This window comes from Alcaligenes sp. CHO6, assembly GCF_037120595.1.
GTDB lineage: Bacteria > Pseudomonadota > Gammaproteobacteria > Burkholderiales > Burkholderiaceae_B > Alcaligenes > Alcaligenes ammonioxydans.
In genome coordinates this window covers 56,893-114,563 of the sequence record NZ_JBANCI010000002.1, presented here as the reverse complement: position 1 = coordinate 114,563, position 57,671 = coordinate 56,893, and the positions used below count along the sequence as shown (strand labels likewise).

The following is a 57,671-nucleotide window of genomic DNA, read 5'->3' as shown; positions in this document are numbered from 1 at the left end:
GGCGCCGCAACGATTTTCCGTTTTGCGGGCGTTCTCGCCCTATGTGCTGGTGGTCTTGCTGCTGATCGTTACCCGCACTTTTCCTGCCGTTAAGGCCTGGCTTACCGGTCCATCCGCGACCATCAGAATTGAAGGCATTTTCGGTACGGGTATTTCCACATCGGCGCAATTGTTGTTCTCACCGGGGGCAATCCTGATTGTGGTGTCCTTGGCATGTATCGCCATCTTCCGCATGAGTGGCCAGCAGTACGTGGTGGGGGTCAAAGACTCGCTGCGCACCATGGGTAGTGCAGCGCCTGCCTTGTTGCTGGCCGTGCCTATGGTTCAGGTGTTCATCAACTCGGCTGCGGCAGATGGTTCTATCGCCAGCATGCCTCTGGTGCTGGCGCAAGGAGCGGCCACCGCGGTAGGGCATGCATGGCCCAGTGTTTCGCCCTGGGTGGGCAGCTTGGGCGCATTTATTGCAGGCTCCAATACCGTGAGCAACATGATGTTCTCCTACTTCCAGTTCTCTACGGCACAGCAGATTGGTTTGAATATCGACCAGTCCGCTGTTGTGGTTGCATTGCAGGCAGTCGGTGGGGCCGCCGGGAACATGATTTGTGTTCATAACGTGGTCGCCGCCGGGGCGGTAGTCGGCATGCTGGGCCGTGAGGGGGAAATTGTCCGCAAGACCCTGATCCCCATGGTGTATTACGTCATTCAGGCAGGGCTGATTGGCCAGGCCTTGATTACCGGGGCGATGGGTTGGTGGATTGCCGCTGCCATTTTCCTGGCACTGACCATTGGTGGCTTGAGTTTGTCTCGTGGACGGCAGACGACTCCTGCTATGGCTTGAGAGCTCTGTCCTCCCCCCCCTCTGGGGGGGCAGGGCGGCAGCACGGTAAGTCCCTTTGAGTGGGGAGCAGCATTTTCTGTTGCGTGCCGTGTCTTTTGAAGCAGTGGATGAATTGCCTGCAGACACGGGTTTCTGGCCTAGCCTGTAGGCCTTGTTGAGGACAACGTCTGTTTTGATCGTTTTCAGTCCAGCGACACTCCAAAAAAAACCGGATGCGGCTTAAAGCGGCATCCGGTTTTCAGTTAGCTAAACAGGTTTAGCTGTTTTGCTGAGCTTCTTGCTGAGCATCTACAACAGCCAGGGCGGTCATGTTGATGATGCGACGCACCGTGGCGCTGGTGGTCAGGATGTGGATGGGGCGAGCCGCACCCAGCAGGATGGGGCCCATGGCCACACCGTTGCTGCCTGTCATCTTCAGCATGTTGTACGTGATGTTGCCGGCGTCCAGGTTAGGAGTGATCAGCAAGTTGGCCGAACCGCGCAGCGTGCTGTCGGGGAAGGCTTTCAGGCGGATCTTCTCGGACAGGGCGGAGTCAGCGTGCATTTCGCCGTCCACTTCCAGGTCAGGAGCGCGTTCAGCCAGGATCTGACGAGCCTTGGCCATCTTGCGCGAGGACTCGGTCTGGCGGCTGCCAAAGTTCGAGTGCGACAAGAGGGCAACGCGAGGCACTACGCCAAAACGACGAACTTCCTCGGCGGCCTGGATCGTCATGTCGGCGACCTGTTCGGCGGTGGGGTTCTCGTTGACGTGGGTGTCGCACACAAACAGAGTCTGTGTCGGCAGCATCAGCACATTCATGGCGGCAAAAGTCTGGGCTTCTTTCTTCAGGCCAATGACTTGCTCGACATAATTGAGCTGGCTGTCGTAGTTGCTGGCCACACCGCAGATCATGCCGTCCGCGTCGCCCCGTTGCAGCAGCATCACGCCGATCAGCGAGTTGTGCTTGCGGATCATGGCTTTGGCGATGTCCGGCGTGACGCCTTCACGTGCCTTGAGCTTGTAGTAGGCGGTCCAGGTTTCGGTGAAGCGATCGTCGTCTTCAGGATCAACGATTTGCACGTTCTTGCCGGCTTCCAGACGCAGACCCGCTTTCTTGACGCGCATGTCGATGACGCTGGGGCGGCCAACCAGAATAGGCTGAGCCAGCTTTTCGTCCACCACGGTTTGGACAGCACGCAGGACGCGCTCGTCTTCACCGTCAGCGTAAATGATGCGCTTGGGCGCAGCCTTGGCCTGCATGTACAACGGACGCATCAGCGGGCCGGTGTGGTAGGTCATGGCGATCAGCTTCTGACGGTAGGCGTCCATGTCTTCGATGGGGCGGGCGGCAACGCCAGAATCCATCGCAGCCTGGGCCACGGCCGGAGCGATCTGAACAATCAGACGGGAATCAAACGGCTTGGGAATGATGTACTCAGGCCCGAAGCGCAGATCTTCGCCGCCATACGCGGTGGCCATGTCGTCGCTTTGCTCGACCTGGGCCAGTTCGGCAATGGCTTTCACGCAAGCCAGCTTCATCTCTTCGTTGATCACGCTGGCACCAACGTCCAGGGCGCCACGGAAGATGAAGGGGAAGCACAATACGTTGTTGACCTGGTTCGGGTAGTCCGAGCGGCCGGTGGCGATGATGCAGTCAGGGCGGGCAGCCTTGGCCACTTCAGGGCGGATCTCGGGCTCGGGGTTGGCCAGCGCCAGAATCAGGGGCTTGTCGGCCATGGTCTTGACCATGTCGGCAGACAGTACGCCAGGGGCCGAGCAACCCAGGAACACGTCAGCGCCCACCATGGCGTCAGCCAGTGTGCGGGCGTCGGTTTCCTGAGCGTAGCGAGCCTTGTTGGGCTCCATGTTCTCGTCACGACCTTTCCAGATGATGCCGCGCGAGTCAGCTACGAAGATGTTGCTCAGCTTCACGCCCAGGGCAACCAGCAAGTCCAGGCAGGCAATGGCGGCAGCGCCCGCGCCCGAACAAACCAGCTTGATGTCGGCGATGTTCTTGTTGACGACTTTCAGGCCGTTCAGAACAGCGGAGGACGAAATGATGGCAGTGCCGTGCTGGTCATCATGGAACACGGGGATGCTCATGCGCTCGCGCAGCTTCTTTTCAATATAGAAGCACTCGGGGGCCTTGATGTCTTCCAGGTTCACCCCACCCAAAGTGGGTTCCAGCGCAGCAATGATGTCGACCAGCTTGTCGGGATCAGTTTCGTTCAATTCGATATCGAATACATCGATGCCAGCGAATTTCTTGAACAGGCAGCCTTTGCCTTCCATGACGGGCTTGGCGGCCAGAGGGCCGATATTGCCCAGGCCCAGTACCGCCGTCCCGTTGGTGACCACGGCGACCAGGTTGGCGCGCGAGGTGTACTTGGCGGCGGCTTCTTCGCCTTCGGCGTGGATGGCCATGCAAGCAGATGCGACGCCGGGGGAGTAGGCTAGCGAGAGGTCATCTTGATTGGCTAGGGTCTTGGTAGGGACCACCGAGATTTTCCCGGGAGTGGGATACGCGTGATAGTCCAGCGCAAGTTTGGCCAGATCGGCGTTGGCATCCATTTTGGTAAAGCTCCTGATAGGATTTTCTAGTGTAAAAGTGAATCTAATTTATAAGAAATACAGACACCAGGTAGGTGCTGATTTGTTATAGGCAGCATATGTCATGGCAACGCTTGTTGCCTGCCTCAAGGTGACCAAGGGCAGGCTGGGCTCGGTTTGGTGGAAAAGAGGCCGGCGACGCGCGTACTTGCTGCACCCGTTTAGCATATCGGAATTTTTCCATCATGTGGGGCAGGCAAGGGGCGTCAATCATGATTTGGCGCGCTTCTTTTGTAAGAATCCGTCCGCGTGATAGATCGATGTGTTTGTTAATGCCAACGGTCTGGTGCAGTCCCCAAGCATTTTAGATGTCATTAATTGCGCCTTTTGTGTGCGGCGTTATACTAGATCAATACGGCTTGTATAAGGCGTCCCACGTTGCCTTCTGCTCCTGCTATCCGCTAACCGGCGAGGTCCGTGTCGCGGAAGGTTTTCCTGCATCTCAACACGAGTGAAACACTCGGATAGGTGAAGCGTAATAATGTCATCGCAAAAAGAACTGCTCAGTAACTCTTATCTGTTCGGGAGCAATGCTCCTTACGTCGAAGAACTCTACGAGTCCTACCTCGACAATCCGGGCTCCGTCGCCGACCAATGGCGCGAGTACTTCGATCAACTGCAGCATCAGCCAGCTACTGACGGCCGCGACAGCACCCGCGATCAAGCGCACGCGCCTATCGTCGAGTCCTTCGCGCAACGTGCCAAAGCCAATGCCTTCTTGACCAGCGCGCAGGCACCGGATCTGACCGTTGCCATGAAGCAAGTGTCCATCCAGTCCATGATTGCGGCTTATCGCTCCCTGGGCGCACGCATTGCTGATCTGGACCCCCTGAAGCGTTCGGAACGTCCCAACATTCCCGAGCTGGACCCCGCTTTTTACGGCTTGACCGAAGCGGATCTGGATCAGGTCTACTCCGCCACCAACACCTACTTCACCAAAGCCGACACCATGACGCTGCGCGACATGCTCAAGGCCTTGCGTGATACGTATTCCCGTTCGGTGGGCGCAGAATTCATGTATATCTCCGACCCGGTCGTCAAGCGCTGGATTCAGCAGCGTCTGGAGTCGGTGCACGGCACAGGTTCTTTCAGCGTTGAGCAAAAACGCAACATCTTGCAGCAGTTGACCGAAGCCGAAGGCCTGGAGCGCTTCCTGCACACCAAATACGTCGGCCAGAAACGCTTCTCCCTGGAAGGTGGCGAGAGCTTCATCGCATGTATGGATGAAGTCATCAATCACGCAGGCGAGAACGGCGTTCAGGAAATCATCGTGGGCATGGCCCACCGTGGTCGTCTGAACATGCTGGTCAACATCATGGGCAAGATGCCCGGCGACCTGTTTGCCGAATTTGAAGGTCGTCACGCTGAAGGTCTGACCGACGGCGACGTGAAATACCACAACGGTTTCTCCAGCGACCTGTCCACCCGCGGCGGTCCAGTACACCTGTCTCTGGCTTTTAACCCCTCTCACCTGGAAATTGTTAATCCCGTGGTCGAGGGCTCGGTGCGCGCACGTCAGGATCGTCGCAGCGACGAGGACGGCAGTCAGGTTCTGCCCGTACTGGTTCACGGTGATGCGGCGTTTGCCGGTCAGGGCGTTGTCATGGAAACACTGAACCTGGCCCAGACCCGTGGTTACGGTACCGGTGGCACCCTGCACATCGTTATTAACAACCAGATTGGTTTCACGACGTCTGACCCACGCGATACACGCTCCACACTGTATTGCACCGACGTGGTCAAGATGATTGAGGCCCCTGTTTTCCACGTTAACGGTGATGACCCCGAAGCCGTGGTGTTCGTCACTCAGCTGGCACTGGATTTCCGTCGCGAGTTCAAGCACGACGTGGTGATTGACATCGTTTGCTTCCGCAAACTGGGTCACAACGAGCAAGATACGCCCTCGATGACCCAGCCGCTGATGTACAAGAAAATTGGTCAGCACAATGGCACGCGCAAGCTGTACGCTGACAAGCTGGTTGCGCAGGGTGTGTTGTCCGAGAACGAGCCCGAAGATCTGGTTAAAGCCTACCGTCAATTGATGGAAGACGGCAAACGGACGGTGGAACCGGTTCTGACCGATTACAAGAACAAGTACGCTACGGACTGGTCTGCATTCTTGGGCGCAAAATGGACAGACCATGCGGATACCGCACTGCCCATGTCCGAGCTGACCCGCATCGGCGAAAAACTGACCACCGTGCCCGAGGGCTTTACCGTTCACCCGCTGGTCAACCGCATGCTGAACGACCGTCGTGCCATGGCACGGGGCGAGGCACAGGTTGACTGGGGCATGGGCGAACACTTGGCCTTTGCCACCCTGGTCAACAATGGCTATGCCATCCGTATCACCGGTCAGGACTCGGGTCGTGGCACGTTCACGCACCGTCACGCCGTGCTGCACGATCAAAAACGTGAGCGCTGGAACGACGGCACCTATATTCCTTTGCAGAATGTCTCCGAGGGCCAGGCGTCCTTTACGGTGATCGACTCGGTTCTGTCCGAAGAAGCCGTGTTGGCGTTTGAGTATGGCTATGCTTCGGCAGAACCCAATATCCTGACCATCTGGGAAGCCCAGTTCGGTGACTTCGCCAACGGCGCTCAGGTAGTGATCGACCAGTTCATTACCTCGGGTGAAGCCAAGTGGGGCCGTCATTGCGGTCTGACCTTGATGTTGCCACACGGTTATGAAGGTCAGGGTCCGGAGCACTCTTCGGCTCGTATCGAGCGCTTCCTGCAACTGTGTGCAGACAACAATATTCAGGTTGTCCAGCCTACCAATGGCGCCCAGATCTTCCACGTTCTGCGTCGTCAGATGATTCGTCCTTTCCGCAAGCCCTTGGTCATCATGACGCCCAAGTCCTTGCTGCGTAACAAAGACGCCACGTCGCCACTGAGCGATCTGGCTGAAGGCCACTTCATGCCTGTGATCGGTGAAACGGATCAGGCCATTGATGCAGCCGCTGTCAAGCGCGTTCTGGTGTGTTCGGGCAAGATCTACTATGACCTGGTCAACACCCGTAAGGAACAAGAGCGCAGCGACATTGCCATTATCCGTGTGGAGCAGTTGTACCCCTTTGCTCACAAGGCCTTCCAGGCAGAGCTGTCCAAGTACAGCAACGCCAAGGAAGTGATCTGGGTTCAGGACGAGCCTCAAAACCAGGGTGCCTGGTTCTACGTTCAGCATCACATCTACGAGAACATGAGCGAAGGTCAGAAATTGGGTTACGCCGGCCGCGCCGCGTCCGCTTCGCCCGCCGTAGGCTACCTGGCCAAGCACCAGGAACAGCACAAGGCGCTGCTGGAGCAGGCTTTCGGCGCTCGCAAAGGCTTCATGCTGACCAAATAACGCACCCAAAATTTTAAATACGGAAAATATAATCATGGCACTTACCGACGTTCTGGTTCCCCAACTCTCTGAATCCATCTCCGAAGCCACTTTGCTGGAGTGGAAAAAACAACCTGGTGAAATGGTCCAGGCTGACGAAATCCTGATCGAAGTCGAAACCGACAAAGTCGTGCTGGAAGTTCCCGCCCCTGCCTCGGGCGTGCTGAGCGAGATCGTCAAAGCCAATGGCAGCACCGTGACCTCCGGTGATGTATTGGCTCGTATCGACACCGAAGGCAAGGCCAGCGCTGCCGCTCCAGCCGCTGCCGCTGAAGCCGCTCCTGCGGCTGCACCTGCAGCCGCTCCCGCCGCTCCTGCTGCATCGGTATCGTCCGTAGCATCGCCTGCGGCCGCCAAGATCCTGGCTGAAAAAGGCGTGGAAGCCAGCTCCGTGGAAGGCTCCGGCCGTGGCGGTCGCATCACCAAGGGTGACGCACTGCAAGCCAACACCGCGTCCGCCAGCAAGCCTGCCGCCGCTCCCGTGGCTCCTCCTACCCTGTCCCTGGATGGTCGTCCAGAACAGCGCGTACCGATGAGCCGCCTGCGTGCCCGTATCGCCGAGCGTCTGTTGCAGTCGCAGTCCGAAAACGCCATGTTGACTACGTTTAACGAAGTCAACATGCAGGCGGTGATGGATCTGCGTAAAAAGTACAAAGACCAGTTCGAGAAAGAGCACGGCGTCAAGCTGGGTTTCATGTCCTTCTTCGTGAAAGCCGCAGTGGCTGCTTTGAAGAAGTACCCCGTGTTGAACGCCTCGGTAGATGGCAAAGACATCATCTATCACGGCTACTTTGACATTGGTGTAGCGGTTGGTAGCCCACGCGGTCTGGTGGTGCCTATCCTGCGCAACGCCGACCAGTTGAGCATTGCTGAAATCGAACAGCAGATTGCTGATTTCGGCGCCCGTGCTCGTGACGGCAAGCTGACTCTGGAAGAGATGACAGGCGGCACTTTCTCGATCTCCAACGGTGGCGTGTTCGGCTCCATGCTGTCCACTCCCATCATCAACCCACCACAGTCCGCCATTCTGGGCATTCACGCCACCAAGGATCGCGCCGTTGTGGAAAATGGTCAGATCGTGGTTCGCCCCATGAACTACCTGGCCATGTCCTACGACCACCGCATCATCGACGGCCGCGAAGCCGTTCTGGGTCTGGTGGCCATGAAGGAAGCCCTGGAAGATCCACAGCGTTTGCTGTTGAACGTCTAAGCACGTGGTCGTTCCGGTCTAGTATGTTTACGGCCAAGTGCTTGCTTCTAAGCCTTGGCCGGCTTTGTTTAAGGCCCTGGGGGCTGGTTTTTCCGGCCTGACTGCTTCCCGTCTGACTCGCAGACGGTCCAGTGTGCCTTTTCACATTTATGGGATTTTTTTATGGCTAAGCAATTTGATGTTGTCGTGATTGGTGCGGGCCCTGGTGGCTACATCGCCGCCATCCGTGCGGCTCAACTGGGTATGAGCGTTGCTTGTGTGGACGCCTGGTCGACCGCTGAAGGCAAGCCCGCTCCTGGCGGCACCTGCACGAACGTGGGTTGCATTCCTTCCAAGGCCTTGCTGCAATCGTCTGAGCATTTCGAGCACGCCAATCTGCACCTGGCCGAGCACGGTGTGGACGTCAAGGGCGTATCGCTGAACCTGGACAAGCTGATCGGTCGCAAAGATGTGGTCGTCAAGCAAAACAACGATGGCATTTTGTACCTGTTCAAAAAGAACAAGGTGACTTTTTTTCACGGCACCGCCTCCTTTGGCGCCAAAGTGGATGGCGGCTGGTCCGTGAACGTAGCCGGTGCCAATGCTGAAGAGCTGGTTGCCAAAAACGTCATCATTGCGACCGGTAGCTCGGCCCGTGCCTTGCCCGGTGCCGAGTTCGACGAAGAACAAATTCTGTCCAACGATGGCGCATTGCGTCTGGCCAAGGTACCCAAGAAGCTGGCCGTGATTGGCGCCGGCGTGATTGGTCTGGAGCTGGGCAGCGTGTGGCGTCGCCTGGGTGCTGAAGTGACCATTCTGGAAGGGGCTCCCGAGTTCTTGTCCGCTGTGGATCGCGACGTTGCCAAGGAAGCATTGAAGGCTTTCACCAAACAAGGTCTGAAGATCAACGTGGGCGTGAAAGTGGGCGAAATCAAAAAGTCCGCCAAACAGGTCACCATCAACTACGTGGATGCAGCTGGCGCCGAGCAAAAACTGGAAGCCGACAAGCTGATCGTCTCCATTGGCCGTGTTCCTAACACCGCCGGCCTGGGCGCGGAAACCATCGGTCTGAAGCTGGACGAGCGTGGCTTTGTGATTGTGGACGAGGATTGCGCGACCAGCCTGCCCGGTATCTGGGCAGTGGGTGACGTGGTTCGTGGTCCTATGCTGGCGCACAAGGCGGAAGAAGAAGGGGTGGCCGTGGCCGAGCGTCTGGCTGGTCAGCAGCCGCATGTCAACTTCGACACCGTGCCTTGGGTTATCTACACCTCGCCCGAGATCGCCTGGGTTGGCAAGACCGAACAGCAACTGAAGACGGACGGCCGTGCTTACCGCGCTGGCAGCTTCCCCTTCCTGGCTAACGGCCGTGCCCGCGCACTGGGTGATACAACCGGCTTTGTGAAGGTTCTGGCGGATGCCAAGACCGATGAGGTCTTGGGTGTCCACTTTGTGGGTCCTGTGGCTTCCGAACTGGTGGCTGAAGCGGTTGCCATCATGGAATTCCGTGGCGCATCCGAAGATATCGCCCGTATTTGCCATGCACACCCAACCCTGTCCGAAGCTCTGAAAGAAGCGGCTCTCGCAGTGGATAAGCGCGCTCTGAACTTCTGATAGACTTTCAGGGTGTTGTGGGAAAAGGGCGGGCACAGTCTCGCCCTTTTTTTCGCCACCAAAGGCTGTTCACGTCAGTCTGGCAGGGCTGGCATGTGTGTGATAGTGACCGCGCTGCAAGGCTCAGGGCCTGCCTTAATAGCCGTGCTGCGGCGGGCCGCAGCGCAGGCTGGCAGATCACTACCTGTCCTGGACAGGTTCTTTTATTTTCAGTGCTATGAATGTTCGCGAGTATTACCATCAGGCCCTAGCAGAAAAAGGCTACCGTGCCGACCAGGCGCAAGAGCAGGCTATTGAGCGGCTGCAACGCTATTACGACGAGTGGGTGGCCTATCGCAAGATGCGATCCAGCGCCTTGCGCCGTATGTTCTCCCGCCCGGAGGTGCCGCGTGGGGTGTACTTATGGGGAGGCGTAGGACGTGGCAAGAGCTTCCTGATGGACGCTTTCTACCTGACAGTGCCGCTCAAGCGTAAAACCCGGATTCACTTTCATGAATTCATGCGCGGCGTGCACAAAGAGCTCAATCAGGTCAAGGGCATGAGCGACCCGCTGGACGAGGTCGCCAAACGTATCGCCAAGCGTTATCGCCTGATCTGTTTTGACGAGTTCCATGTTTCGGACGTGGCTGACGCCATGATTCTGTACAAGCTGCTGCTGGGCTTGTTCGAGCGCGGCACATCCTTTGTGATGACGTCCAACTACGAGCCCTCCACGCTGTATCCGGAAGGTCTGCACCGCGACCGCATTCTGCCCGCCATTGCGCTGATCCAGAAGAACATGGATATCATGAACGTGGATACCGGCGTGGATTACCGTCGTCGTGCGCTGGAACAGGTGAAAACCTATCTGACGCCCTTGGGGCCGGAGACCACCGCAGAGCTGCAATCCATGTTCACCGCCCTGTCTGACACGGCTCCTCAAGAGCCTGTGCTCAGTATCGAAAATCGGGATGTGAAAGCGGTGGCCTTGTCCGGCTCGGCCGTGTGGTTCGATTTCGAAACCCTGTGCGTGAGCCCACGCTCACAGAACGACTATCTGGAACTGGCCAATCGTTTCCAGACTGTGATCCTGTCCGATGTTCCCCGTATGACGGCCCGTGATGCTTCTGCCGCACGGCGTTTCACCTGGCTGGTCGATGTTTTTTACGACCACAAGGTCAAGTTTATTATGTCCGCGGCGGTGCCCGAGGAACAGTTGTATGTGGATGGCCCCATGGCTAATGAATTTCACCGTACTGTCTCGCGGTTGATGGAAATGCAATCGCGCGAGTACCTGGAGTCAGAACGGCGCCAGGCAGTTATTTTGTAGGAATGGGGTGCGGCCCTGGCCCGGGCACCTGATTCCTGACCCTGACACGTAGTTTTATAAGCGTATTTTTTATCATGACGACACGAGTACTGACCGGTGTTACCACAACCGGTATTCCACATCTGGGTAATTATGCTGGCGCGATTCGTCCCGCCATCCGTGCTAGCCAACAAGCCGATGTCGACGCCTTTTTCTTCATGGCCGATTACCATGCCCTGATCAAATGCGACGATCCAGAGCGCGTGGCCATCTCGCGCCGTGCGATTGCCGCGACGTGGCTGGCCTGCGGCCTGGATGTGGAAAAAGTAACGTTCTACCGTCAATCTGATATTCCGGAGATTCCAGAGCTGGCCTGGATGCTGGGGTGTGTGACCGGCAAAGGCCTGATGAACCGTGCCCATGCCTATAAAGCCGCCGTGGACAAGAATGAGCTGGCGGGGGCCGAGCCTGATGATGGCGTGACCATGGGGTTGTTCAGCTACCCCGTGCTGATGGCGGCCGATATTTTGATGTTCAATGCACACAAAGTGCCAGTGGGCCGCGATCAGGTCCAGCATTTGGAAATGGCCCGTGATATCGCTAAGAGCTTCAACCATCTGTATGGTCGTGGCCAAGAGCTGTTTGTGTTGCCCGAAGTGCAGGTCGAAGAAGACGTGGCACTCTTGCCCGGTCTGGACGGGCGCAAGATGTCCAAGAGCTACGACAACACGATCCCGTTGTTCGAAGGTGGCGCCAAGGCATTGAAGGCAGCCATTGCCCGCATTGTGACGGACTCCAAAGGCCCGGGCGAGCCTAAAGATCCGGATGATTCGCACCTGACAGCCTTGTACAAGGCATTTGCGACACCCGAGCAGACTCAAGCCTTCCGGCAGCAGTTGATCGAGGGCATGGCCTGGGGCGAGGCCAAGGATGCCTTGCACCAGTTGCTGGAAGCCATGATTGCTCCCATGAGGGATCGTTACGAAGCCCTGATGGCTCGTCCTCAAGACATTGAAGACCTGTTGCAAGTTGGCGCCCGTAAGGCCCGTGCCTATGCAACGCCTTTTATCCATGAGTTGAAAGCCGCGGTTGGCTTGCGTGACCCATTGAGCGTGACGGCCGTCAAAACGGAATCCAAGGCTCGCAAAGCTCGCTTCGTGAACTTCCGCGATGAGGATGGTACTTTCCGTTTCCGCCTGCAAGACGCTGCGGGTCAAGCCTTGTTTCTGTCCCGCTCCTATGCGGACCCCAAGCAGGCCGGTGTAGCGATCAAGGCCTTGCAGACGGCGGCATTTGATGAGGTGGTCAGGCAAGAGGGCTCGGAACTGCAGATTCATTGCGCAGGGGAAGAAGTCGCGCGGGTATCGGTCGATCAGCGTGACGCCGTCCACGCCGCTTTGGACTCGATGCGGGACTAGCAGGGATGATGCGCTGCAGGGTTGATCCCTCCTTGGGATGGAGTCTGCAGCTGCCCTGATGTCGGGTTTTATGTCCCGTCCTGACGAGCCAACGCCTCAAGCTACTGGTGCATGCGCATAAAAGCGCTTGACGAGGGTGAGGTTCAGCCAGGGCTGGGAGTGATGTGCGCCTGGCGCAAAACATCGAGCCCTGCATGAATGCTCACGCAGGGCTCGCTACTTTTGTTCAGATTGTGCAGCTAGTCTTTATTCTGCCGCCTGGGCTGGTATGTCCAGCTGCTCGCAGAGCGTCAGAATTTCGTCCAGGTGCTCACGTTTGACGACGATCAGCTGGAACTCCTCGTCATAGCTCTGGGCAAACTCCAGCAGACAGTAGGAGGGGTGAAACTCCTGCAACTGTTCATTCGCCCACTGAAAAAAGCCGTCCACATCCTGGAAAGGCATGTCGTCGTAAGGAAAAGCGGGCAGGTCCCGGCTTTCAAAAGCGGCCAGAATCTCTTCCCACAGCTCATCGACGGTATCGGCTAGTGCCAGATAGTCATCCAGCTCGTAGCTGATGGCCAGGACCAGAGCGCCATCCGGATCATGTTCCATCAGGTTCTGGGCATGCTTGCCATAGGCCTCACCCATCGCCGCTGTACTGGCGCTGGCAGCCAGAATGGTCTGGCTGATGGCTGCAATCTCCTGCTCCTCCTGATCAAATCCGGTCAGCAGATTGAGCAGACGCGTCAGTTGGGAAAGGCGCTCGGTCTCAGTCATGGCTTATCTCCGAAGTTTGCTAAAGGCCGCTGCCATGGCACCTGTTGGTGCCGGTTCAGCTTGCCGGTTGGGGCGATTGTTTCCGGAACGGCGCTGGGGAGCGTTGCTTGTGCTGCTGGAACCACGCACCGGGGCGCTGTCGTCGTTCAGGCGCATGGTCAAACCAATACGCTTGCGGGCTACATCCACTTCCTGGACTTTAACCTTAACCGTCTGACCTACGCGAACCACATCACGTGGATCTTTCACAAAGGTGTCCGACAGGGCGGAGATATGCACCAGGCCATCCTGATGGACACCCACATCCACAAAGGCACCAAAGTTGGCCACATTGGTGACCACGCCTTCCAGAATCAGACCGGGCGTCAGGTCATTCAGGGAGTTGATGCCTTCCTGGAATTTGGCGGTTGTAAATTCAGGGCGTGGGTCACGACCGGGCTTTTCAATTTCGTTAAAAATATCACGCACGGTGGGTAAACCAAAGCGCTCATCCGTAAAGTCCGAGGGAGACAGGCCTTTGAGGGCGCCTGATTTACCCATGACATCGCTGGCCTGGGCCTGTAAGCGCTCCAGAATACGAGCGGCAACCGGGTAGGCTTCGGGGTGAACGGCAGACGCGTCCAGGGGGTTGGCTGCGCCGGGAATACGCAAGAAGCCCGCTGCCTGCTCAAACGCTTTCTCGCCGAATCGGGGTACTTCGCGCAATTGTTTGCGGCTCTGGAAAGCCCCGTTCTCGTCACGCCAGGTCACGATGTTTTTGGCCAGAGTGTTGTTCAGCCCCGAAACCCGGGCGAGCAGGGGAGCAGAAGCAGTGTTCACGTCCACCCCGACTGCGTTCACACAATCCTCGACTACCGCATCCAGACTGCGGGCCAGCTCGCGTTGGTTGACATCGTGCTGGTACTGCCCGACACCAATGGATTTGGGGTCGATCTTGACCAGCTCGGCCAGGGGGTCTTGCAGGCGGCGGGCGATGGAGACGGCACCACGCAGGCTGACGTCCATATCAGGAAATTCCTGGGCAGCCATTTCCGAAGCAGAGTACACCGATGCCCCTGCCTCGGACACGACCACGCGGGTCAGTGGCAGTTGCGGGAAGGCCGACTGAAGGTCGGCCACCAGTTTTTCTGTTTCACGCGACGCTGTGCCGTTGCCAATGGCTACCAGTTCAACCTGGTGACGGGTAGCCAGACCGGCCAGGGTGCGAATTGCCCCTTCGCGGTCGCGACGAGGCTCAAAGGGGTAGACGGTGGCGGTATCCAGTACCTTGCCGGTGGCATCGATCACAGCGGCTTTGACGCCGGTACGAATGCCAGGGTCCAGGCCCAGAACGGCTTTATTGCCCGCGGGGGCGGCCAAGAGTAAATCGCGCAGGTTGGCGGCAAACACGCGGGTGGATTCCTGCTCGGCTTGTTCGCGCAGACGACCAATCAGCTCGGATTCAAACGCCGTCAGCAACTTGACGCGCCAGGTCCAGCGGCAGACCTCGGCCAACCAGTGATCCCGTGGGCTGGCGTCGGCGGAAAAGTCAGCGCCAATATCGGTCAGTTCCGCCACTTTCAGCACACAAGGGTGCGGCAAAAGCTGATCCTGTTCGGGGTTCAGGCCCAGGCGCAGGTCCAGCGCACCTTGCTGACGACCGCGCAACAAAGCCAGTACGCGGTGAGAAGGTAGTTGGCGCAGCGCTTCGTTAAAGTCGAACCAGTCGCGGAATTTGTCACCTTCCTGTTCCTTGCCTTCGGCAACCTTGGAGTACAGGTGGGCGGACTTCCACAGATAGTCGCGCATGGCTTCCAGCAAATCGGCCTGTTCAGCAAAGCGCTCGGCCAAAATGTCGCGGGCGCCGTCCAAAGCGGCCTTGGCTGTGTCGATTTTGGCCTCGGCATTCAGGTAGCCTTCGGCCAGGGCCAGTGGATCGGCCTCTTTTTGGGCCAGAATGGCGTCTGCCAGCGGCTCCAGACCCGCTTCGCGGGCAATTTGGGCACGGGTGCGACGCTTGGGCTTGTAAGGGGCGTACAAGTCTTCCAGACGCTGCTTAGTGTCCGCTGCCAAAATGGCCTGTTCCAGCTCGGGCGTCAGTTTTTCTTGCTGGCGGATCGATTCCAGAATGGCATGACGACGCGATTGCATATCGCGCAAATAGATCAGGCGCACTTCCAGATCGCGCAGGACATTATCGTCCAGGCCACCGGTGGCTTCCTTGCGGTAACGGGCAATAAAAGGGACCGTGGCCCCGTTGTCCAAGAGCTCGACCGTGGCGGCGGCTTGTTGGATGCGGATGTTCAGTTCAGAGGCCAGTAGCGCCAGAATCTGTTGGTGATCCTGTTGCTGGGCGAGGGTTTCCACAGTCATTTCAGTTATGGGTCCATCGTTGTAAAAGGGTCTGCAAGCGCCGCATTTTGCCATAAAGACCGGCAGCGACCCAGAATTGGCAGGTATCATCTTGTATGTATTCCACTGTGATTGTAGACAGTTCTGTCTTTCATCACCTCACCCTTAGCGGTTTTGCCCCATGTTGTTGCAGGATTATTCCGATATATTTTCCCCTCAGGGCCCCCTGGCAGGGTCTGTCTCGCACTATCGTCCGCGGCAGGCTCAGCTGGAGCTGGCCCAAGCCATCAGCGAAACGGTCGCCGACTCCGGCGTGCTGATCGCCGAGGCCGGTACAGGAACGGGCAAGACCTGGGCCTATCTGGTGCCTGTGTTCATGCAAGGGGGCAAAGCGCTGGTCTCGACCGGCACGCGCACCTTGCAGGATCAATTGTTCCGGCGCGACATTCCCCACTTGCGCAAGGCGCTGGCCCTGCCGGTGGATGTGGCCTTGCTCAAGGGGCGCAGCAACTATGTTTGCCATTACCATCTGGAGCGCCTGGGGCAGGACGACCGAGCCCTGAAGTCCCGTGCGGAGATCGCGTATCTGCGAGCCATCCAGCTTTTTACCGAGCGCAGTCGCAGTGGCGACAAAGGCGAACTGGCCGAAGTCCCTGAGGATGCGGACATCTGGCATCGGGTCACGTCCACACGAGATAATTGCCTGGGGCAGGATTGCCCCTTTGTACGTGACTGTTTCGTGATGAAAGCGCGCCGCCATGCTCAGGATGCCGATGTGGTGGTGGTGAATCATGCCTTGTTCATGGCCGACTTGGCCCTGCGCGAAGAGGGTGTGACGGATTTGCTGCCCAGCGTGGATCTGGTGGTGTTTGACGAAGCCCACCAATTGCCCGACGTGGCCACCCGTTTTCTGGGTAGTAGCGTGTCCTTGTACCAATTGACCGATTTGTGTCGGCAGATTGAAGCGGCAGGTCTGGCCCAGGCGCGCGAGACCGTGGACTGGAGTCAGGTCGCCCGCAAGTTGGAGCAAGCCGCTCGGGATTTGCATTTGCGAACCGCGTCGCTGGCGGCTCAAGGTGGCCGTGCCACGTTCCAGGCCTTGCCCGAGCCGGAGCTGTTTGATGAAGCGCTGGAGCATTTGCTGGAAACCTTCGACAAGGTCATCAAGATGCTGGCCATGGTGGCGGAGCGGCATCCTGATCTGGCCGCGGCTCATAAAAGCGCCTTGGACTTGCGGGCGCGTTTGTTCCAGTGGAGCCAGCCGGATCGTCAGGGGCGCCATGCCTACCTGCCTGAAAGTGAAAAAGAGCAGGACCAGCCCGATGAGTTTGTCCGTTGGGTCGAAAGTGGCCAGCACTATTTGCGTTTGCACAGTGCTCCTTTATCGGTGGCCAAGATTTTTTCGCGCTACAGAGGCAAGGAGCAGTCCTGGGTGCTGACCTCGGCCACCTTGTCGGTGCATGGCGATTTCAACCACTTCAAGCGACAGCTCGGTTTGTTTGATGCTCGCACCGAAGCCTGGGCTTCACCGTTCGACTATCCGAATCAGGCACTGTTTTATGTGCCCAGCACCTTGCCGCTTCCCAGTCATCCGAATTTCAATCAGGCTTTCGTGGATGCGCTCATCCCCCTGATCAAGGCCGGGCAGGGCGGGGTGCTGGTGCTGTGCACCACCTTGCGTTCGGTGGAGCGAATCGCTGAGATGTTGCGGGATCGATTCGATCGGGAAGACATTGAGCGTAACGTGCTGCGCCAGGGAGAGCGATCGCGGCAAGTGCTGCTGGATGAGTTCCGGGCGCGTGGCAATGCGGTGCTGGTGGGCAGCGCCAGTTTCTGGGAAGGGATTGACCTGCCCGGTGATGCACTGACTCTGGTGGCAATCGACAAACTGCCCTTTGCGCCACCTGATGATCCCGTGCTGGAAGCGCGTATCAAGGAGTGCAAGGATCGAGGTGGTAATCCCTTTATGGAATACCAACTGCCAGAAGCCGCGATTGCCTTGAAACAAGGAGCAGGGCGCCTGATCCGTACCGAGCGCGACTGGGGCGTGTTGATGGTGGGTGACACCCGTATTGTCGAGAAACCCTACGGCAAATTGCTGTGGCGGGGTTTGCCACCCTTTGCCCGTACTCGTGATCCTGCCCGTGCTCTGGCGTTTCTGCGGGAGCAGAAAGCCCGGCGGCAAAGCGAGGAAGTGACGGATGTCTCGATGCAAGATGGCCCGGCGCAGCGCTGACGGCGCCATTAAGGAGCTGCTTCCGTACACCCGTTCATAGATCAAGATAATGCTGGAGGTCGGTTGTTTGGCCGATTTCCAGTTTAGTCGGGTGCTTGTTTCCAGAGGCAAGAAACGCTTTTGTTTTCTGAGTACAATGACGGCTATGGCTGCCCTTGCTTACTTCACATTGGAACCGCTGGATTACCGGGGCGCAGCCATGCCTCGCGGACACTTCCACTCCGTTACACCGCCCTAAGTGGCACTAGCGCTGCAAGAGCGCTCTCTTCTTGCCCCCTACCTGTTTGACTGGTCTGTAGCTATCCATCGCTACGGGCTTGCTCTTGTTTGCCTTGCACGTTCTGCCCTTGTTTGTGGAGTAGGGCGTTGTGAGCGCGTCTATCCCTTGTTTGCTAAGGGCAGTGTTCATGTTTATTGAAAAAATGAGAACAGAGTGGTTCTCCAACGTTCGGGGTGATTTGCTGGCTGGCCTGGTGGTGGCCTTGGCCCTTATTCCTGAAGCGATCGCATTTTCCATTATTGCCGGAGTCGATCCTAAAGTCGGTCTGTATGCCTCTTTCTCTATCGCGACGCTTATTGCTTTTGTTGGCGGGCGACCCGGGATGATTTCGGCAGCGACCGGGGCGATGGCCTTAGTGATGGTGACCTTGGTGAAAGAGCACGGGCTCGACTATCTGTTGGCTGCAACCATTCTGGCAGGAGTACTGCAAATGTTGGCTGGGTTTTTACGCCTCGGCCAGCTTATGCAGTTTGTCTCTCGGTCGGTTATCACGGGCTTCGTCAACGCGTTGGCTATCTTGATTTTTATGGCCCAATTGCCAGAGTTAAGCAATGTCGCCTGGCCCGTTTATGCGATGACTGCGGCAGGTCTGCTTATCATTTATGGATTGCCTTATTTCACCAAGGCGGTGCCTTCGCCCTTGGTGGCCATTGTTGTTCTAAGTATTGTGTACATGGTTTTGGAACTGGATATCCGTACCGTCGGCGATATGGGAGCCTTGCCGGACAGTTTGCCCAGTTTTTTGATCCCACAGGTTCCCTGGACGTGGGAGACCGTGCAAATTGTCTTTCCTTATTCTGCCACCCTATGTGTCGTGGGCCTGCTCGAATCATTGATGACGGCCACCATTGTGGACGATATGACCGACACCACGAGTAACAAGGATAGAGAGTGTGTCGGTCAAGGTATTGCCAATATCGCTACGGGTTTTGTGGGAGGCATGGCTGGTTGCGCCATGATTGGTCAGTCAGTGATCAACGTGAAATCCGGTGGCCGCGGTCGCCTGTCCACCTTAACGGCGGGTGTGGTGCTCTTGATACTGGTTGTGTTCCTGGGGGAGTGGGTGAAGCAGATACCTATGGCGGCCCTGGTCGCTGTGATGGTGATGGTTTCTATCAGCACCTTTAATTGGCGCTCGATCAAGGATCTGGTGGTTCACCCCAAAACATCCAGTGTCGTCATGTTGGCCACGGTGGTGGTAACGGTGGCCACGCATGATTTGGCCAAGGGAGTACTGACAGGCGTTTTGTTTTCTGGCGTGTTCTTTGCACATAAAGTTCGCCGTGTTTTGCAAGTTAGCTCCAGCCTTAGCCAGGATGCCCAGACCCGTACGTATGTCGTGTTTGGGCAGGTGTTTTTTGCTTCTGCAGAGAGCTTTGTTGAGAAGTTCGACTACCAAGAGAAAGTGGCGCGCATTTGCATCGATGTAAGCCAGACACGATTCTGGGACTTAAGCTCGGTCGCAGCGCTGGATCGGGTTGTGCTGAAACTGCGCCGTGGTGGAGCCTATGTCGAGGTGCACGGTTTGGATGCCAGCAGCACGGCGATGGTGGCGCAATTTGCCAGTTATCCCAGAAATAAGGATATGGATTCCGTAAGCGTTCATTAATTGAAACGGCCGGAGCTGGATGCTCCGGCTTTAAGTTTTATGGATTGGCCATTGTTGCTCCTGATTGAAAGTAGTTAGGCCCCGGCTTTCAGTCTTTTACGGCGCTTCATCTACTGAAAATAATCATTCAGGTTTAAACAAAAAACGTAACTGATCGCAGGGTAATCCCCATACTCCATGTCATTGACTCACCAAATCTGACTCATTACCATTTCAACATACAACTATGTATGTTCTAAAACCACTTGTGTTTGGTGATCCGCATGACAAGAGAAAAAGCGTTGCCGCGAGTAATGCGTTTTGACGATTTGGTCTTTCAGCCTCGACAGGAAAAGCCAGAGATGGCGCAGTTGGCGGAGATTGTGGGCGAGGATGACGGTACGCCTCTGGGGGCGGGGTATGCACGTTTGAATCAGGCCCGTATTGAATGGACCGTGCTGTATGACGAGGTCGTGACGGTGATTGAGGGCAGCATGCGCATTCACACCCCTGAGGGCATTCTGGAGGCGGGGCCGCGCGATTGCATCTGGCTGCCTGCTGGCACCCCCTTGATCTATGAAGCAGACTCCGCGCTGATTCATTACTGTCTGCACCCCAGCAACTGGGCCAGCGCACGGGCGGCGACATGAGCATCCAGAACATTACGTGTCTGCCCGAGAACGACAAGACCAATGGCTGGAGTCGCTTGCTGGCTCCCCGCACACCCAAGCCCGCCTTGGCTAACGACGTGCACGCTGACTGGGTGGTCGTCGGTGGTGGCCTGGCCGGCTTGGCCGCAGCCCGTCGCCTGGCAGAGAATCGCCCCGGCGATCGCATCGTTGTGCTGGAAGCGGATCAGGTGGGCGAGGGCGCGCAAGGTCGAAACTCCGGCTTTGCAATTGATAGCCCTCATAACGTCGGCAGTTCCATGGGCGAGCTGGATGCCGCCCGCTCGCATGTACGCCTGGCGCGTACCGCGATTGCTTACTTGAAAACCCAGGTCGAGCGTTACGGCATCGAGTGCGACTGGAGTCCCATCGGGAAGTTCCACGCCGCGGTTTCCGAGGAAGGCGTACGCACAACCTTGAAGCCTACGCTGCAAGTGCTGGAGTCCTTGAAGGAACCGCATGAGTGGCTGGACGGCAAGGCGCTGCACGACAAGCTGGGATTCAAGCATTTCCGCACAGGGATTTATACCCCCGGCACCGTGTTGTTGAACCCAGCCGGCCTGTCGCGTGGTCTGGCCGACAATATGCCTCCCAACGTCACCGTCTACGAGAAAACACCTGTGCTGTCCTTGCAGCAAGGCGATGGCGTCACGCTGGAAACACCCGGTGGCAAGGTTCGTGCAGGCAAGATGATTCTGGCCGTGAACGTCTTTGCGGAGCAGTTCGGTTTTTATAGCGGCAAGCTGATGCCGATGGCGGCTCATGCCAGCTTGACCCGTTGCCTGACGGAAAGCGAACAGCGCGAACTGGGTGGTTTGCCCAGCTGGGGTTTGACGCCCGCCAACGCCTTTGTGGGCATTACCATGCGTCGCACCAATGACCAGCGCATTCTGATTCGTCAGCACATGACATACGCTCCCAGTTTGCGTAGCGATGACGAGAGCCGTCGCCGCGTGCGCATTGAGCACAAAACCCTGTTTGACGAGCGTTTCCCGAATCTGAAGAACGTGGAAATGGAGCACACCTGGACGGGCTTCATCTGTCTGTCCCGTAACGGCTCGCCCGGCTTTGGTCAGGTGGCCCCGCATGTGTATTCCGCAGTGTGTCAGAACGGGGTGGGGCTGACCAAGGGCACGATCTCGGGCATGTTGGTCGCGGATCTGGCTTGCGGTCTGGACAATCCCTTGATTGCCGATATGCAGGCTTTGGGGCAACCCGATGCCTTGCCGCCACGCCCGTTTCTGGATATCGGCGTCCGGGCCCGTTTGGGCTGGGAGCTGTGGCGAAACCGGGCGGAAGCCTGATACTCAAAGTGTGAACAACAAATTTAAAAGAGATACCCAGGAGGAGTTATGAAGCTGTTGAGCAAGACTTTGCTGACTGTGATGTTCAGCCTGAGCGCGGCCACCGCGTCTGCGCAAACCATGCGCATTGCGACGGACTCGGGCGCGCAAGGTTCACCCAGTGGTGATGCCATCGAGAAATGGGCGGCTCTGATTAAAGAAGGCACGCAAGGCGCTTTGTCGCCGCGCGTGTTTTATCAAAACCAGTTGGGTGGTCAGGAGGAGGTGTTCGACCAGCATGTGGCTGGTGACGTGCAGTTGATGCTGAACTGGCCCATGACCTCCTACGACAAGCGCATCGCGGTGATCTATACGCCCTATATGTTCACCACCTGGGAGGAGGCGCTGGCCGCTTATCAACCGGGTGGCTGGCTGAATCAAACCCTGGATGGTGTGTATAAGGAAAATGGCTTGAAGTTTTTTGGCGCCTGGCCTGAAGGGTTCAATGGAGTGGCCACCAAAGGCAAACATGCGCTGACCGTGCAGGACGCCAAAAATATCAAGGTGCGCGTGCCTCCTATCGCCCTGATGCAGCAGTCCGTGCAGGCCATGGGTTACCAGACGGCCGCCATTGATTGGGGTGAAGTGTTTACCTCGATTCAGACCGGCGTGGTCGATGGCGATGCAGCCAACGTCATTTATTACGACTACGAGTACTTCCGGGACACGCTGGATTACTACGTGCGCAGCAAGCAGCAGTTTATTACCGGTGTGCTGTCCATGAACCTGCAGGCCTGGGAGGCCTTGAAGCCCGAGCAGCAGCAAGTCGTTCAGGCTTCGGCCATCGCCATCATGAAGGATCAGTTCGCCAAGGCTCAAGAGACCGACGCGGCAGTGGTCGAGAAATGGAAAGCCTTGGGCAAACACTATATCGAACTCGACAAGGATCAACTGGCCGCGCTGGGAGAGCATGTCCGCGCGCAGGTCTGGCCGTCCATGAAGTCACAGGTAGGCGATAGCATCATGGCGCATATCGAGAAAAATGCCTCGGCGCTGAAGTAAGCAGCGGCGTACAAGGGAGTATGACTGTGAGTGAGGACCTTCCGATCAAGCAAGGCCCGGCCCTGATCGCCCTTCAATGGCTGGCCATTGTGTCCAGCATTGTAGTGGCAGCAGGTTTGGCCTACGTGGTGGCTGCGCGTTATTACCTCCACTGGCCAGCAACCGGTGTCCATACCATTGTGATGGTGGCGGCGATTTGGCTGTACATGACAGGGGCGCTGATCGCCAGCCAGTCCCGTCAGCATCTGGTGGTGGATTACCTGTCCCATCGTTTGAAAACGCCGCGTGCGCGAGCGATTCACCGATTCTGTGTGGCAGTGCTGGTGCTGCTAATTGTGGTGGCCTTTGCCTATTGGACCTTGCGCATGTTCATGTGGGGATCGCGTTTTTCCACCACGATGGCCGAGCTGTCTATCCCTGTCTGGGTTCCTCAGTCAGCTATCGGTCTCAATGCCCTCGGCAGTCTGGCCTATGGCTTGCGTGATGTCTATGAGTCCTGGATGGCCTTGCAACGGGGAGAATATTAATCATGCATGCTGGTTTTTCTGTTCTCCTGCTTTTGTTCCTGCTGGGCGTGGGAGTGCCGGTGGCCTGGTCTTTTGCCGGTACGCTTTTGCTGCTGACCTGGGTGTATGACGTCAATCTGAATACGTTGATGCTGCAGGGTTTTCGCTCTTTGAACTCCTTGGTTCTTCTGGCTTTGCCTTTATTTATCATGGCGGGGTATTTGATGCAGGCCGGCGGGATCGCCCACCGGCTGGTTGGCTTTGCCGAAATGCTGGTCAAGAACCGCCGCGGGGGGATGGGGGCCAGCATGGTCCTGGCTTCCGGGGTGTTCGGAGCCATTTCGGGTACGGCTTCTGCAGCGGTTGCCTCGATCGGAACGATTCTGGTCGACCCCATGGAGCAGCGTGGTTATCCGCGCCCCTATTCAGCGGCCTTGCTGGGAATTTCTTCTTTGCTGGGGATTCTGATCCCACCATCGATCACCATGATCTTGTTTGCGGTTGTCACCCAGCAGTCCGTGGTGGCCTGTTTTGCGGCAACAATTGGTCCCGGGCTGCTCCTGATGGTGGGTTTGATCCTGTTTAATTACGTGGTCGCAGGACGTTGGTTCAAAGAGCAGCCCACGCCACCAGCCTCCGATACAGGCCGTCGTTCTGCATTGGGAAGCCTGCTTTTGGCGATTCCCGCCTTATGCATCCCCGTGCTGATTCTGGGGGGGATTTACGGGGGCGTATTCACGCCAACCGAGGCAGCGGCGGTGGCGGTTGTGCTCGTGATTGGGATTGGCTGCTTTGTGTATCGTGAGCTGACTTTGCGCAAGTTATGCGACAGCTTTGTACGCACGGCCGAGACCACTGGCACAGTTATTCTGATCTTGCTGTTCTCTTTCCTGATCGGTCGTATCCTGGTGGCGCAGGGCGTGCCACAGGACCTGACTACTTTTGTGACAGGACTGGTCGATAGTCCCATCGGCATTTTGTTGATGGTCAATGTGTTTTTGATTCTGGTGGGGATGATTATCGACGACGTGTCGCTGACCGTTGTCGTCGCTCCCTTGCTTCTGCCTTTGGTAGGCGTGGCGGACGTCAATCCGATTCAGTTTGCCGCCATCGTGGCGTGTGCTGTGATTGTGGGTTCCAACAGCCCGCCCATGGCGCCGGTGCTGTACATGTCCTGTCGCATCAGTAAGGTGACAGTCCATCGCTCTTTTGGCCCGGCCATCGCCATGATCGTATTCGTCGCCATTCCGGTTCAATTGATCACTACCTTCGTGCCCGCTGTTTCCTTGGCGTTTCCACGAATGCTGGGTCTGTTATAAGAGGAGCGCCGGTATACTTTGGCGACTAAAGCGACTCTACAAGCAGGCGATATGAGTGATAAGGAACTGATTGAACGGGTGGCCCAGGCCGGGGCCCTGACCGAGCCCAACGTGCATCTGACACGGGCGGACTGGCTGGAAGCCGCTATCCGCCTGTTCATGCAGGAAGGGGTGGAGGCCGTGCGTATCACCCGGCTGGCGCAGCTTATGGCCGTCACGCGAGGCAGTTTTTACTGGCATTTCAAGGACAGGGACGACCTGCTGGACGGGCTGGTTGGTTTTTGGGAGCAAAAGAACATGCGTTCCACCATGCTGGCGCTGGAGAACGTGGACAATTTGCAAGATGGCATGTTGTCCCTGTTCTCCACCTGGCTGGACGTGTCCCGTTTTGAGCCGGGTCTGGATATGGCCATGCGGGATTGGGCAAGGCGCTCCGAGCGGGTGCGGCAAGCCGTCGCGCGGGCGGACAAGGCCTGCATGAACGCCTTGGCCAATTTCTTCCAGCGCATGGGTGTGGAAGAGATCGAAGCCCAGACCCGAGCCCGGACCACGTATTTTTGCCAGATAGGCTATTACCTGATTGGTCTGCAGGAGGATCTGGAGGACCGGATGGTGTATTTGAACGACACCATGAAAATCCTCGGAGGCCAAGCCTTAGACCCGGCCAAGGCCGAGGCTTTTGCCGAGCGCATGTATAGCGTGCAAAAGGACAATGCCAGGAAAGAGCGGTGATACTTAGGATGCTCTGGAGCCAGTGGGGGGATGGGCGGACTCGGATGGCCGCCAGGGCACGGAGCTATCTGATGGATAGTCTTATTGATAGTCCTTGCTCGGATGATTAGGACAACACAAGCTGGCAGGGAACATCAGTTTGAAGGTAGAAAAAAACTAAAAGGGCCGAATCCTGGATGGGATTTGGCCCTTTTTTGGGTTGCGTTCTGCGAGACGTTTTATTGTCGCCTCACAAAGGTAGCGCGTATTGTGCGCTGCTTTGCTTCAAGGCTTAGAACCAGTTGATCGGGTTCCAGTAATTCACCTTGGAATCCAGCCCTTCCTTGAAGTACTTCGAGTCAGGGAAGTTTTCGTCCATCACCCGCTTGGTGGTGTCGCGCAGTTCGGTCTGACCCAACTTGTCGTAGGACAGGTACATCAAGTACAGCGCACGTTCAGCAATGGGCACGCCTTTGAAGTCGGTAATGACGGTCTGCGCACGGTTTACGGCCGCCACGTACGCCCCACGCTTGTAGTAGTACTCAGCCACGTGTACTTCGTTCTGTGCGATGGTGCTGACCAGCCAGGTCAGCCGCTTGGCTGCATCGGGCGCGTAACGGCTGTTAGGGTAGCGTTGCAGCAGATCGTTAAAGGCTTCGTAGGACTCACGCAGACCTTTGGGGTCACGCTCGCTGGGGTCCTGCTGGGTGATATTGGACAGGGCCGCACTGGGAGGCGTAAAAGAAATCAGCCCTTTCAGGTACAACATGTAATCGGTGCCAGGGTGGCTGGGGTATTGCTTCTGAAAGCGGTCAATTGCCGCCAGGGCCTTGGCAGGCTCGTCGTCCTTCCAGTTGATGTAGGCTTGGTCGATCAGCGATTGCTGTGCATAGGTGCCAAAGGGATAGCGGGACTCGACGGCTTCCAGGCGGGTACGCGCGTCTTTCCAGTTGCCGGCCGCCATCTCTTCACGGGCGTCTTTATACAAGCGCTCGGCGGTCCAGCCCGAGGTAGGGTCAACTTCTTTTTTGGTAGTGCCGCAGCCAGCAAGCAATGTGGCAGCCAGCATTAATGCGGCTACGTGGGCCAGCTTGGTACCACGAATACGTGGCAAGTTCAGGTTCATGCGAGTCACAAAAGCGTCCTTGGTGTTAGCATTGCTGCTCAATTATATGATTTGTCGCCATGCCTGACACAGATACTGAAAAAGATAGTGTTGTTTCTTCCGACGCACTGCGTTTTATCCTTCCCATCTCCGCGTCTCCCGATCGTCTGGACAAGACTTTAGCGCGTTTGCTGCCGCAGCATTCGCGCAGCCGTCTGCAGTCCTGGGTCGAGAGCGGGCATGTGCTTGTCAACGGCCAGGTGGTCAAGGTCAAGCATACGGTTTATCCCGGTGACATCGTTCAGGTCTGGGAGCAACAGGCACCCGAAGACATGGCGTTCGAGCCCGATGACGTGGACTTTGAAATTGTGGCTCAAAGCGATTCCTGGCTGGTGGTTAACAAGCCGGTAGGTCTGGTCACGCACCCGGGCGCGGGTAACTGGCGCGGCACCTTGCTCAATGGTCTGCTGTTTCGCTTTCCCGCTTTGCGTCAGGTGCCCCGTGCCGGTGTCGTACACCGGCTGGACAAAGATACGTCCGGCTTGCTGGTTGTCGCTCGCACGGAAGTTGCTCAAACCCACTTTGTCCGACAATTGCAAGAGCGTAGCATGGGACGCCAGTATCTGGCCCTGGTTCATGGCGTATTGCCGGGTCAAGGTTCGGTCGAGGAGCCCATCGGGCGTGACTTGCGCGTTCCCGTACGCATGAGTATCGGGCCCTCTGTCGCTCCCAAGCCGGCAGTAACGCATTATCAGATGCTGCGTCAGGGCTATGCCGGTGACGAGGCGGTGACCGAGGTGGCGTGTCGCTTGGAGACAGGGCGTACCCATCAGATCCGGGTCCACCTGAGTTCGATCAAGCACCCCTTGCTGGCCGATACGCTTTATGGCGGTCGGGCCGTGGCGGGCGCGCAGCGTCAAATGTTGCACGCTCATGTGCTGGAGTTTGAGGACCCCGATACCGGCGAGCGTCGTCGCTTTTCGGCCGAGCCACCGGCTGATTATCAATCTGTTGCAGAGACGATTGAATGGCACACGCACAGCTGATTCCTACGGTTGGCGGCCCCGAACAAGCGGGACTGCTTTATTTCTGTACGACTCGTGCCGGTGGTGTCAGCCAGGGCGAGCGGGAAAGCCTGAACCTGGGGCTGAATACGGGTGATGATCCGCAGCGGGTGCAGGCCAATCGTCAGCGTATGGTGGACTTTTTGGGCGTAGAGCCGATCTGGCTGGCGCAAGTTCATGGCACGGATGTGCTGGATGCCGATCAGGATCTTTTACCCGCCGAGCCTCGGCAGTTTGACGCCGCCGTCACTACCCGTAGCGACCGCACGCTGGCTATCTTGACGGCCGACTGCCTGCCCGTCGTGATCTGGGACGAGCAAGCCCGGGTCGTGGGGGTTGCTCATGCCGGTTGGCGTGGCTTGCAGGCCGGGGTGCTGGAGCGAACCTGGCAGGCGATGGTAAGGCGCTGCCCGCAAGCGGGTTCCTGGCAGGCCTGGATTGGGCCGGCCATCAGCCAGAAGCACTTTGAGGTGGGGCAGGAGGTGTTTGATGCCTATGTCCGGGCGGAACCTGAATTGGCTACTTTTTTTAATGCGGGAAAGCATCCCGGCAAATGGCAGGCAGATTTGCCCGCCATTGCGCGCCATCGCTTGGAACAATTGAGTCCGGGCGCCATGAAGGTGCATCTAAGTGGCTTGTGCACGTTCGAGGATGATGCGCGGTTTTACTCCTATCGCCGTTCGCCGCAAACGGGCCGACAAGTCACCATTGCGCGTCTGGCCCATCGCTAGCCGTTTTTTGTTCCTACGCACTATGAAAAGCAGGCTTTGGTTTCAGTTGATGGTGTGTCAGCCTAATTAATTACCCCAATTGACTGGGTTTGCGACGAACGTCATGCTCTAAGCGTATTTGCAATTCGTTTACAGGTGGCAGATGTCGAGTAACAACCGTGCTTTTCAAGGTTTTGGCAAACCGATCGATGCCGCCCGCTGTGCTGAATTGCAAGCCCATTACCTGCAGCAGTGGCAGAATTTGTGGGAACAGGCCCAGCGTGGCGACTTGCCCCCGGCGAAAGACAGACGGTTTGCCGATGCCGCTTGGCAGAACAATCCTACCGCCCTGTTCAATGCTCATGTCTGGCAACTGAGTGTTCAGGCCATGAACGATATGCTCGGTCTGATGGAGCTGGATGAGGCCCAGCACGAGCGTCTGAGCTTTTCCACCATGCAGTGGGCCGAGGCCATGTCGCCCAGCAACTACCTGATGCTCAATCCCCAGGCCCTGCAGACCATGATGGATACTGGCGGCCAGTCGGTCCTGGAGGGCATGTCCAATTTTATGGAGGACTGGCAAAAAGGACGTTTGACGCAAACGGATGAAAGCCAGTTTCAGCTTGGGGTTAACGTGGGCACCACGCCTGGTGCTGTGGTGTTTCAGAACGATATATTTCAGTTGATCCAGTACGCGCCCACCACCGCGATGGTGCATGCCGTGCCGTTGCTGATCGTGCCACCGTGCATCAACAAATTCTATATTCTGGATTTGCAGCCTGAGAATTCCTTTGTGCGTCACGCCCTGGATCAGGGCTTGACCGTATATCTGATGTCCTGGCGAAATCCTCAGCCTACCGATGAGCCCCATATTCATGCCCTGAGCTGGCAGGATTATCTGGAGCAAGGCGTGCTCGAGGCGGTTCGTGTCAGTCAGGAGCTATCGGGGCAGGACAAGATCAATACGCTGGGTTTTTGCATCGGAGGCACCTTGCTGGCCAGCGCGTTGGCGCTGGCGCGTGCCAAAGGGCAGGAGCCAGCCGCGTCCATGACCCTGCTGACCACCATGCTGGACTTTAGCGATGTCGGCATGCTCAACGTCTTTATCGACGAGGCGCAGGTTGCCTTTCGGGAGTGGCAGTTGGGGCAGGGGGGATTGCTCAATGCCCGTGAACTGGCCAGTACCTTTTCGTTTTTGCGTCCCGCCGAACTGGTTTGGAATTATGTGAGTAGTAATTATTTGCAGGGCAAGAAGCCGCCTGCGTTTGATTTGCTGTATTGGAACTCTGATGGCACGCATCTGCCCGGTCCTTTTTTTACCTGGTATCTGCGTAACACCTACTTGGAAAACCGTCTGATTCAGGATGGGGGAGTGCCGGTCGGTCAGTATCGTGCTGACCTGAGCAGCCTGGCTTTGCCGGTTTATGTGTACGGTTCCAAAGAAGACCATATTGTGCCGTGGCAATCGGCCTATGCTTCTTTGCGGGCGTTGCCTGCTGCCCAAGCTCGTTTTGTGCTGGGAGCATCGGGCCACATCGCTGGCGTCATTAATCCCCCTGCCAAGCAGCGCCGTAACTACTGGGTGCTGCAGGAAGATGAACCCCTTGCCAGCCTGCAGGCTCAGCAGTACCTGGAGCGGGCCCAGTCTGTTCCCGGCAGTTGGTGGACGGATTGGATTGCCTGGCTTGCGCCCTTGTCGGGATCGCGGCGTCGCGCCAAACGGCGCTTGGGCAATGCGCGCTATCCCGTTCTGGAAGAGGCGCCTGGCAGTTATGTAAAAGTGCGTGCCAGTTAATTTTTCCGTTTTTCAGATTTTGGGAGCAGGGCCGCTGGCCTGCTTCCTTCATCCCGATGTCAGGCTTTCTCATTGCCCGGACTGGCGCAGGGATATGAGCTTTGTCACCCCTTTCTGGAGATGTCTATGAGCAGCAAAGTAGCGTACGTAACTGGTGGTATGGGAGGGATAGGGACAGTCATTTGTCAGCGCCTGGCCAAGGACGGTTTCACCGTGATTGCAGGCTGCGGCCCCAATCGTGATTTTCAGAAATGGTTGGGCGAACAGGCCGAATTGGGTTACGCCTTTCATGCGTCGGTGGGCAACGTGGCAGACTGGGACTCCACTGTCGAGACGTTCAAGAAAGTGTTTGCCGAGTTTGGCCGTGTGGATGTGCTGGTCAACAATGCAGGGATCACGCGCGATGGCACCTTTCGTAAAATGAGTCAGGAAGACTGGCGTGCCGTGATCGACACCAATTTGAACAGCCTGTTCAACGTGACCAAGCAAGTGATCGATGGCATGGTGGAGCGTCAGTGGGGGCGTATCATCAATATCAGTTCGGTCAATGGGCAAAAAGGTCAGTTTGGCCAGACCAACTACTCGACAGCCAAAGCCGGTATTCATGGCTTTACGATGGCCTTGGCTCAAGAAGTTGCCAATAAAGGGGTGACAGTCAATACTATTTCCCCCGGATATATTGGCACCGACATGGTCCGGGCGATTCGTCCTGACGTTCTGGAGAAAATCGTCGCTACCATTCCGGTGGGGCGCTTGGGCACCCCCGATGAAATCGGGTCCATGGTTGCCTGGCTGGCGTCGGGTGATTCGGGTTTTGCCACTGGCGCGGATTTCTCCCTGAATGGCGGTCTGCACATGAGCTAAGGCTTGCAGACGTACACAGTGCATGTTTTGTTTTATTGATTAGGAAGTAAGCACCAGCATGGGATCTCCTCGACTCATCAAGAAATACCCCAATCGTCGCTTGTACGACACACAGGCCAGCGCTTACATCACCATGGTTGATGTCAAGCAGCTGGTGCTGTCCGGGGAGGAGTTCGCGGTCGTCGATGCCAAAAGCGGCGAGGACCTGACGCGCAGCATTTTGCTGCAGATCATTCTTGAGGAGGAAAGCGGGGGTATTCCCATGTTCTCCACTCCAGTGCTGATGCAGATCATCCGCTTTTATGGCAATGCCATGCAAGGGGTGATGGGCTCGTATCTGGAAAAGAATATTCAGGCATTCATGGAAATTCAGGAACGCATGACCGAGCAGTCCAAGGGGATGTATGGTGGCCAGTTTGGCCCTGAGGCCTGGGCGCAGTTCATGAGTGTGCAGGCCCCGATCATGCAAACTGTCATGAACAGCTATATTGATCAAAGCAAGAATCTGTTTGTTCAAATGCAGGACCAGATGCAAGATCAGACCCGGCAAATGTTTTCGGTCTTTCCCTTTGCGCCACCGGGCAAAGACAAGAAAGACTGATTGTTCAGTCCACCCGTGTTTTAAACGGGGTGTGTTGGCTGAGCACTTCCTCATAGCGAGCCACATGGCCCGCTTCTTCGTGCAAAAACGCATCAATTGCTTGAGCAAAGCGAGGGTCTGCGATCCAGTGAGCGGAGCAGGTCGGTGTGGGCAACAGGCCGCGCGAGAGTTTGTGTTCCCCTTGTGCGCCGCCTTCAAAAAAGCGCAGTTGCTGCGCAATGCAAAACTGAATCGCCTGGGTATAGCAGGTCTCAAAGTGCAGGCCGGGTACGTAGGCAGTACAGCCCCAATAACGTCCGTACAGGGCGTCCTTGTCGCGTAGCGACAGGGCGCAGGCAATATATGCTCCCTGTTGGCGTGCCAGAATCAGTACCAGGGACTCGGGGATCTGGTCGCGCAGGCGGGCAAAGAAGTCTCGGTTCAGATAGGGATGCTGACCACGCTCCTGGTAGGTATTGGCGTAGCAGCGGTAAAAAAAATCCAGATTCCGCTCGCTGATTTCCAGGCCCTGTTTGTGCTCAAACGATAGACCTTGCTCGTAAACCTTGCGGCTGTCCTGCCGCATTTTCTTGCGCTTCTGTTGGGTTAGCGAGGCCAGAAAGTCCTCGTAGCTGGCGTAATCGCGGTTCTGCCAGTGAAACTGCACATCCTGGCGCATCATGAAGCCCGCTTGTTCCAGAGCCCACCGGTCGTCTGCGTGAGGGAACAGCACATGGACAGAGGACAGTTGATTGCTGCGCGTCAGTTCAATGAGCTGCCGTGCCAGCAAGACGCGATCTTCTGGTGTACCGGCCAGCAGACGTGGGCCGCTGACAGGCGTAAACGGAACCGAACACAAGAGCTTGGGGTAGTAGTCCAGACCATGACGTTGATAGGCCTGAGCCCAGCCCTGATCAAACACGTATTCCCCCCGGGAGTGATGCTTCAGATACAGCGGCACGGCGCCGCACAGAGTCGCACCACGATGCATCAAGAGGTAATGCGGCGACCAGCCTGTCTGAGGGGTGACGCAACCGCTTTCATGCAAACTCGTTAAAAAAGCATGGCTGACCAGCAGATGATGGCCCGACAAGGTGTCCCAGCCTGCCGCATCGAGCTGGTTCAGTTGCGTGCAAAGGGAAAATTGGAGTGATTCTGTGCTGTCCATGGCAATCGGGGCGGTGGTGAGCCTATTGTGAAACAGAGCAGGGCATACGTCCTGAGGGCTTTGTATACTAGCCAGCGTTTTATGCAAAGGGAAGGCTTGTTTGGCATCGGTGCCCAAACGGGTTCAATTAGAGACATTCATGAAGAAAATTGCCGGTGCGTTGGGCCTTGCGATCATGCTGGCGACCTCAGCTCAAGCAGGCCCGGCCTGTGAGTATCTGCGTCATTACGTGGCTTTGGAGCCGCAGTCGGGTGCCGAGCTGCAGATGCAAGATGAGCAGGGAGCTTGTCGTGTTCACAATGCCCAATGGTCAACAGGGTATTCGTCGATGCTGCTGGCCTTTGATGAGCTGGTTTTGCAAGATAAGGGATTGGCCGATTTTTCGGGGCAGCAAGATATGCCTCAAGCCATAGAAATGGCGATCAGCGGTATTTATGTTTTGACGGGGCGGCTGCCGGGGCAGGACTACATTATGCGCCTGCAAGCCAAGCCGATGGATTTTTCGCTTAAATACCAATGGGACCCAGCCTCGGCCCATCTGTATCTGGAGCAGCTTCGGTTGCGCAGCCAGTCCCTGCGAGAATTTCGGGTTCAGGCGCAGTTTGGCATTGAGTCCGCAGCGGGACGCGCCTTGAGCCAGAGCGAGCTTGAGCAGGCGCAACTGAAAAGCCTGAGGCTGTATCTGGACAATCAGAATCTGATTCAATCCATGGTCATGCCAGTTGTGGTGATGAGCATGAGCATGGATGAGGACCCGCGCCCCTCTATTGATAAGGCTTTGCTGGCGGCGCGCACCGCCGTGCGACTTATGCCTGACTCAGTGGCTGATCGGGACAGCCGCCATGCCTTGCTGGCATTTATTGGGCAGTTGCCCGCTCCGCAAGGGCGATTGTCCTTGGATGTCAAGATGGACCCGCCGTGGCCCATGGTGCATCTGGAGCCAGGAGTGTCTGTTGACGGGGTGCGGCAAATGCTTTCTGATCTGAGACTGCACGCGAAGTTCGAGACGGGGCAGACCCCGGCTGTGTATGCCTGGCTGCGCGATCATGTGCGGTCCGGTTTGCAGTGGTTGGCACAGCGCAAGACGGCGGTAGCGCCGTAGTGGTCGCTGAACGTGCTGGTTCGTCAAGGCTTTGGGGACGGCCAGGGGGCAGGCCATACGACAAGCCATACGCTTGTCAGGTGATAGGCAGCAGATGATTGCCGGAAAATAAGGACAAAAAAAACCGCCGCATAAGCGACGGTTTTTTAAATTTGGTTGCGGGGGCAGGATTTGAACCTACGACCTTCGGGTTATGAGCCCGACGAGCTACCATGCTGCTCCACCCCGCGTCAGAAAAATAACTATAACATAGTTTTTGATTATGTACATAGCATGGCGTGTTTATTTCATTTTTATGCCTGAGGCGCCCTGCACGGGGAGGTGTGGATAAAAGGGTCTTTCAATTTTCTTGCGTCTTGCCGGTCGCAATGGTGTAATACATAGTGTGCTTACAGGTTCAGTCGGTCTGGCATTTCTAAAAGCTCAAACGCGCAAGCGGCTTCCTGTATAGCGACCAGCTCTTGATAGCTGGCATCTGGCTGTGATAGCAGTCGGCTCCCCTACTAGGCGGGATGTACCGGCAAAACGAATTTCTCTGTTTCTGGCTTTGTTTCAGGTGTAGGCAATCGATAAGCCTTGTGGTGCTTGCTAGGTGTAGCGCTGCAGGTGTTTGATTGTGCCGACCTGAATTGTGCCCCGATCAGTTATTGCCCCAAACGTTGTTGTGCTGTTTTCGCGGTCCTGAATGTGGATCGCCAATTCAAATCCAGTCCGATAGGGCTTGCGGACGTACTCATCATCAGCATGTGTGCTTACACAAAATTGTTTATCGCTTGTAATGCGGCCGTGTCGGGTTTGAACCGGGGGCGTGTATGGGCGCGCGCGTCTTTAGCGGTATCCGCCTGTTTGGCAGCGATGGCGGTTGGTGGGACACGGCTGGCAAGCATGACAGTTCGCCTGCGTGTTGCAACAGGGATCGCGCCTGCTGCTTTGTGCCAGCGCGCGCAGGCTGCGGTGCATCACAAGGCGGACCCAAACGGCGGGCAACAAAAAAGCCAGCACAAATTGGCTGGCTTGATTGATTCTGCTAAGCAGTTCCGGGTGATGGTTGCGGGGGCAGGATTTGAACCTACGACCTTCGGGTTATGAGCCCGACGAGCTACCATGCTGCTCCACCCCGCGCCGGAAAAAATAGATATTAACATGGAATTTTTGCTTTATGCAAGTATCGCCAGAAAGTGAGGCTTCCCAGCAGTGACCGAAAGTGAAATAATCCGAGTCCTGGAGACGGCTTTGCTGTGTGCGCAGCAGCCCATGAACAGCGCCGAGTTGCGCAAGATGTTCGTCTCCCCGCCGCTGAGCGCAGATGATCTGCGTCGTTATCTGGCCATCTTGCAATTGGATTGGAAGGAGCGTGGCCTGGAACTGGTTCAGGTTGCCTCGGGTTGGCGCTTTCAAAGTCGCCCGGCCATGCAAGTGTTTTTGTCCCGCCTGAGTCTGGAGCGCGCGCCCAAGTATTCGCGGGCCGTGCTGGAAACCTTGGCGATCATTGCTTGGCGGCAACCCGTTACCCGCGGCGATATCGAGGATATACGTGGCGTTAGCGTATCGACTCAGATTGTGCGGACGCTGGAAGATCGGGGTTGGATTGAAGTGCTGGGCTATCGTGATGCGCCCGGTCGCCCTGCATTGCTGGGCACGACCCGTCAGTTTCTTAATGATTTGGGTTTGCGCTCTTTGGATGAGTTGCCCTCGGTTGAGACCTTGGATTCTCTGGATGCATTGGCCTCCTTGCCCAATGGTCAGCCGCTGGTGTCGGCTGACCCGCCACAGGAGCAGGGGGCGGATCAAGAGCAGAGCCAGCCCCCGGGTCCTCAGCAAGAGGCGGATCTTCGGGACCAAAGTCAGGAACAAGTGGCAGGGCAGGCGCCCGCACCCGCTGGGGTGCAGCCGGCTGGCTCCCAGGCAGAGCAGGGCATAGAACAAGAAGCAGAGCAGAGCGCTGCTTTGGAAGAGGGTACGGAGCCGCTACAGGTCTGTGCTGCTCAGCTTGAGCTGGAATCCGAACCGGGTTCCGAGTCAGGCAATCAGGACAATTGGCTTGGGGTGGCCTCAGAAGCGGGGTCGCCACAAACGGAACAAGCTGAAGTGAATATGACACCGGACTCCTTGGATGAGGCCCAGGCTGCGGCTGGCCTATCGGATACACAGGTACCGGACGAAATAAAAAACTCTGGAGTAAATGATTAAAAATGACTGATTCGCACGAGACGAACACAGCCTCCACGTCGGATACCGCTGGCGCGGCCGACCCCAAGAATCCCCGCGCGAAAGGCCAGGGGCGCAAATTGCGTACTCCGTTTCGTCGCCGTCGTGGTGACGCGACCCAAGAGTCTGCTCCACGCCAGAATGACGAGGCTCAGACGAGCGCTGCCGGTGAGGTCAAGGCGCGTCCGGCCCGCCCACAAAACAATCGCCGCAAACCTGCGCCTGCTGGCCGTCGTCAGGACGCGCGCGGCGGCCCCGGCAAGCGCTCTGGCACTGCTCAGCCGGCCCGTTACTCGAACCCGGCTGATGATGCGCCAGTCGTGATTCTGGACGGTGATGATGACATCGCATTCAGTCATCTGGACAAGCAAAATCGCCTCTCGCAGCGTCTGGGCAAGTACATGGGCAGCGAGCTGGTGCAACCAAAATTGCACAAAGTGCTGGCTGAAGCCGGTATTGGCTCACGCCGCGACATGGAGGAGTTGATCGTTGCGGGACGGGTTTCGGTAAACGGCGAGCCCGCTCATATCGGGCAGCGCGTGAGTGCAGATGACAAAGTGCGTATCAACGGGCAGTTGATCAATCGTGCCAATACCAAGCGCCCTCCGCGTGTGATTCTTTATCACAAGCCAGCGGGTGAAATTGTGACGCATGATGACCCCGAAGGCCGTGCCACGGTGTTCGGTCGCCTGCCTTCGCTGAAAGTGGGTAAGTGGCTGTCGGTCGGTCGTCTGGACTTGAACACGGAAGGTTTGCTGATCTTCACCACGTCCGGTGATATTGCCAACCGCATGATGCATCCTCGCTACGGCGCCGAGCGTGAGTATGCTGTCCGGGTCTTGGGTGAGCTGAGCGAAGAGCAGATGCAGTCCATGCGTGATGGTGTTCAGCTTGAGGATGGTCTGGCCAAGTTTGGCATGATCGAGTTTCTGGGTGGCGAGGGCAGCAATCGCTGGTATCGCGTCACCATTCACGAAGGGCGCAACCGCGAGGTGCGTCGCATGTTTGAAGCCATGGGCGTGACGGTGAGTCGTTTGATTCGGACCCGTTTCGGTGACGTGAGTCTGCCCAAGAGCCTGCGTCGCGGTCGCTGGGAAGAGCTGGATGCGGACGTTGTGATGGCATTCATGTTGCGCCTGGGTCTGATGAAAGAGTTGGATGAAGATGGCTCGCATCAGCGTCGTGAGCGTCAGCCGCTGTCGCATGACAGCGCTTTGCCCCCTGGTTTCGGTACGCTGGAACACAATGGGCTGAGCGGTGCGCGGATTGGGCGTGGCGGTCGACTGGCCAGCGGGCGTGGTCGTTCTTCCAACAATGTGCGCGTTAACGAGTCCGTCAGCGGTGCGCTGTTTATCAGTGGTGGTCTGGCTAACGGCCATCCTGATGGTGGGCGTCGTGAGCAAGGCGGCCGTGAGCGTACCGGAAACGGACGGGGTGCGCCCCGCGCCACCCAAGGTGGTCGCGGTCCGCAGCGTGGTCGTACGACAGAAGGACGTTCCCTGGAGGGTCGTGCCCCGGACAATCGTTCACAAGAGGGGGCGCGCGCTCATGCTGGCCGCCGTCCGGCGCGTGGCGAGCTGCCTCGCGGTGAATCTGCTCGTGGCGGTCATGCCCGCGGCGCACAGGAGGGGCGGGCGCCTTCGGCTCGTCGCGGCACTTCGGAACGTGCTGCTGCCGGGCAAACAGCCAAGGTTCATGTGAAGAAAACAACAGTCGTGCGCCGTGTCAGCCGTCGTGATGATGACTGGCAACCGGCCGGCTCGGCTGCTCACGAGTCCCATCTGGGGCGCGGGCGCCGGTAAAGCCGGATCTCGCGGTCCTTGAGTTTGTGGCCCGAACCCTGCGGTTTGGGCCTGTAAGGCCGTGTGAATGCACGTATTTTCCGGTTTTCTGGTAGAATATAGAACTTGGCTCAGAGACATTTGTGTCGGCTGGGTCTTTTTTGATGCTGCGCGCCAGCGAATAGGGCGGCCTTTCAAGGCAAAGGCCGCATAAATCATCCGGTTCGGTTGCGCCTGCAACCATTCCGAGTTTGACGTTGGCAATGCGCAAGACCAGGGCCCGCTTGACCCTCAAGTGAGCATGGTTACCATGGGCTGGCGTACAGCCCATTTTTTTTGGATTTTATGGCAGACATTCTAGCTTTGGCACAAGAGACCCTAGCGGGTACTGAGTACGAACTGGTGGACGTTGAGCGTGCGCCGCTTGGCTTGTTACGCATCGTCATCGATCACCCTGAAGGGGTACGTATCGAGCACTGTGAATGGGTGTCTAAACAATTATCGCGCGTTTTCGAAGTGGAAAACGTGGACTACAAACGCATGGAAGTGACCTCTCCGGGGGTGGATCGTCCCCTGTTGCGGATTGGCGATTACGTGCGTTTTGCCGGCAGTCGGGTGCAGGTGCGCCTGCACGAGGCTATCGACAATCGGAAAGTGTTTGTGGGTACGCTCCACGCTCCCGAAGGGGCGCTACCGGCTAGTGTTCCGCTGGATACCGTTTTTAGGCTGGAACTGGACGAAGCATCGGGCAAGCTGACGCAGGTCGAATTCACCTATGACCAGGTGGATCGTGCCAAATTGGATCCCGTTCTTGATTTCAAGGGTAAGAAGCGATGAGTCGCGAAATTCTATTGCTGGTCGATGCGCTGGCGCGTGAAAAATCTGTAGCGCGTGAAGTCGTGTTCACCGCGCTTGAAAGCGCTTTGGCCTCGGCCATGAAAAAGCGCTTCAAAGAAGATGTTGATATCCGAGTGGAAATCGACAGGGAAACCGGCGCCCATGAAGGGTTCCGGCGCTGGCTGGTCGTGCCCGACGAGGCTGGCCTGCAAGAGCCCGACAAGCAGGAAATGCTGTCGGATGCCCAGGAAATCGACCCCGATCTGCAAGTGGACGATTACATCGAAGAGCCGCTCGAGCCTATCGAGTTTGGTCGTATCGGTGCCCAGGCGGCCAAACAGGCCATCTTGCAAAAAATCCGTGACGCCGAGCGCGAACAGGTCCTGAACGACTTTCTGGAGCGTGGTGAAACCATTGTCTCTGGCACGGTCAAACGTATGGACAAGGGCGACGCCATTATTGAAATGGGCAAGATCGAGGCGCGTTTGCCTCGCTCGGAAATGATCCCCAAGGAAAATATCCGTGTGGGCGATCGAGTTCGAGCCTGGGTGCAGAAAGTGGATTACGCCGCGCGTGGCCAACAGGTCATCTTGTCGCGTACCGCTCCTGAATTTATCAAGGAACTGTTCGAGAACGAGGTTCCCGAGATCGAACAGGGTCTGCTGGAGATCAAAGCAGCTGCCCGTGATGCGGGTGTGCGCGCCAAGATTGCCGTGATTGCTTACGACAAGCGTATCGATCCTATCGGTACGTGTGTGGGGATGCGTGGTTCGCGGGTGACCGCCGTGCGCAATGAGCTGGGCGGCGAGCAGGTCGATATCGTGTTGTGGGCGGATGATCCGGCCGAGTTTGTGATCGGCGCTCTGGCTCCGGCACACGTCGAGTCCATTCTGGTTGACGAAGACAAGCACGCCATGGACGTGGTGGTCGATGAGGAAAACCTGCCCAAGGCCATTGGTTCGCGAGGTCAGAACGTGCGTCTGGCATCGGAGCTGACCGGCTGGCAGATCAACATCATGACACCGGAAGAAAGTCGCAACCGTCAGGACGAAGAGCGCGAGGAACTGCGTGCCACCTTCATGTCCCGTCTGGATGTGGACGAAGCTGTGGCCGATATTCTGATCGACGAAGGATTTACTGGTCTGGAAGAAATCGCTTATGTGCCGTTGCAGGAGTTGCAGGAAATCGAAGCCTTTGACGAGGAAACCGTCAACGAGCTGCGTGCCCGCGCCCGTAATGCACTGCTGAGCGAGGCCATTGCCAAGGAAGAGCTGGTACAGACCGCGGTCAAGGAGCTGGCAGGAGTCGAGGGCATGACGCCCGAGCTGATCGCTGTCCTGGCCGAAAACGAGATTACAACGCTGGATGAACTGGCGGAACTGGCAACGGACGAATTGTCCGAGATGACCGGCCTGGCGCAAGATGCGGCCAGCGAGCTGATCATGCGTGCCCGTGCCCACTGGTTTGACGACGAGGCCTGATATGTCTAGCTAGGTCCCGCGCGTTGTATTCATTAAGAATAGTTGTAGTAAAGCAAGAGAGAGTCGAATGTCGAGTAACACTGTCGCCCAGTTCGCTCAAGAACTGAAAATGCCTGCGAATGTTCTGCTGGAGCAGTTGCGTAGCGCAGGTATTGAGCTCAAATCAGTGGATGATGCCATCACTGATTCGGATAAGGCGAAGCTGCTTGAATCGTTGCGCCGCTCGCACGGCAGTCAGGAAGGCAACAAGATCACCCTGACTCGCCGTCAAACATCGGAGATCCGTCAGGATGACGGGTCGGGTCGCTCCCGCACCATTCAAGTGGAAACACGCAAAAAACGTGTGTTTGTAAAGCGTGATCCGTCCGAGCTGGTGGCAGAGGCCAATGCGGCATTGGCGCAGGAAAATGCGAAAGAGCAGGCCGCCCAGGTGGCCAGCGAGGAAAAACCGGCTGTTCAAGCGGCGCCTGCCGCTCCTGCCAGTCAGCCTGCTGCGCCTGTCGCTGCGGCCCCCGAAGCGCCTGTGAAGGAGCCCGCCGCGCCTGTCGAGTCCAAGCCAGAGCCCAAGCCTGAGCCTGAACCCGAAGTGCGCACCGCGCCTGAACCGACTCCTGTTGCTGAGCCCGCGCCTGAACCGGCTGCTCCTGTGGAGCCCGTTGCGGCTGCCCCGGAAAGTCCAACCCAACCCGAGCCCAAGCCTCAGGAACCCGCGCCTGCCGCCAAGGCAACCGCCCCGGCGGCGGCCACCCCTGTTCAGCAAAAGACTGAATCGGCTCCCTCTCCTACGGCACAAGAAAAGCCGGTGGAACCTACTAAATCTGTAAACGACGCCCGTCAAGCTAACTCTGTGAATAAAACTCAGCACCCTCAAGGGACTAAAACGCCCACATCGACTGCAAAACCACGGGATGTGGCTGCCACCAGCCCGCGCCGTGCCGCGCGTGGCCCGGTGATTCCTCCTGTTGCCGCCGATGTGGAGCAAGACCAGGATCGTGATCGCGCCCGTAAGGCCGCAGAGGCAGAAGCCGCTGCCTTGCGCGATATGTTGAATCGTCCTCGTAAGGTCTTGCGCGCACCCGAGCCGGAAGCTGACACCAAGACAGCGGCCAAGGGCGCTCAAAAGAAAGACGTTAAAGGTTCCAAGGTCGAAAAAGTCCCGGGTAAACCCGTCAAGACGGACAGCACGCCAGGCTGGACCAGCGATGCCAGCCGCAAGAAGCAGCCTTCCAAGGCGGATGTGGCGTCGGCCGGTGCCGGTGGTGGTCGCGAAGGCTGGAAAGCCAATGCCAAGGCCGGTCGAGGCAAAGGTGGCCGTGGTGGCCGCAACGCTCAGGCCGAGCGTCGCGAACCACAAGTGGCAGAATTCATTGCCCGTGAAGTGCACGTGCCTGAAACCATTTCGGTCAGCGATCTGGCTCACCGTATGGCGGTGAAAGCTGCCGAGGTGATCAAACACCTGATGAAGCTCGGTCAGATGGTCACCATCAACCAGGTGCTGGATCAGGAAACGGCCATGATTCTGGTCGAAGAGCTGGGTCACAAGGCCATTGCTGCCAAGCTGGACGATCCAGAAGCCTTCCTGGTTGATACGGACGCGCAAAACGATGCTGAACTCAAGCCCCGTGCGCCTGTCGTAACGGTGATGGGTCACGTTGACCACGGTAAGACATCGTTGCTGGACTACATCCGTCGCGCCAAGATTGCCTCGGGCGAAGCCGGTGGTATTACGCAGCACATTGGTGCCTACAACGTCAAGACAGCACGTGGTACAGCCACATTCCTGGATACTCCCGGTCACGAGGCCTTTACAGCCATGCGTGCCCGCGGTACCAAAGCCACTGACGTGGTGATTCTGGTGGTGGCCGCCGATGACGGCGTGATGCCTCAGACGCGTGAAGCGATTCACCATGCTCGCGCCGCCGGCGTGCCGCTGGTGGTGGCGATCAACAAGATCGACAAGCCTGAAGCCAACCCAGAGCGCGTCAAGCAAGAGCTGGTGGCCGAGGAAGTGGTGCCCGAAGAATACGGTGGCGATGTGCCCTTTATTCCTGTGTCGGCCAAAACCGGCCAGGGTATCGACGAATTGCTGGAAAACGTGCTGCTGCAAGCTGAAATGCTGGAGCTCAAGGCACCCGTTGACGCTCCTGCCAAGGGAACGGTTATTGAAGCGCGCCTGGACAAGGGGCGCGGTCCTGTCGCCACCATTCTGGTGCAAAGCGGCACCCTGAACCGTGGCGACAGCGTGCTGGTTGGCGCGTCTTTCGGTCGCGTACGTGCCATGTTGAATGAAACGGGCAAATCGCTGACGTCGGCTGGTCCTTCGATTCCGGTGGAAATTCAAGGTTTGACCGAAGTGCCTGCCGCTGGTGATGAACTGGTGGTGATGGCTGACGAGCGCAAAGCCCGTGAGATCGCTCTGTTCCGCCAAGGCAAGTTCCGTGATGTGAAACTGTCGCGTCAACAGGCCGCCAAGCTGGAGTCCATGTTCGACAACCTGGGCGAGGGCATGCAGACACTGTCGCTGATCATCAAGACCGACGTACAGGGCTCGCAAGAGGCGCTGGTGCAGTCGCTGGTCAAGCTCTCTACCGACGAAGTGCGTGTGGTGGTAGTACACGCTGCCGTGGGTGGCATCTCCGAGAGCGACGTCAACCTGGCGATTGCCTCCAACGCGGTGGTGATCGGCTTTAACGTCCGTGCCGAGCAAAGCGCCAAGAAGCTGGCCGAAGCCAACGGCATTGATCTGCGTTACTACAACATCATTTACGATGCGGTCGACGAGGTCAAAGCAGCCCTGTCTGGCATGCTGGCTCCTGAGCAGCGTGAAGAAATCATCGGCATGGTTGAAATCCGCGAAGTCTACAACGTGTCACGTATTGGTAACATCGCCGGGTGTATGGTTACCGAAGGCGTGGTACGTCGTGATTCGCAGGTTCGCCTGCTGCGCAACAACGTTGTGCATTGGACCGGCTACCTGGACTCCCTGCGCCGCTTCAAGGACGATGCCAAGGAAGTGCGTTCCGGCTTCGATTGCGGTATTACGCTGCGCGGCAACAACGACATCCAAGTGGGCGACCAGCTTGAGATCTTCGAGATCAAAGAGATCGCCCGGACACTGTAATTTATGGCACGACACAAGTCCAAACCAAACCCAGGGCGCAATCTGCGCCTGGCCGACCAGATCCAGAAGGATCTGGCGGTCTTGATCCAGCGCGAGATCGACATGAGCCGCGCTGGTCTGATTACTCTGACCGGCGTGGAGCTGTCTCCGGACTACGCGCACGCCAAAGTGTTTTACTCGGTGCTGGGCGCCGAGCCTGAGGTCGCCCAGGCGGCCCTGACCGAGAAAGCCGGTTGGTTGCATTCCCTGCTGTTCAAGCTGCTGCATATCCATACCGTTCCTACTCTGCATTTTCATCACGACCGGCAGTTGGAGCGGGGCATGGAGCTCTCCAAGCTTATCGACAGCGCCAACCAGGCCGATAGCGAATTGACTGGCTCTGCGTCCAAATCGGACGAGCCGGACGAGCAGCCCTGACGCGGCTGTTGTTTCTTCACGGATTGACACACAATGGCTACGCGAAAACGCGGGCAGTTGATTGATGGTGTGCTGCTGCTGGACAAGTCCGACGGGATGTCCAGCAACCACGCTTTGCAGCGTGCCCGCCGCACTCTGGATGCCCGCAAAGCTGGCCATACTGGAACCCTGGACCCGTTTGCAACGGGCCTGCTGGTTTGCTGTTTTGGCCGGGCTACCAAAATTTCCGCCACGATGCTGGAAGCAGACAAAGCCTATGAAGCTACCTTGCAGTTTGGACAAGAAACCGATTCAGGTGACTTGACCGGCAATGTGGTGTCCCAGGCTCCGGCAGAGTTTGCCGGCGTCACCCTCGAGGCGCTGGAGGCAGTATTGCCTGCCTTTCGAGGACCCATTACGCAGGTGCCACCCATGTATTCCGCGCTCAAGCGCGATGGCAAGCCCCTGTATGAATATGCCCGTCAGGGTATAGAGCTGGAACGTGAGGCACGACATCTCGTGATTCACGATTTGCAGGTGCAAGACTTTACGCCGCTGTCGGCACGTTTGTTTGTACGTTGCAGCAAGGGAACCTATATCCGGACCCTGGCGCAAGATATCGGACGTGCTCTGGGGTGTTTTGCCCATCTGACGGCCTTGCGCCGGACAGAATTAGGACCTTTTCATATCGACGATGCCTACACCCTGGACGGGTTGCAGGCGATGGAAGACCCGATGTCGGCCTTGCTGGCCATCGAGAGCTTGCCTACCGAGATTTTGCCCAAAAAACTTCAATCAGAAGGATGAGTTATGAGACGCGCATTGCGCAATGTGGCCATTATTGCCCACGTTGACCATGGTAAGACCACCTTGGTCGATCAATTGTTGAGACAGGCAGGTACGTTCCGTGACAACGAACATATCTCCGAACGTGTCATGGACTCGGGCGATATCGAGAAAGAACGCGGCATTACGATTCTGGCCAAGAACTGTGCCGTTGAGTACGAAGGCACTCACATCAACATTATTGACACCCCCGGTCACGCTGACTTTGGCGGCGAGGTCGAGCGTGTGTTGTCCATGGTCGATGGCGTGTTGCTGTTGGTGGACGCGGTCGAGGGCCCGATGCCCCAAACCCGTTTTGTGACCCGCAAGGCGCTGGAATTGGGTTTGCGTCCAATTGTGGTGGTCAACAAGGTGGATCGTCCTGGCGCTCGTCCAGACTACGCGATCAACGCGACTTTTGATTTGTTCGACAAACTGGGCGCGACTGACGAACAACTGGACTTTCCCATCATTTACGCATCGGGCCTGTCGGGCTACGCCGGTTTGACCGAAGATGTGCGCGAAGGCGATATGCGTCCTTTGTTCGACGCAATCTTGCAGCACGTTCCTCAGCGTGAAGATGATGTCAACGCTCCTTTGCAGTTGCAAATCTGTTCCCTGGACTACAGCTCCTACGTGGGCAAGATTGGTGTCGGCCGTGTAAACCGTGGTCGTGTCCGCGCTGCTCAGGATGTCGTTGTGAAATTTGGTCCTGATGGCGAAGTCATCAAGGGCCGTATCAACCAGGTTCTGAAGTTCAAGGGTCTGGAGCGTGTCTCGGTGGACGAGGCTGAAGCAGGCGACATCGTTCTGATCAACGGGATTGAAGAGCTGGGCATTGGTTGCACCGTCACGGACCCCGCCCATCCGGAAGCCTTGCCCTTGCTGCGCATTGACGAGCCTACACTGACCATGAACTTCATGGTGAATACCTCGCCCTTGGCCGGTCGTGAAGGCAAGTTTGTGACCAGCCGTCAATTGCGTGATCGTCTGGACCGAGAGCTGAAGTCCAACGTGGCTCTGCGCGTGAATGAAACCGACGACGATACCGTGTTTGAGGTATGCGGTCGTGGCGAGTTGCACCTGACCATTCTGATCGAGAACATGCGTCGTGAAGGCTATGAAATGGCCGTGTCACGTCCTCGCGTGCTGATCCGTGAAGAGAACGGTGTCAAGATGGAGCCCTACGAGCAACTGACGGTGGACGTCGAAGACGGCCACCAAGGCGGCGTGATGGAAGAGCTGGGTCGACGTCGTGGTGACTTGCAGGATATGGTTGCCGATGGCCGTGGTCGTACACGTCTGGAGTACCGTATTCCCGCCCGTGGCCTGATCGGTTTCCAGGGCGAGTTCATGACACTGACACGCGGTACCGGCTTGATGAGCCACACCTTCGACGAGTTCCGCCCCATGCGCGAAGGCACGGTTGGCGAGCGTCGTAACGGTGTGCTGATCAGCCAGGACGACGGTGATGCCGTGGCCTACGCCTTGTGGAAGCTGCAGGATCGTGGTCGCATGTTCGTGTCCCCGGGTGATGCCCTGTACGAAGGCATGATCATCGGTATTCACAGCCGCGACAACGACCTGGTGGTTAACCCCATCAAGGAAAAGAAACTGACCAACGTGCGTGCTTCCGGCAAGGACGAGCACATTGATCTGGTTCCACCTATTCGTCTGACTCTTGAATACGCCGTGGACTTCCTGGATGACGACGAGCTGGTTGAAGTGACTCCCAAGTCCATTCGCCTGCGCAAGCGTTACCTGAAAGAACACGAGCGCCGTCGCAGCCAACGCGAAAGTTAATTTTTCGGGTTTAGCGATACGAGAAAACGCCTGCTTGATGCAGGCGTTTTTTTTGTCTTACTATGGTTGGCGTCAGCCGGATTTAGAACGCGGTATTAAAAAGCTGGGGTGTATGCATAAGCACCCCAGCTTGATTTTTAAATTCAAGAAAGGGTGTGGGATAAATAAAATTGATTAAGTGGCTTATTGAGTCTGATGGGTTGCTTTAATTTCTGCTTAATACCTGCTTGATACAAACTGGCTGGACACATTACCAAGCTCGCTTTGCAAAGTCTCAGTTGTAGCTGGGCATCTTCTTGTTTTTGAAAAGATTTTTTCATTGCAAGAGCCGGTGCGCAGTTTCCCCCATTAAGGAGAATACTGATGGTGCAGCATATTGTGATTGTAGGTGGTGGTATTGGCGGTACGATGACCGCCAATCATTTAGTGACCAAGCTATACCCGGAAATTCGTTCTGGTAAAGTCCGCATTACCATGCTGTCCAACTCTCCCTGGCATTATTACAAGCCCGCTTTTATGTACGTGGCTTTTGATGCTTTTTTCAGGGACGAGTTGCGACGTCCGCAAATTTCACTTTTGCGCCCCGAAATTGATTTTCAGCTAGAGGAAGTCAGTGGTTTTGACTTCAAGGCCAGCCGTCTGCACTGCGCCAGTGGTAAGAAGATCGACTATGACTACCTGGTTCTGTCTACCGGCTGCGTCCCCTCACCGGAAAAAATCGAAGGCCTGAAAGAGGGCGGTGATCATTTCTATCAGCATGCGCCCGCGCGCCAATTGGCGGACCGCCTGAGCAAGCTGGAAAAGGGCCGTGTGCTGGTAACGGTCACCTTCCCCAAAACTCATAACGTCCCTCACCAGTGCGGTATTGCACCCGTAGAAACAACCTTGATGCTGGACGAGTACCTGCGTCGTCGTGGTGTACGCGACAAGGTGGAGATTGCTTATACCTATCCCACGACCTCCCAGCTTCTGCGTAACTGCCTGTTCATGCAGAACGAGGTGTGTCAGGTCTTGCCGCCCATTTTTGAAGATAGGGATATCAAACATCAACGGGGCTTCACGTTGAGCCGGGTGGACCCTGAACGCAAGATTGCCTATTCCGAGGAAGGCGGGCAGGAGCCATTTGACCTCTTGATGGCCACGCCGCCGATTACCGCTGTGGCAGCCGTGCGGGATTCAGGGATCTCGCAAGCCGCTGATGATGAAGGCTGGGTGCCTACCGATCATCAAACCTTGAAGGTGCTGGGCCTGGACAATGTCTATGTGCTGGGCGACACGGTGGACTTGCCTATCAGCAAAGCCGGCGGCTCTTGCCATAATCAGTCACCCGTTGTGGTCAACAATCTGGCCTCGGAGCTGCGATTCGGGCGTACCAGTGACGAATACGACGGACGGGTGGTGGCGGTCGCTCAAATGGGGCTGGAGGGCGGCATGCCGCTCTGGTACGACTATAAGGAGGATGTGCATCCTACCCCGCCCACCAAGTTGGGGGGCCTGTTACGCAAGGGCTTTAATCGGGGTATTTACTGGGCTGTGGCCCGTGGCTTGGTTTAAGTCAGGAGAGACAGATGAATTCGGTATCGGATAAATCCTCGAACCCCGAAGATGCGGGTGCGGCTCAGAAAAAACCAACAGCCCTGGAAAGTTTGCTGGGAGAAGACCCTGGCATCAAGGGCCTGGACGAACTGATCGGCAAGATCGAGCCATTGCTGGCCGGTGGTCGCCTGAATCGGGTAGTGGATGCGGTGTCCCTGCTGGCCGATCTGGTGGATATGACGGACGACTACATGCTTGAAAAGCTCATGAAGGGCTTTGAGGAGGGCATAGGAGCCGCCTGGTCGGTTGGAAATGCGGCACGTATGGCTTCGGACCAGGTGCGGGCTACGGAGACCACACCGACCCTGATGGGGCTTATACGCCTGGCCAAGGAGCCGGAAGTGCGTCGTGGTCTGACTTTCTTTCTGATGATGGCCGGTGTGATGGGACGCCAGATGCGTTATCAGAATCTGGATCACACGGGGGACTGATGCGATAGCTGTATCGTTAAAGAAAAATGGGCCGCTTTTGCAAGCGGCCCATTTTTTTGCTCAGCATCTCAGCGGTCAGTGATTCAAAAACGCCATTTGGCGCTTTTCCACAATCCGGAAAATACCGACCAGAATGAAGGACACGCACAGGTAAATCAGGGCGGCGATCCCATAGGAGGTAAAAGTCTGGTACGTGGCCGCATTGGCATCACGCGCGATCTTGAGCAGGTCAGGAACCGTGGCGGTAAAGGCCAGCGAGGTGGCGTGCAGCATCAAGACAACCTCGTTGCTGTAGGCAGGCAGAACGCGGCGCAAGGCTTGCGGCAAAATCACCCGGCGGTATAGTGTCCAGCCCGACATGCCATAGGCACGGGCGGACTCGATCTCACCGGGCGGCATGGAGCGGATGGCCCCCGCAAAAATCTCGGTGGTGTAGCCGACAGTATTGAGGGTCAGGGCCAAAATCATGCAATTGAAGCCGCTCATGAAAAAAGCTTCCAGTGCCGGCACGGATTTGACGATGGCCAGCTTGTACATGGCGGTATAGATCAGCAGGATCTGTACGTACAGCGGCGTACCCCGGAAAAAGTAGGTGAAGGCGCCGATGGGACGCGACAGCCAGGCTTTGCCCGACACCCGGCCAATGGCCATGAAGATCGACAGGAAAAAACCGATGGTGACCGAGATTACCAACAGCCACAGCGTCATGGCCAGGCCCGAGAGCTGCCCGTTGCTTTGATAAAGGTAGGCGCGCCAGAATTCGTTCAGGACATCCATTAGAACTGCGCTCCTTTTACGCCGATGTTATAGCGTCGCTCCAGGTAGCTCAGCCCGATGTTGCTGACTGCGGTCAGGCCCAGATAGATCAGGGCGGTCAGGCCCACAAACAAGAAAGAGTTGAAGGTGGCGTTGCCGGCATTCTGGGCAATCTTGACCACGTCGCTCAGGCCGATCAGCGATACCAGGGCAGTGGATTTAAGCAGAATCTGCCAGTTGTTGCCCAGTCCGGGCAGAGCGTAGCGCATCATTTGAGGGATCTGTATGCGGTGCAATATTTGCCAGGCGCTCCAGCCACAGGCTTTGCCAGCTTCCATCTGGCCTTTGGGGATGGCCATCAGGGCGCCCCGGAAGGTCTCGGCAAAATAGGCGCCATAAATAAAGCCCAGAGTGACCACTCCGGCGCCGAAGGGATCGATCTCGATCATGTCCCATTCCAGCCAGTCGGTCAGCTCGTTCAGCCAGATTTGCAGGCTGAAAAAGAACAACATCAAAAGCACCAGATCCGGGACACCCCGGATCAGGGTGGTGTACAAACCGCCCAGCCCTCTTAGCAGCGAGGTGCGGGACAGTTTCATCAGGGCAGCCACCAGGCCAAGCAGCAGGGAAACCAGCAGCGAGAGTACCGCCAGCTTGATGGTTTCCCAGGTGCCCGCCAGCAACTGCGGCCCATAACCGTAAAGCAGCATGGTTCAGATATCCAGGTCAGGGCGCAATGCGAATGTTGTCTTTTTGGAAGTATTTGTCGGCAAAGGCCTGCATGGTGCCATCGGCTTTCATTTCGCGCAGAACTTCATCAACGGTTTTCTTGAGTTTTTTGTTGCCTTTGCGAATGCCCATGGCAATCGGTTCGTTCAAAATAGGGCTGTCATCGACGGTACTGCCGGTCAGTTCAAAGTCGGCGCCGGCCGGTTTGTTCAAAAAGCCTTCGATGGCGTTCTGGGCTTCCTGGAAGGTGGCGTCAACGCGGCCACCGGCCAGGTCATTGAAGGCGTCGGTGTAGCTGGGGTAGGCCACAATGGTGACGCCGTTATTGGCCCAGTTCTGGCGCGCATACGTTTCCATGGTGGTGCCTTGCTGCACGCCCACACGTTTACCTTTCAGTGATTCGGCGGTGGGCTCCAGGCCGCTGCCCTTGCGGGCGGCCAGGCGAACCGGCACGATGTACATGGGTTCGCTAAAGTCGATGACCTTGGCCCGCGCTTCGGTGGCCGTCATGGTGGAGTTGGCCAGATCGAATTTGCGGGCCTGCAGGCCGGGGATCAGGCTGTCAAAGGACTGATCGATCCACACGCACTTGGCTTGCAAGCGTTTACAGATCTCGTTGCCGATATCGATGTCAAACCCCTGCAATTGGCCGCTGGGGTCCAGGTATTCGAAGGGGGGGTAGCCTGCTTCAGTGGCAAAACGGATTTCGGATGGCCCGTCAGCATGGGCAACGGGCGCCAAGGCGGTGCAAAAAGCCACCATCAAAAGGCGGGCAAGGATTTTGTTCATGTGAAGGACTCCGGCAAATATCGACTAGCTTGTGGCATTCAATACAAATTCGGCCCTGCTGATGGAGGGCCGAAGAAAGACTGCAAATTTAACCCGGACGCCTTACTGGGGCAATGCGGGTTCCGCCCTAGGCAGCACGCAGCACTGGTTGATGTAGCCCATAACCTCGTCCAGATCATCGGTCAGGACCAGCAAATTCAGGTCTTTGGGGCCAATCAGGCCCAACTCCATCAATTGGTCACCAATCCATTCGATCAGGCCGGACCAAAAGGAAGTGCCGATCAGTACAATGGGTGCAGGTGGGACTTTGCCGGTTTGGACCAGCGTCATGACTTCAAACAGCTCATCCAGTGTGCCGAAACCGCCGGGCAGGGCAATGTAGGCCCAGCTATGCATGAAAAAGGTGGCTTTGCGCGAGTAGAAATACTCGAATTGCAAACTGTGCGTCTGGTAGGGATTGTTGGTCGTTTCGTGAGGCAAGCGTATATTCAGGCCAACACTTTGCCCGCCTGCTTCGTACGCGCCTTTGTTGGCGGCTTCCATCAGCCCGGGGCCGCCGCCTGCAATCAGGGTGACGCCCGCTTCGGCCAGACGACGGCCCAGCTCCTGGGCCAGTTCGTAGTAAGGATGGCCGGGTTTGATGCGTGCGCTGCCAAAAACACTGACGCCAGCACCCATTTCTTTTAATGTATCGACCGCAGTTTGCAGTTCCTTCATGATGGTAGGAATCTGCTCAGAGGCCGGTAAACGGACGATTTTATTGTTAGACATGAAAAAAACCTTGTTGCTCGTTGATGGTTCCAGCTATCTGTATCGAGCGTACCATGCGATGCCCGATCTGCGAAACGCGCAAGGCCAGCCTACAGGCGCTTTGTACGGGGTCATCAATATGCTTCGTCGCTTGCTGCAGGATTATCAGGCGGACTATATGGTATGCGTGTTTGATGCCAAGGGCCGCACCTTCCGGGACGATCTGTACGATCAATACAAGGCAAACCGGCCTTCCATGCCCGATGACATGGCGGTGCAAATAGAACCGCTTCACAGAGCCGTGCGGGCCATGGGCTGGCATCTGATTTGCCAGTCCGGCGTAGAGGCTGACGACATCATCGGCACGCTGTCTCGCCTGGCCGCTGAAAACGGCATTGAGACGGTGGTCTCGACCGGGGACAAGGACCTGGCCCAGTTGGTCAATGAGCATGTCCGGCTGGTCAACACCATGAGTAACGAGAAGCTGGATGTTGACGGGGTGATCAGCAAGTATGGGGTGCGTCCCGATCAGATCGTCGACTATTTGATGTTGATTGGCGACACCTCGGATAATGTCCCCGGTGTTCCCAAAGTAGGCCCCAAGACCGCCGCCAAATGGCTGGGGGAGTACGGCAGTCTGGACGAACTGTTGCGTCACGCCGACAAAATCAAAGGTGTGGCGGGGCAGAACCTGCGCGACTTCAGTGCCAACTTTGAAATGACGCGCCAGCTGGTGACCGTCAAGCTCGATTGCGAGGTACCTGGTTTTACGGGGGATTTCGAAGCTCTGGAACCGGAACCGCGTGACAAGGCCACTTTGCAGGACATTTACGAGACTTATGGTTTTCGGACCTGGCTGCGCGAGTTGACGCAGGACCCGGATCGTGTGCCTGCACAGGACAGCCGCGTCGAAGCGCAAACGCCGCAGGCGCCGACGGAGCTGGATTACCAGACCGTCACCACCAAGGAGCAATTGAGTTCCTTGTTAAGCCTGCTTGAAAAGGCGCAACTGGTGTCACTGGATACCGAAACTACTTCCCTGGACCCCTTGATGGCGCGACTGGTGGGTCTGTCGGTCTCAGTCAAGGCAGGCCAGGCTTTCTATGTTCCCGTCGCACACCGGGGTTCGCTGGACCTGGAGCAATTGGACAAAGACTATGTATTGCAGACCTTGCGGCCCTGGCTGGAGAATGCGCAGGCGGCCAAGGTCTTGCACAACGCCAAATACGATACTCACGTCCTGCTCAATGAGAAGGTCCATTTGCGCGGTATTCAGGACGACACCATGTTGCAAGCCTATGTCCTGCAGTCGCACAAGCGCGTCAGCATGGACGAGCTGGCCCTCCAATGGTTGGGGCTGAAAGGCACCTCGTATGAGGACATTTGCGGCAAGGGCGCCAAGCAGATTGGCTTTGACGAAGTCGAGATCTCAGTGGCTTCCCACTATGCCTGCGAAGATGCAGATTACACCTTGCGACTGCATCAGTGTCTGCGTCCTCAGCTCGCCCAGGAGGCAGGGCTGGAGCGCATTTATCGGCTGGAGGTGCAGGCCTCGGAAGTGCTGACCATTGTGGAGCGCAACGGCGTCAAAATCGATGTGTCCACCCTGGCGCGTCAAAGTCACGAGCTGGGGCAAAAAATGCTGGAGCTGGAGAACAAGGCCTACGAGCTGGCTGATCAGCCCTTTAATATGAATTCACCCAAACAAGTCGGTGAGATCCTGTTTGGCAAGCTGGGTATTCCCGTCGTGCGTAAAACGGCCAGCGGCGCGCCGTCCACCGATGAGGATGTATTGACCCGTCTGGCCCAGGACTACCCCTTGCCCCAGGTGTTGCTGGAGTACCGGGGCTTGGCCAAACTCAAGTCCACGTATACCGACAAATTGCCCAAAATGGTGAATCCGGACAGCGGGCGGGTGCATACGCGTTATTCACAGGCCGCTGTTATTACAGGGCGTCTGGCCTCCTCGGATCCGAATCTGCAAAATATTCCTGTACGTACGGCAGAGGGTCGTCGTGTCCGGGCTGCGTTTGTCTCCGAGTTGGGCAAGGTGGTGTCTGCTGACTATTCCCAGATTGAGTTGCGCGTGATGGCTCATGTTTCAGGGGACGCCAATTTGCAGCAGGTGTTCGAGCAGGGCGGTGATGTACACACTGCCACGGCCGCCGAGATTTTCGGTATTCAGACCCAGGACGTCAGTTCCGATCAGCGTCGTGCCGCCAAGGCCATCAATTTTGGCTTGATTTACGGCATGGGGGAATTTGGTCTGGCCAGCAATCTGGGCATCACCCGTGATGCCGCTCGCGCTTACATCGACCGCTACTTTGCGCGTTATCCGGGTGTGGCCAGCTACATGACTCGTATCAAGGCCCAGGCTCACGAGCAGGGTTATGTGGAAACCGTGTTTGGCCGACGCTTGTGGCTGCCAGAGTTAAAGGGAGCAAAAGGGCCTCGCATGGCGGGCGCAGAGCGTGCTGCCATTAACGCGCCCATGCAAGGCACCTCGGCTGATCTGATCAAGATGGCGATGGTCGCGGTGCAACGCTGGCTGGAAGACAATAAGCTGCGTACACAAATGGTGATGCAGGTGCACGACGAACTGGTGTTTGATGTGCCCGAAGACGAGTTGGACACCTTGCGTGAGCATCTGCCGGGGCTGATGTGCAATGTGGCCAAGCTGGATATTCCACTGGTGGCGGAGGTAGGGGTGGGCGACAACTGGGAGCAGGCCCACTAAACGCGCACGCCTTAAGGCCAGGGCAGGCGGGTTGGCGCGTCTGCCTGTGCAAGGTTGAGGCCAGTAAAAAGGGCGACCTGGAAACAGGTCGCCCTTTTGTGTGCTCACGAGGCTATTTTGCGCTTGTCTGGCACCTTGTTCCTGGTCACCGAAGGACTGGAGCGTTCAGTCGTCGTTGGAGCGCACCCGATTGGGAAGCAACTCATCGTGCTTGGCCAAAATGGGATAGGCGGCGGCACTGACCAGATACGAGTTGATTGTGCGCACGTCGCGCAAGATTTCCAGATAGAGGGAGCCTTGCTCGGCCGAATCCAGTTGGCCGGCTTTGATCTTGCGAATATGGCGGTCGGCGGCGGCCACTTCCAGTTCGCGGAAAAAATCTTTCTCAAAAGCCAGGAAGCGGGCGGTTTTGACGTCTTCGGCCACAAACAGCGCGGCTGCCTGACGCTGATTGCGAATCAGCCTGTCCATGACCTTGCCAATTTCCGTCTGTTCTTCCGCTTGCAATATCCAGCCCTGTTTGCGCAACTTGGCGGTATGGCTGAGCAAGCCGTTCACGCTGATGGTGGCGGCATGCGAGATATTGGTCGAGAAAGTCAGAATATCGTTAAGGCGGCGGGTATCTTTCTTGTTCAGATTCTCCTGGTCCAGGCGGGCCAGATACGTGGTAATCAAAGGCTCCAGGCGATTGACGGCATTGCTGATATAGCGTGCGTGGTTAATGCTGTGGGTGCTGTTGTTAAGCATGTTCTGGCGTGCCGTATCCAGGATTTCCTGCAGCATGTCGGACAGGCGCAGGGCTTCCCTAGCTGCATTGCCCAGGGCCACGGCAGGGACTTCCAGCGCCGACTGATCGAGGTATAAGGGCAGGCCGGGATCGTCCGGGTCTGTGCGGCGGGGCAGATAGCGACTCAGCAAGCGCGAATAGGGTTTGAGCAAAGGCAGGAACAAGGCGGCCACTGCCAGATTGAAGAAGGTATGGAAGTTGGCAACGGCGCGGGCCGGGTCATGGGTGAACCAGCTCATCAGATCGGGAATCCAGGGCAGCAGAATCATGCCTATCAGACAGCCGAACAGCCGGGTGCCCAGGTTGCCAATCGGCAGACGTTTGTTGGCGGGGTCTTTGGTGCTGCCGGCGCCTTCCAGAATCGGGTTGATGGCAGTGCCCACATTGGCACCCAGGACCAGGGCGTAGGTCAGCTGCGGGTCCATATGCTGGTGGCTGGCCAGGGAAATGATCAACACCACGATGGCAACGCTGGAGTGAGCGGCCCAGGTCAGCAGGGCGGCCAGCAACATGCCGGTCATGGGGCTGCCGGCCAGGGCTTCCAGGATGGTCTGCAGCAAGGGAGCATCCTGAATGGGCGAGAAAAGTCCCACCAGTTCATGCAAAGACAGCAGCAGCAGGCCCAGGCCGATAAAGACCCGTCCCAGATCACGGCGTCGTCCCGGCTCTTGCGAGCGAAACAGCCAAACTCCCAGAAGAATCAGGGCAGGGGCCAGCGCGGTCATCTTGAAGGACAGCAATTGCACGATCAGCGTCGTACCCACATTGGCGCCCAGCATGGCGGCCAGGGCTGGCACCAGGGCGACCATCCCGGTAGCGGCAAAGCTGGTAATCATCAAGCCAGTGGCGGTACTGCTCTGAATGGCTGCGGTAATCGCGGCGCCGGCAAAGAACGCGCGTCGTGGCCGACCCAGTGCGTGGCCCATCCAGATGCCCAGCTCGGCACCGAATGCGCGCTGAACCCCGCTTTGCACCATGTGGATACCCCACAGGAGCAAAGCGATATAACCCCCGAAATCGAGAAGTGCGAAGATTTCTTTCATGGCTAAATAATAGCCCAGCGCCTCTTACAAGCGTGAGTCCCAGATTACGGACACACCGATTCGCTTGGTAGAGGGCTGGCGCGCAGGCGGATGACGACGGGCAGGCAGGCAGAAAGCCTGCAAAAAACGCTCCGAAAGCACCTAGGCTTGCGGAGCGTTTTGTCTGGCTTGAGTGCCGGGGTGCTTACACGGACTGGGCGCTTTGCAGTGCCTGGATGCGTGCGGCAATCGGCGGGTGCGAGGCGAAGATGGCGCTGATGGAGCGACCGCCCGAAATACCTGCAGCTTCAAAGTTCTTGGGCAGCTCGCCCGGCGCCATGCCACCCAGACGGGCCAGGGCGTGAATCATGGGCTGGCGCGAACCGAGCAGTTGGGCAGAGCCGGCATCGGCGCGGTATTCCCGTTGACGTGAGAACCAGGCCACGATGATGGAGGCCAGTACGCCAAAAATCAGCTCAAACACAAAAACCGAGGCGTAGTAACCCATGCCCACATCGCGATCATTACGCAGCAGCACGCGGTCCACAAAGTAGCCGGCCAGACGGGCCAGGAAGATCACGAAGGTGTTCACCACACCCTGGATCAAGGTCAGGGTCACCATATCGCCATTGGCGATGTGAGCGACCTCGTGGCCCAGCACGGCCATGACTTCTTCTTCGGTCATGCCGCGCAGCAAACCGGTGGACACCGCGACCAGCGCATCATTCTTGAACGCACCGGTGGCAAAGGCATTGGGTTCGCCTTCGTAAATGGCTACTTCCGGGCGGCCAATACCGGCACGGTCAGCCAACTGATGCACGGTGTCGACCAGCCAGGCCTCTTCGGCGTTGGCAGGGGCGTTCGGGTCGATGACGCGGGCGTTCACGCTTTGCTTGGCCATCCACTTGCTCATCAGCAGGGAAATGATGGCGCCGGTAAAACCGACCAGGGCCGAGAAGATCAACAGTTGCGTCAGGTCCAGACCCTGCGCGTTCAGGTAACGTCCCACACCCAAAATATTCATGGAGGCGCTGAGCACCAGCATGACGGCCAAGTTGGTTATTAAGAAAAGGACAATTCGTTTCATGAATGCGGATTCCGGTGTGACAGAAAAAAGCGTGACCGTGAGTACACGATCTGCGCGAATTTTAGCCTTGATTCCAGGCGTGAAAATAAAATAGTCAGCTTTTAGTCAGCTTTTGGACAAGATAGTTTCGTGGGCTGTCTTGCCTGCTGTTGTGTAAGTGGTCTGGATATGGGGTTGGCGGACCACTTTTACAAGGTGGGGAGTATAGTAATGGCTTTCCCTTATCACTGAATCTGGTCTGATCACATGCAGTCATTGTGGATGCTGGTAGCCTGCGCCATGTTTGCCATTATGGGGGCCTGCGTCAAAGTGTCCGCCGATGCGGGGGCCTCGATGGCACAAATCGTTTTGTTCCGGGGTGTACCGTCGGTTCTGCTATTGGTGTTCTGGGCCAAGAGTCGCGGTTTGAGGCTGGCCCCGCAAAGCTGGAAGCTGCATATCCGACGTAATGTGTCGGGGGTCAGCTCCATGTGGCTGGGCTTTCTGGCCCTGGCCAATCTGCCTTTATCCACGGCGGTTAGCCTTAACTACACTGCTCCCCTGTTTATTGCCTGCTGGATGCTCGCCTGGGGCGGTACCCAGCGCGATCCTGTGCGTCTGATCGCGGTGCTGCTGGGTTTCATGGGGGTGATCGGCGTACTGCGCCCCAGTATTACTCCCGACCAGTGGTGGGCGGCCATGCTGGGCCTGTGTGCCGGCGCGCTAAGCGCCGTCGCCATGATGCAGGTGCGGGCTTTGGGGCGTTCTGGCGAACCTGAATGGCGCACGGTGCTTCTGTTTTCCTGTTTTGTCGTCTGTTCCAGCCTGCTTGGCCTGCTGTGGGAAGGTTGGCGGGAGCTGAGCTGGCGCGCCTGGCTGGCTTTGCTGGGAGTGGGCCTGTCGGGCTTGTTCGGGCAGTTGACCATGACACGGGCATTCGGGCTGGGCTCGGCCTTGTTGACCGCGGCCCTGCAATACACCACCATTATTTTTGCTGCCCTGATTGGCATAGCATTCTGGGGCGATGTGCCCGACTGGCTGGCATGGGCGGGCATGGGATTGATTATTGGGTCTGGCTTGTTGTCGGCCTGGCGTACCTACAG

Annotated in this window: 43 protein-coding genes and 2 tRNA genes (2 of these 45 only partly in view); 32 read left to right on the top strand and 13 right to left on the bottom strand. The window is 57.2% G+C overall.

Annotated features, from left to right (window positions below):
* On the top strand, positions 1–838 hold the 3' portion of the coding sequence (locus tag V6936_RS08510) for an L-lactate permease (RefSeq protein WP_336579725.1). 926 nt of this gene lie to the left of the window's left edge; the window shows 838 of its 1,764 coding nt (coding positions 927–1,764); its start codon lies beyond the left edge, outside the window; the stop codon is at positions 836–838.
* 256 nt (positions 839–1,094) lie between these two features.
* Here the strand turns inward: V6936_RS08510 and V6936_RS08505 are convergent, their stop codons facing one another.
* Positions 1,095–3,389 carry an NADP-dependent malic enzyme gene (locus V6936_RS08505; RefSeq protein ID WP_003802519.1) on the bottom strand — a complete coding sequence of 765 codons (2,295 nt, stop codon included), beginning with the start codon at positions 3,387–3,389 and terminating at the stop codon, positions 1,095–1,097.
* A gap of 520 nt (positions 3,390–3,909) precedes the next feature.
* Between V6936_RS08505 and V6936_RS08500 the strand changes: the two genes are divergently transcribed.
* The 5 genes from V6936_RS08500 to V6936_RS08480 all read left to right on the top strand — a co-directional run bounded on the left by V6936_RS08500 (position 3,910) and on the right by V6936_RS08480 (position 12,322).
* A complete protein-coding gene (locus V6936_RS08500) occupies positions 3,910–6,777 on the top strand; it encodes a 2-oxoglutarate dehydrogenase E1 component (RefSeq protein ID WP_003802517.1) in 2,868 nt (955 codons plus the stop codon).
* A 34-nt stretch (positions 6,778–6,811) separates the two neighbouring features.
* Positions 6,812–8,026, top strand: a complete 1,215-nt coding sequence (odhB, locus tag V6936_RS08495) for a 2-oxoglutarate dehydrogenase complex dihydrolipoyllysine-residue succinyltransferase (RefSeq protein ID WP_003802515.1) — start codon at positions 6,812–6,814, stop codon at positions 8,024–8,026.
* Between the two features lie 162 nt (positions 8,027–8,188).
* Positions 8,189–9,616: a dihydrolipoyl dehydrogenase gene (lpdA, locus tag V6936_RS08490; RefSeq protein ID WP_336579724.1), complete on the top strand. Its 1,428-nt coding sequence runs from the start codon at positions 8,189–8,191 to the stop codon at positions 9,614–9,616.
* Between the two features lie 217 nt (positions 9,617–9,833).
* A complete protein-coding gene (gene zapE / locus V6936_RS08485) occupies positions 9,834–10,925 on the top strand; it encodes a cell division protein ZapE (protein ID WP_003802510.1) in 1,092 nt (363 codons plus the stop codon).
* 74 nt (positions 10,926–10,999) lie between these two features.
* A complete protein-coding gene (locus tag V6936_RS08480) occupies positions 11,000–12,322 on the top strand; it encodes a tryptophan--tRNA ligase (RefSeq protein ID WP_003802508.1) in 1,323 nt (440 codons plus the stop codon).
* A gap of 246 nt (positions 12,323–12,568) precedes the next feature.
* On the opposite strand, the gene V6936_RS08475 is transcribed toward V6936_RS08480, so the two are convergent.
* Both V6936_RS08475 and V6936_RS08470 read right to left on the bottom strand, forming a co-directional pair.
* Entirely contained in the window at positions 12,569–13,081 is a 513-nt protein-coding gene (locus V6936_RS08475) for a hypothetical protein (RefSeq protein WP_131071398.1), read from the bottom strand.
* Positions 13,082–13,084: 3 nt separating this feature from the next.
* On the bottom strand, positions 13,085–15,433 hold the full coding sequence (locus tag V6936_RS08470; RefSeq protein WP_003802503.1) for a Tex family protein: 2,349 nt from the start codon (positions 15,431–15,433) through the stop codon (positions 13,085–13,087).
* A gap of 160 nt (positions 15,434–15,593) precedes the next feature.
* On the opposite strand from V6936_RS08470, the gene V6936_RS08465 reads away from it, so the two are divergent.
* The 8 genes from V6936_RS08465 (at position 15,594) to V6936_RS08430 (ending at position 25,086) form a co-directional block, all read left to right on the top strand.
* Positions 15,594–17,648 carry an ATP-dependent DNA helicase gene (locus V6936_RS08465; protein WP_003802502.1) on the top strand — a complete coding sequence of 685 codons (2,055 nt, stop codon included), beginning with the start codon at positions 15,594–15,596 and terminating at the stop codon, positions 17,646–17,648.
* Between the two features lie 407 nt (positions 17,649–18,055).
* Complete coding sequence (locus V6936_RS08460; protein ID WP_059318782.1) at positions 18,056–19,537, top strand: SulP family inorganic anion transporter; 1,482 nt, start codon at positions 18,056–18,058, stop codon at positions 19,535–19,537.
* Between the two features lie 263 nt (positions 19,538–19,800).
* Positions 19,801–20,166 carry an ethanolamine utilization protein EutQ gene (locus V6936_RS08455; protein ID WP_230406269.1) on the top strand — a complete coding sequence of 122 codons (366 nt, stop codon included), beginning with the start codon at positions 19,801–19,803 and terminating at the stop codon, positions 20,164–20,166.
* Positions 20,163–21,488 carry an NAD(P)/FAD-dependent oxidoreductase gene (locus tag V6936_RS08450; RefSeq protein ID WP_059318783.1) on the top strand — a complete coding sequence of 442 codons (1,326 nt, stop codon included), beginning with the start codon at positions 20,163–20,165 and terminating at the stop codon, positions 21,486–21,488. Before V6936_RS08455 ends, V6936_RS08450 begins: the two co-directional genes overlap by 4 nt.
* Positions 21,489–21,536: 48 nt before the next feature.
* Positions 21,537–22,529, top strand: coding sequence for a TRAP transporter substrate-binding protein DctP (gene dctP, locus V6936_RS08445; RefSeq protein ID WP_059318784.1), 993 nt, complete (start codon positions 21,537–21,539; stop codon positions 22,527–22,529).
* 20 nt (positions 22,530–22,549) lie between these two features.
* A complete protein-coding gene (locus tag V6936_RS08440) occupies positions 22,550–23,056 on the top strand; it encodes a TRAP transporter small permease (protein ID WP_003802492.1) in 507 nt (168 codons plus the stop codon).
* 2 nt (positions 23,057–23,058) lie between these two features.
* On the top strand, positions 23,059–24,354 hold the full coding sequence (locus tag V6936_RS08435; protein ID WP_003802490.1) for a TRAP transporter large permease: 1,296 nt from the start codon (positions 23,059–23,061) through the stop codon (positions 24,352–24,354).
* A gap of 51 nt (positions 24,355–24,405) precedes the next feature.
* Positions 24,406–25,086: a TetR/AcrR family transcriptional regulator gene (locus V6936_RS08430; RefSeq protein WP_003802488.1), complete on the top strand. Its 681-nt coding sequence runs from the start codon at positions 24,406–24,408 to the stop codon at positions 25,084–25,086.
* 271 nt (positions 25,087–25,357) lie between these two features.
* Here the strand turns inward: V6936_RS08430 and V6936_RS08425 are convergent, their stop codons facing one another.
* Positions 25,358–26,191 (bottom strand): outer membrane protein assembly factor BamD, encoded by an 834-nt coding sequence (locus V6936_RS08425; RefSeq protein ID WP_080584985.1) that lies wholly within the window; start codon positions 26,189–26,191, stop codon positions 25,358–25,360.
* Positions 26,192–26,250: 59 nt separating this feature from the next.
* On the opposite strand from V6936_RS08425, the gene V6936_RS08420 reads away from it, so the two are divergent.
* From V6936_RS08420 to phaR, 5 genes are all read left to right on the top strand, one after another.
* The gene (locus V6936_RS08420; RefSeq protein WP_059318785.1) at positions 26,251–27,216 is read left to right on the top strand and encodes an RluA family pseudouridine synthase; all 966 of its coding nucleotides are present in this window, start codon (positions 26,251–26,253) and stop codon (positions 27,214–27,216) included.
* Positions 27,198–27,965: a peptidoglycan editing factor PgeF gene (gene pgeF / locus V6936_RS08415; RefSeq protein WP_059318786.1), complete on the top strand. Its 768-nt coding sequence runs from the start codon at positions 27,198–27,200 to the stop codon at positions 27,963–27,965. The genes V6936_RS08420 and pgeF overlap by 19 nt, the downstream gene beginning before the upstream one ends.
* 142 nt (positions 27,966–28,107) lie before the next feature.
* Positions 28,108–29,739, top strand: a complete 1,632-nt coding sequence (locus tag V6936_RS08410) for a PHA/PHB synthase family protein (protein ID WP_059318787.1) — start codon at positions 28,108–28,110, stop codon at positions 29,737–29,739.
* Between the two features lie 126 nt (positions 29,740–29,865).
* Positions 29,866–30,603: an acetoacetyl-CoA reductase gene (gene phbB, locus V6936_RS08405; RefSeq protein ID WP_003802477.1), complete on the top strand. Its 738-nt coding sequence runs from the start codon at positions 29,866–29,868 to the stop codon at positions 30,601–30,603.
* Between the two features lie 58 nt (positions 30,604–30,661).
* Positions 30,662–31,204 (top strand): polyhydroxyalkanoate synthesis repressor PhaR, encoded by a 543-nt coding sequence (gene phaR / locus V6936_RS08400; RefSeq protein ID WP_003802475.1) that lies wholly within the window; start codon positions 30,662–30,664, stop codon positions 31,202–31,204.
* 4 nt (positions 31,205–31,208) lie between these two features.
* On the opposite strand, the gene V6936_RS08395 is transcribed toward phaR, so the two are convergent.
* The gene (locus V6936_RS08395; protein WP_336579723.1) at positions 31,209–32,351 is read right to left on the bottom strand and encodes a GNAT family N-acetyltransferase; all 1,143 of its coding nucleotides are present in this window, start codon (positions 32,349–32,351) and stop codon (positions 31,209–31,211) included.
* 139 nt (positions 32,352–32,490) lie between these two features.
* Between V6936_RS08395 and V6936_RS08390 the strand changes: the two genes are divergently transcribed.
* Complete coding sequence (locus tag V6936_RS08390) at positions 32,491–33,453, top strand: hypothetical protein (RefSeq protein WP_336579722.1); 963 nt, start codon at positions 32,491–32,493, stop codon at positions 33,451–33,453.
* A gap of 153 nt (positions 33,454–33,606) precedes the next feature.
* On the opposite strand, the gene V6936_RS08385 is transcribed toward V6936_RS08390, so the two are convergent.
* Both V6936_RS08385 and V6936_RS08380 read right to left on the bottom strand, forming a co-directional pair.
* Positions 33,607–33,683 (bottom strand) — tRNA-Met (locus tag V6936_RS08385).
* Positions 33,684–34,498: 815 nt separating this feature from the next.
* Positions 34,499–34,575, bottom strand: a tRNA-Met gene (locus V6936_RS08380).
* 72 nt (positions 34,576–34,647) lie between these two features.
* Between V6936_RS08380 and scpB the strand changes: the two genes are divergently transcribed.
* From scpB to V6936_RS08330, 10 genes are all read left to right on the top strand, one after another.
* Positions 34,648–35,643: an SMC-Scp complex subunit ScpB gene (scpB, locus tag V6936_RS08375; protein ID WP_336579721.1), complete on the top strand. Its 996-nt coding sequence runs from the start codon at positions 34,648–34,650 to the stop codon at positions 35,641–35,643.
* A 2-nt stretch (positions 35,644–35,645) separates the two neighbouring features.
* Complete coding sequence (gene rluB, locus V6936_RS08370) at positions 35,646–37,463, top strand: 23S rRNA pseudouridine(2605) synthase RluB (protein WP_240209064.1); 1,818 nt, start codon at positions 35,646–35,648, stop codon at positions 37,461–37,463.
* Positions 37,464–37,787: 324 nt separating this feature from the next.
* Positions 37,788–38,279 (top strand): ribosome maturation factor RimP, encoded by a 492-nt coding sequence (gene rimP / locus V6936_RS08365; RefSeq protein WP_003802469.1) that lies wholly within the window; start codon positions 37,788–37,790, stop codon positions 38,277–38,279.
* The gene (gene nusA, locus V6936_RS08360; RefSeq protein WP_003802468.1) at positions 38,276–39,760 is read left to right on the top strand and encodes a transcription termination factor NusA; all 1,485 of its coding nucleotides are present in this window, start codon (positions 38,276–38,278) and stop codon (positions 39,758–39,760) included. The genes rimP and nusA overlap by 4 nt, the downstream gene beginning before the upstream one ends.
* Positions 39,761–39,827: 67 nt before the next feature.
* Positions 39,828–42,881, top strand: a complete 3,054-nt coding sequence (gene infB, locus V6936_RS08355) for a translation initiation factor IF-2 (protein ID WP_336579720.1) — start codon at positions 39,828–39,830, stop codon at positions 42,879–42,881.
* Positions 42,882–42,884: 3 nt separating this feature from the next.
* Positions 42,885–43,298, top strand: coding sequence for a 30S ribosome-binding factor RbfA (gene rbfA / locus V6936_RS08350; RefSeq protein ID WP_003802466.1), 414 nt, complete (start codon positions 42,885–42,887; stop codon positions 43,296–43,298).
* A gap of 33 nt (positions 43,299–43,331) precedes the next feature.
* Positions 43,332–44,084, top strand: a complete 753-nt coding sequence (truB, locus tag V6936_RS08345) for a tRNA pseudouridine(55) synthase TruB (RefSeq protein ID WP_003802465.1) — start codon at positions 43,332–43,334, stop codon at positions 44,082–44,084.
* Positions 44,085–44,087: 3 nt separating this feature from the next.
* Positions 44,088–45,905: a translational GTPase TypA gene (typA, locus tag V6936_RS08340; protein WP_003802464.1), complete on the top strand. Its 1,818-nt coding sequence runs from the start codon at positions 44,088–44,090 to the stop codon at positions 45,903–45,905.
* Positions 45,906–46,268: 363 nt separating this feature from the next.
* The gene (locus V6936_RS08335; RefSeq protein ID WP_336579719.1) at positions 46,269–47,459 is read left to right on the top strand and encodes an NAD(P)/FAD-dependent oxidoreductase; all 1,191 of its coding nucleotides are present in this window, start codon (positions 46,269–46,271) and stop codon (positions 47,457–47,459) included.
* A gap of 14 nt (positions 47,460–47,473) precedes the next feature.
* On the top strand, positions 47,474–47,932 hold the full coding sequence (locus V6936_RS08330; protein WP_003802462.1) for a DUF1641 domain-containing protein: 459 nt from the start codon (positions 47,474–47,476) through the stop codon (positions 47,930–47,932).
* A 75-nt stretch (positions 47,933–48,007) separates the two neighbouring features.
* Here the strand turns inward: V6936_RS08330 and hisM are convergent, their stop codons facing one another.
* The 4 genes from hisM to V6936_RS08310 form a co-directional block, all read right to left on the bottom strand.
* Entirely contained in the window at positions 48,008–48,709 is a 702-nt protein-coding gene (hisM, locus tag V6936_RS08325; RefSeq protein ID WP_003802461.1) for a histidine ABC transporter permease HisM, read from the bottom strand.
* Entirely contained in the window at positions 48,709–49,398 is a 690-nt protein-coding gene (locus V6936_RS08320) for an ABC transporter permease (RefSeq protein WP_003802460.1), read from the bottom strand. Before V6936_RS08320 ends, hisM begins: the two co-directional genes overlap by 1 nt.
* A 16-nt stretch (positions 49,399–49,414) precedes the next feature.
* Positions 49,415–50,206, bottom strand: a complete 792-nt coding sequence (locus tag V6936_RS08315; RefSeq protein ID WP_003802459.1) for an ABC transporter substrate-binding protein — start codon at positions 50,204–50,206, stop codon at positions 49,415–49,417.
* 102 nt (positions 50,207–50,308) lie between these two features.
* Positions 50,309–50,977 (bottom strand): TIGR00730 family Rossman fold protein, encoded by a 669-nt coding sequence (locus V6936_RS08310; RefSeq protein ID WP_003802458.1) that lies wholly within the window; start codon positions 50,975–50,977, stop codon positions 50,309–50,311.
* Between V6936_RS08310 and polA the strand changes: the two genes are divergently transcribed.
* Positions 50,976–53,693 (top strand): DNA polymerase I, encoded by a 2,718-nt coding sequence (polA, locus tag V6936_RS08305; RefSeq protein WP_336579718.1) that lies wholly within the window; start codon positions 50,976–50,978, stop codon positions 53,691–53,693. The genes V6936_RS08310 and polA overlap by 2 nt on opposite strands.
* 165 nt (positions 53,694–53,858) lie before the next feature.
* Here polA and V6936_RS08300 read toward each other — a convergent pair whose 3' ends face one another.
* On the bottom strand, positions 53,859–55,523 hold the full coding sequence (locus tag V6936_RS08300; protein WP_059318791.1) for a Na/Pi cotransporter family protein: 1,665 nt from the start codon (positions 55,521–55,523) through the stop codon (positions 53,859–53,861).
* Positions 55,524–55,707: 184 nt separating this feature from the next.
* The gene (gene htpX / locus V6936_RS08295; protein ID WP_131071405.1) at positions 55,708–56,589 is read right to left on the bottom strand and encodes a protease HtpX; all 882 of its coding nucleotides are present in this window, start codon (positions 56,587–56,589) and stop codon (positions 55,708–55,710) included.
* A 246-nt stretch (positions 56,590–56,835) separates the two neighbouring features.
* Here htpX and V6936_RS08290 point away from each other — a divergent pair, with 246 nt between their 5' ends.
* Positions 56,836–57,671 carry the 5' portion of a DMT family transporter gene (locus V6936_RS08290; RefSeq protein WP_051010444.1) on the top strand. 64 nt of this gene lie beyond the right edge of the window, so 836 of the gene's 900 nt are visible here — the first part of the coding sequence; the start codon lies at positions 56,836–56,838; its stop codon lies beyond the right edge, outside the window.

Bases quoted from the DNA above. Each gene is read 5' to 3' on its own strand.
- V6936_RS08505 (WP_003802519.1), bottom strand. From the start codon at position 3,389: ATGGATGCCAACGCCGATCTGGCCAAACTTGCGCTGGACTATCACGCG.
- V6936_RS08500 (WP_003802517.1), top strand. From the start codon at position 3,910: ATGTCATCGCAAAAAGAACTGCTCAGTAACTCTTATCTGTTCGGGAGC.
- odhB (WP_003802515.1), top strand. From the start codon at position 6,812: ATGGCACTTACCGACGTTCTGGTTCCCCAACTCTCTGAATCCATCTCC.
- lpdA (WP_336579724.1), top strand. From the start codon at position 8,189: ATGGCTAAGCAATTTGATGTTGTCGTGATTGGTGCGGGCCCTGGTGGC.
- zapE (WP_003802510.1), top strand. From the start codon at position 9,834: ATGAATGTTCGCGAGTATTACCATCAGGCCCTAGCAGAAAAAGGCTAC.
- V6936_RS08480 (WP_003802508.1), top strand. From the start codon at position 11,000: ATGACGACACGAGTACTGACCGGTGTTACCACAACCGGTATTCCACAT.
- V6936_RS08475 (WP_131071398.1), bottom strand. From the start codon at position 13,081: ATGACTGAGACCGAGCGCCTTTCCCAACTGACGCGTCTGCTCAATCTG.
- V6936_RS08470 (WP_003802503.1), bottom strand. From the start codon at position 15,433: ATGACTGTGGAAACCCTCGCCCAGCAACAGGATCACCAACAGATTCTG.
- V6936_RS08465 (WP_003802502.1), top strand. From the start codon at position 15,594: ATGTTGTTGCAGGATTATTCCGATATATTTTCCCCTCAGGGCCCCCTG.
- V6936_RS08460 (WP_059318782.1), top strand. From the start codon at position 18,056: ATGTTTATTGAAAAAATGAGAACAGAGTGGTTCTCCAACGTTCGGGGT.
- V6936_RS08455 (WP_230406269.1), top strand. From the start codon at position 19,801: ATGACAAGAGAAAAAGCGTTGCCGCGAGTAATGCGTTTTGACGATTTG.
- V6936_RS08450 (WP_059318783.1), top strand. From the start codon at position 20,163: ATGAGCATCCAGAACATTACGTGTCTGCCCGAGAACGACAAGACCAAT.
- dctP (WP_059318784.1), top strand. From the start codon at position 21,537: ATGAAGCTGTTGAGCAAGACTTTGCTGACTGTGATGTTCAGCCTGAGC.
- V6936_RS08440 (WP_003802492.1), top strand. From the start codon at position 22,550: ATGACTGTGAGTGAGGACCTTCCGATCAAGCAAGGCCCGGCCCTGATC.
- V6936_RS08435 (WP_003802490.1), top strand. From the start codon at position 23,059: ATGCATGCTGGTTTTTCTGTTCTCCTGCTTTTGTTCCTGCTGGGCGTG.
- V6936_RS08430 (WP_003802488.1), top strand. From the start codon at position 24,406: ATGAGTGATAAGGAACTGATTGAACGGGTGGCCCAGGCCGGGGCCCTG.
- V6936_RS08425 (WP_080584985.1), bottom strand. From the start codon at position 26,191: ATGAACCTGAACTTGCCACGTATTCGTGGTACCAAGCTGGCCCACGTA.
- V6936_RS08420 (WP_059318785.1), top strand. From the start codon at position 26,251: ATGCCTGACACAGATACTGAAAAAGATAGTGTTGTTTCTTCCGACGCA.
- pgeF (WP_059318786.1), top strand. From the start codon at position 27,198: ATGGCACACGCACAGCTGATTCCTACGGTTGGCGGCCCCGAACAAGCG.
- V6936_RS08410 (WP_059318787.1), top strand. From the start codon at position 28,108: ATGTCGAGTAACAACCGTGCTTTTCAAGGTTTTGGCAAACCGATCGAT.
- phbB (WP_003802477.1), top strand. From the start codon at position 29,866: ATGAGCAGCAAAGTAGCGTACGTAACTGGTGGTATGGGAGGGATAGGG.
- phaR (WP_003802475.1), top strand. From the start codon at position 30,662: ATGGGATCTCCTCGACTCATCAAGAAATACCCCAATCGTCGCTTGTAC.
- V6936_RS08395 (WP_336579723.1), bottom strand. From the start codon at position 32,351: ATGGACAGCACAGAATCACTCCAATTTTCCCTTTGCACGCAACTGAAC.
- V6936_RS08390 (WP_336579722.1), top strand. From the start codon at position 32,491: ATGAAGAAAATTGCCGGTGCGTTGGGCCTTGCGATCATGCTGGCGACC.
- rluB (WP_240209064.1), top strand. From the start codon at position 35,646: ATGACTGATTCGCACGAGACGAACACAGCCTCCACGTCGGATACCGCT.
- rimP (WP_003802469.1), top strand. From the start codon at position 37,788: ATGGCAGACATTCTAGCTTTGGCACAAGAGACCCTAGCGGGTACTGAG.
- nusA (WP_003802468.1), top strand. From the start codon at position 38,276: ATGAGTCGCGAAATTCTATTGCTGGTCGATGCGCTGGCGCGTGAAAAA.
- infB (WP_336579720.1), top strand. From the start codon at position 39,828: ATGTCGAGTAACACTGTCGCCCAGTTCGCTCAAGAACTGAAAATGCCT.
- rbfA (WP_003802466.1), top strand. From the start codon at position 42,885: ATGGCACGACACAAGTCCAAACCAAACCCAGGGCGCAATCTGCGCCTG.
- truB (WP_003802465.1), top strand. From the start codon at position 43,332: ATGGCTACGCGAAAACGCGGGCAGTTGATTGATGGTGTGCTGCTGCTG.
- typA (WP_003802464.1), top strand. From the start codon at position 44,088: ATGAGACGCGCATTGCGCAATGTGGCCATTATTGCCCACGTTGACCAT.
- V6936_RS08335 (WP_336579719.1), top strand. From the start codon at position 46,269: ATGGTGCAGCATATTGTGATTGTAGGTGGTGGTATTGGCGGTACGATG.
- V6936_RS08330 (WP_003802462.1), top strand. From the start codon at position 47,474: ATGAATTCGGTATCGGATAAATCCTCGAACCCCGAAGATGCGGGTGCG.
- hisM (WP_003802461.1), bottom strand. From the start codon at position 48,709: ATGGATGTCCTGAACGAATTCTGGCGCGCCTACCTTTATCAAAGCAAC.
- V6936_RS08320 (WP_003802460.1), bottom strand. From the start codon at position 49,398: ATGCTGCTTTACGGTTATGGGCCGCAGTTGCTGGCGGGCACCTGGGAA.
- V6936_RS08315 (WP_003802459.1), bottom strand. From the start codon at position 50,206: ATGAACAAAATCCTTGCCCGCCTTTTGATGGTGGCTTTTTGCACCGCC.
- polA (WP_336579718.1), top strand. From the start codon at position 50,976: ATGAAAAAAACCTTGTTGCTCGTTGATGGTTCCAGCTATCTGTATCGA.
- V6936_RS08310 (WP_003802458.1), bottom strand. From the start codon at position 50,977: ATGTCTAACAATAAAATCGTCCGTTTACCGGCCTCTGAGCAGATTCCT.
- V6936_RS08300 (WP_059318791.1), bottom strand. From the start codon at position 55,523: ATGAAAGAAATCTTCGCACTTCTCGATTTCGGGGGTTATATCGCTTTG.
- htpX (WP_131071405.1), bottom strand. From the start codon at position 56,589: ATGAAACGAATTGTCCTTTTCTTAATAACCAACTTGGCCGTCATGCTG.